The 57,671-nt window shown below is 46.7% G+C and carries 51 protein-coding genes (1 of these 51 only partly in view); 7 read left to right on the top strand and 44 right to left on the bottom strand.

Annotated elements, in window-relative coordinates:
* The 3 genes from rlmD to pcrA all read right to left on the bottom strand — a co-directional run.
* Positions 1-439, bottom strand: the 5' portion of a protein-coding gene (gene rlmD / locus EAI83_RS05645; RefSeq protein ID WP_129974746.1) for a 23S rRNA (uracil(1939)-C(5))-methyltransferase RlmD. Its footprint begins 977 nt before the window's first position; the window shows 439 of its 1,416 coding nt (coding positions 1-439); its start codon is at positions 437-439; the stop codon falls past the left edge of the window.
* A 210-nt stretch (positions 440-649) separates the two neighbouring features.
* Positions 650-880 carry a hypothetical protein gene (locus tag EAI83_RS05640; protein WP_015526073.1) on the bottom strand — a complete coding sequence of 77 codons (231 nt, stop codon included), beginning with the start codon at positions 878-880 and terminating at the stop codon, positions 650-652.
* 233 nt (positions 881-1,113) lie between these two features.
* Positions 1,114-3,357: a DNA helicase PcrA gene (gene pcrA / locus EAI83_RS05635; RefSeq protein WP_129974753.1), complete on the bottom strand. Its 2,244-nt coding sequence runs from the start codon at positions 3,355-3,357 to the stop codon at positions 1,114-1,116.
* A gap of 145 nt (positions 3,358-3,502) precedes the next feature.
* Between pcrA and EAI83_RS05630 the strand changes: the two genes are divergently transcribed.
* The gene (locus tag EAI83_RS05630; protein ID WP_118752760.1) at positions 3,503-4,123 is read left to right on the top strand and encodes a DUF1836 domain-containing protein; all 621 of its coding nucleotides are present in this window, start codon (positions 3,503-3,505) and stop codon (positions 4,121-4,123) included.
* A gap of 129 nt (positions 4,124-4,252) precedes the next feature.
* On the opposite strand, the gene EAI83_RS05625 is transcribed toward EAI83_RS05630, so the two are convergent.
* Positions 4,253-4,570: a YerC/YecD family TrpR-related protein gene (locus tag EAI83_RS05625; protein WP_015526079.1), complete on the bottom strand. Its 318-nt coding sequence runs from the start codon at positions 4,568-4,570 to the stop codon at positions 4,253-4,255.
* A 239-nt stretch (positions 4,571-4,809) separates the two neighbouring features.
* Here EAI83_RS05625 and EAI83_RS05620 point away from each other — a divergent pair, with 239 nt between their 5' ends.
* The 3 genes from EAI83_RS05620 to EAI83_RS05610 are packed head-to-tail and all read left to right on the top strand — an operon-like array spanning position 4,810 to position 6,967.
* On the top strand, positions 4,810-5,499 hold the full coding sequence (locus tag EAI83_RS05620; protein WP_021651657.1) for a YesL family protein: 690 nt from the start codon (positions 4,810-4,812) through the stop codon (positions 5,497-5,499).
* Complete coding sequence (locus EAI83_RS05615) at positions 5,499-6,440, top strand: TIGR01212 family radical SAM protein (RefSeq protein WP_059086751.1); 942 nt, start codon at positions 5,499-5,501, stop codon at positions 6,438-6,440. Before EAI83_RS05620 ends, EAI83_RS05615 begins: the two co-directional genes overlap by 1 nt.
* Before the next feature lie 14 nt (positions 6,441-6,454).
* Complete coding sequence (locus EAI83_RS05610) at positions 6,455-6,967, top strand: DUF4364 family protein (RefSeq protein ID WP_021651655.1); 513 nt, start codon at positions 6,455-6,457, stop codon at positions 6,965-6,967.
* 28 nt (positions 6,968-6,995) lie between these two features.
* Here EAI83_RS05610 and EAI83_RS05605 read toward each other — a convergent pair whose 3' ends face one another.
* The 11 genes from EAI83_RS05605 to infC all read right to left on the bottom strand — a co-directional run bounded on the left by EAI83_RS05605 (position 6,996) and on the right by infC (position 16,109).
* Positions 6,996-8,318, bottom strand: a complete 1,323-nt coding sequence (locus EAI83_RS05605) for a replication-associated recombination protein A (protein WP_118752759.1) — start codon at positions 8,316-8,318, stop codon at positions 6,996-6,998.
* 182 nt (positions 8,319-8,500) lie between these two features.
* The gene (locus EAI83_RS05600; RefSeq protein WP_118752769.1) at positions 8,501-9,265 is read right to left on the bottom strand and encodes a polysaccharide deacetylase family protein; all 765 of its coding nucleotides are present in this window, start codon (positions 9,263-9,265) and stop codon (positions 8,501-8,503) included.
* Between the two features lie 102 nt (positions 9,266-9,367).
* Positions 9,368-9,988 carry a cytidylate kinase-like family protein gene (locus EAI83_RS05595; protein ID WP_129974745.1) on the bottom strand — a complete coding sequence of 207 codons (621 nt, stop codon included), beginning with the start codon at positions 9,986-9,988 and terminating at the stop codon, positions 9,368-9,370.
* A 10-nt stretch (positions 9,989-9,998) separates the two neighbouring features.
* Positions 9,999-10,709 carry an ABC transporter ATP-binding protein gene (locus tag EAI83_RS05590; protein ID WP_015526086.1) on the bottom strand — a complete coding sequence of 237 codons (711 nt, stop codon included), beginning with the start codon at positions 10,707-10,709 and terminating at the stop codon, positions 9,999-10,001.
* A 14-nt stretch (positions 10,710-10,723) separates the two neighbouring features.
* Positions 10,724-11,482, bottom strand: coding sequence for an ABC transporter ATP-binding protein (locus EAI83_RS05585; protein ID WP_021651650.1), 759 nt, complete (start codon positions 11,480-11,482; stop codon positions 10,724-10,726).
* Between the two features lie 2 nt (positions 11,483-11,484).
* Positions 11,485-12,558, bottom strand: a complete 1,074-nt coding sequence (locus tag EAI83_RS05580; RefSeq protein WP_021651649.1) for a branched-chain amino acid ABC transporter permease — start codon at positions 12,556-12,558, stop codon at positions 11,485-11,487.
* Positions 12,559-12,568: 10 nt separating this feature from the next.
* On the bottom strand, positions 12,569-13,453 hold the full coding sequence (locus EAI83_RS05575) for a branched-chain amino acid ABC transporter permease (RefSeq protein WP_015526088.1): 885 nt from the start codon (positions 13,451-13,453) through the stop codon (positions 12,569-12,571).
* A gap of 96 nt (positions 13,454-13,549) precedes the next feature.
* Complete coding sequence (locus EAI83_RS05570) at positions 13,550-14,707, bottom strand: ABC transporter substrate-binding protein (protein ID WP_015526089.1); 1,158 nt, start codon at positions 14,705-14,707, stop codon at positions 13,550-13,552.
* Between the two features lie 236 nt (positions 14,708-14,943).
* On the bottom strand, positions 14,944-15,300 hold the full coding sequence (gene rplT, locus EAI83_RS05565; RefSeq protein WP_015526090.1) for a 50S ribosomal protein L20: 357 nt from the start codon (positions 15,298-15,300) through the stop codon (positions 14,944-14,946).
* 33 nt (positions 15,301-15,333) lie between these two features.
* Entirely contained in the window at positions 15,334-15,531 is a 198-nt protein-coding gene (gene rpmI / locus EAI83_RS05560; protein WP_021651646.1) for a 50S ribosomal protein L35, read from the bottom strand.
* Positions 15,532-15,614: 83 nt separating this feature from the next.
* The gene (gene infC, locus EAI83_RS05555) at positions 15,615-16,109 is read right to left on the bottom strand and encodes a translation initiation factor IF-3 (RefSeq protein ID WP_129974744.1); all 495 of its coding nucleotides are present in this window, start codon (positions 16,107-16,109) and stop codon (positions 15,615-15,617) included.
* A gap of 440 nt (positions 16,110-16,549) precedes the next feature.
* On the opposite strand from infC, the gene EAI83_RS05550 reads away from it, so the two are divergent.
* Positions 16,550-16,873 carry a DUF1540 domain-containing protein gene (locus tag EAI83_RS05550; protein ID WP_021651645.1) on the top strand — a complete coding sequence of 108 codons (324 nt, stop codon included), beginning with the start codon at positions 16,550-16,552 and terminating at the stop codon, positions 16,871-16,873.
* 123 nt (positions 16,874-16,996) lie between these two features.
* Here EAI83_RS05550 and ftsZ read toward each other — a convergent pair whose 3' ends face one another.
* The 12 genes from ftsZ to EAI83_RS05490 all read right to left on the bottom strand — a co-directional run bounded on the left by ftsZ (position 16,997) and on the right by EAI83_RS05490 (position 33,809).
* Positions 16,997-18,148 (bottom strand): cell division protein FtsZ, encoded by a 1,152-nt coding sequence (gene ftsZ, locus EAI83_RS05545; RefSeq protein ID WP_129974752.1) that lies wholly within the window; start codon positions 18,146-18,148, stop codon positions 16,997-16,999.
* Positions 18,149-18,399: 251 nt separating this feature from the next.
* Positions 18,400-19,683, bottom strand: coding sequence for a cell division protein FtsQ/DivIB (locus EAI83_RS05540; protein WP_059086746.1), 1,284 nt, complete (start codon positions 19,681-19,683; stop codon positions 18,400-18,402).
* Positions 19,680-20,960, bottom strand: coding sequence for a UDP-N-acetylglucosamine 1-carboxyvinyltransferase (gene murA, locus EAI83_RS05535; RefSeq protein ID WP_243113446.1), 1,281 nt, complete (start codon positions 20,958-20,960; stop codon positions 19,680-19,682). Before murA ends, EAI83_RS05540 begins: the two co-directional genes overlap by 4 nt.
* Positions 20,961-20,987: 27 nt before the next feature.
* Positions 20,988-22,088, bottom strand: a complete 1,101-nt coding sequence (locus EAI83_RS05530; protein WP_015526098.1) for an FtsW/RodA/SpoVE family cell cycle protein — start codon at positions 22,086-22,088, stop codon at positions 20,988-20,990.
* A 54-nt stretch (positions 22,089-22,142) separates the two neighbouring features.
* Positions 22,143-23,498 (bottom strand): UDP-N-acetylmuramoyl-L-alanine--D-glutamate ligase, encoded by a 1,356-nt coding sequence (murD, locus tag EAI83_RS05525; RefSeq protein WP_129974743.1) that lies wholly within the window; start codon positions 23,496-23,498, stop codon positions 22,143-22,145.
* 14 nt (positions 23,499-23,512) lie between these two features.
* Positions 23,513-24,469, bottom strand: a complete 957-nt coding sequence (gene mraY / locus EAI83_RS05520) for a phospho-N-acetylmuramoyl-pentapeptide-transferase (protein ID WP_015526100.1) — start codon at positions 24,467-24,469, stop codon at positions 23,513-23,515.
* 63 nt (positions 24,470-24,532) lie between these two features.
* A complete protein-coding gene (locus tag EAI83_RS05515) occupies positions 24,533-26,299 on the bottom strand; it encodes a peptidoglycan D,D-transpeptidase FtsI family protein (protein ID WP_129974742.1) in 1,767 nt (588 codons plus the stop codon).
* Between the two features lie 67 nt (positions 26,300-26,366).
* Positions 26,367-28,436, bottom strand: a complete 2,070-nt coding sequence (locus EAI83_RS05510) for a peptidoglycan D,D-transpeptidase FtsI family protein (protein ID WP_044961565.1) — start codon at positions 28,434-28,436, stop codon at positions 26,367-26,369.
* A 30-nt stretch (positions 28,437-28,466) separates the two neighbouring features.
* Positions 28,467-29,036, bottom strand: a complete 570-nt coding sequence (locus tag EAI83_RS05505) for a hypothetical protein (protein WP_015526105.1) — start codon at positions 29,034-29,036, stop codon at positions 28,467-28,469.
* 22 nt (positions 29,037-29,058) lie between these two features.
* Positions 29,059-29,994, bottom strand: coding sequence for a 16S rRNA (cytosine(1402)-N(4))-methyltransferase RsmH (gene rsmH, locus EAI83_RS05500; RefSeq protein ID WP_015526106.1), 936 nt, complete (start codon positions 29,992-29,994; stop codon positions 29,059-29,061).
* A gap of 35 nt (positions 29,995-30,029) precedes the next feature.
* Positions 30,030-30,461: a division/cell wall cluster transcriptional repressor MraZ gene (gene mraZ / locus EAI83_RS05495; protein ID WP_021651636.1), complete on the bottom strand. Its 432-nt coding sequence runs from the start codon at positions 30,459-30,461 to the stop codon at positions 30,030-30,032.
* 303 nt (positions 30,462-30,764) lie between these two features.
* Positions 30,765-33,809, bottom strand: a complete 3,045-nt coding sequence (locus EAI83_RS05490) for a glycoside hydrolase family 2 TIM barrel-domain containing protein (protein ID WP_129974741.1) — start codon at positions 33,807-33,809, stop codon at positions 30,765-30,767.
* A gap of 140 nt (positions 33,810-33,949) precedes the next feature.
* Here EAI83_RS05490 and EAI83_RS05485 point away from each other — a divergent pair, with 140 nt between their 5' ends.
* Complete coding sequence (locus EAI83_RS05485) at positions 33,950-34,756, top strand: helix-turn-helix domain-containing protein (protein ID WP_015526109.1); 807 nt, start codon at positions 33,950-33,952, stop codon at positions 34,754-34,756.
* A gap of 188 nt (positions 34,757-34,944) precedes the next feature.
* On the opposite strand, the gene lgt is transcribed toward EAI83_RS05485, so the two are convergent.
* From lgt to EAI83_RS05410, 15 genes are all read right to left on the bottom strand, one after another.
* Positions 34,945-36,063, bottom strand: coding sequence for a prolipoprotein diacylglyceryl transferase (gene lgt, locus EAI83_RS05480; protein WP_092071165.1), 1,119 nt, complete (start codon positions 36,061-36,063; stop codon positions 34,945-34,947).
* Between the two features lie 56 nt (positions 36,064-36,119).
* Positions 36,120-37,217, bottom strand: coding sequence for a redox-regulated ATPase YchF (gene ychF, locus EAI83_RS05475; RefSeq protein ID WP_044961563.1), 1,098 nt, complete (start codon positions 37,215-37,217; stop codon positions 36,120-36,122).
* A gap of 145 nt (positions 37,218-37,362) precedes the next feature.
* Positions 37,363-38,037, bottom strand: coding sequence for a thiamine diphosphokinase (locus tag EAI83_RS05470; RefSeq protein ID WP_129974740.1), 675 nt, complete (start codon positions 38,035-38,037; stop codon positions 37,363-37,365).
* A 2-nt stretch (positions 38,038-38,039) separates the two neighbouring features.
* Positions 38,040-38,714, bottom strand: a complete 675-nt coding sequence (gene rpe, locus EAI83_RS05465) for a ribulose-phosphate 3-epimerase (RefSeq protein WP_015526113.1) — start codon at positions 38,712-38,714, stop codon at positions 38,040-38,042.
* A 3-nt stretch (positions 38,715-38,717) separates the two neighbouring features.
* The gene (rsgA, locus tag EAI83_RS05460) at positions 38,718-39,596 is read right to left on the bottom strand and encodes a ribosome small subunit-dependent GTPase A (RefSeq protein ID WP_021651619.1); all 879 of its coding nucleotides are present in this window, start codon (positions 39,594-39,596) and stop codon (positions 38,718-38,720) included.
* A gap of 2 nt (positions 39,597-39,598) precedes the next feature.
* On the bottom strand, positions 39,599-41,824 hold the full coding sequence (pknB, locus tag EAI83_RS05455; RefSeq protein WP_129974739.1) for a Stk1 family PASTA domain-containing Ser/Thr kinase: 2,226 nt from the start codon (positions 41,822-41,824) through the stop codon (positions 39,599-39,601).
* The gene (locus EAI83_RS05450; RefSeq protein ID WP_021651617.1) at positions 41,818-42,564 is read right to left on the bottom strand and encodes a Stp1/IreP family PP2C-type Ser/Thr phosphatase; all 747 of its coding nucleotides are present in this window, start codon (positions 42,562-42,564) and stop codon (positions 41,818-41,820) included. The genes pknB and EAI83_RS05450 overlap by 7 nt, the downstream gene beginning before the upstream one ends.
* 1 nt (position 42,565) lies before the next feature.
* Entirely contained in the window at positions 42,566-43,606 is a 1,041-nt protein-coding gene (gene rlmN, locus EAI83_RS05445; RefSeq protein ID WP_129974738.1) for a 23S rRNA (adenine(2503)-C(2))-methyltransferase RlmN, read from the bottom strand.
* Positions 43,607-43,612: 6 nt separating this feature from the next.
* Positions 43,613-44,965: a 16S rRNA (cytosine(967)-C(5))-methyltransferase RsmB gene (rsmB, locus tag EAI83_RS05440; protein ID WP_044961572.1), complete on the bottom strand. Its 1,353-nt coding sequence runs from the start codon at positions 44,963-44,965 to the stop codon at positions 43,613-43,615.
* Positions 44,961-45,668 carry a zinc metallopeptidase gene (locus EAI83_RS05435; protein WP_015526118.1) on the bottom strand — a complete coding sequence of 236 codons (708 nt, stop codon included), beginning with the start codon at positions 45,666-45,668 and terminating at the stop codon, positions 44,961-44,963. Before EAI83_RS05435 ends, rsmB begins: the two co-directional genes overlap by 5 nt.
* Before the next feature lie 6 nt (positions 45,669-45,674).
* Complete coding sequence (fmt, locus tag EAI83_RS05430) at positions 45,675-46,619, bottom strand: methionyl-tRNA formyltransferase (RefSeq protein WP_022426882.1); 945 nt, start codon at positions 46,617-46,619, stop codon at positions 45,675-45,677.
* A 12-nt stretch (positions 46,620-46,631) separates the two neighbouring features.
* Positions 46,632-47,105: a peptide deformylase gene (gene def / locus EAI83_RS05425; protein WP_022426881.1), complete on the bottom strand. Its 474-nt coding sequence runs from the start codon at positions 47,103-47,105 to the stop codon at positions 46,632-46,634.
* A 12-nt stretch (positions 47,106-47,117) separates the two neighbouring features.
* Positions 47,118-49,337 (bottom strand): replication restart helicase PriA, encoded by a 2,220-nt coding sequence (priA, locus tag EAI83_RS05420; RefSeq protein WP_114002105.1) that lies wholly within the window; start codon positions 49,335-49,337, stop codon positions 47,118-47,120.
* A 4-nt stretch (positions 49,338-49,341) separates the two neighbouring features.
* Entirely contained in the window at positions 49,342-50,808 is a 1,467-nt protein-coding gene (locus EAI83_RS05415; protein WP_022426879.1) for a UDP-N-acetylmuramoyl-L-alanyl-D-glutamate--2,6-diaminopimelate ligase, read from the bottom strand.
* Positions 50,809-50,995: 187 nt separating this feature from the next.
* Positions 50,996-52,933, bottom strand: coding sequence for a DUF11 domain-containing protein (locus tag EAI83_RS05410; protein ID WP_129974737.1), 1,938 nt, complete (start codon positions 52,931-52,933; stop codon positions 50,996-50,998).
* Positions 52,934-53,499: 566 nt separating this feature from the next.
* Here EAI83_RS05410 and arcC point away from each other — a divergent pair.
* Complete coding sequence (gene arcC, locus EAI83_RS05405) at positions 53,500-54,432, top strand: carbamate kinase (RefSeq protein ID WP_015526125.1); 933 nt, start codon at positions 53,500-53,502, stop codon at positions 54,430-54,432.
* 163 nt (positions 54,433-54,595) lie between these two features.
* On the opposite strand, the gene nrdD is transcribed toward arcC, so the two are convergent.
* A complete protein-coding gene (gene nrdD, locus EAI83_RS05400) occupies positions 54,596-56,731 on the bottom strand; it encodes an anaerobic ribonucleoside-triphosphate reductase (RefSeq protein WP_129974736.1) in 2,136 nt (711 codons plus the stop codon).
* 200 nt (positions 56,732-56,931) lie between these two features.
* Entirely contained in the window at positions 56,932-57,465 is a 534-nt protein-coding gene (locus tag EAI83_RS05395; protein WP_129974735.1) for a hypothetical protein, read from the bottom strand.
* Between the last annotated feature and the right edge of the window lie 206 nt (positions 57,466-57,671).

Genomic DNA, 57,671 nt, shown 5'->3' with positions numbered 1-57,671 from the left:
TGCGGTACCCAAACTCAATAGGACTGCCATAAATCCCATCCCAGTGATATAAATGATCTGCAGCCTCAGCTTCTTCCGTCCCATCACCGTTCTTCCCGATCTTAGCCAGACTTTCTTTTACTGCCCCATCCAGAAGTTCTCTCACCTGGCGCTCCTTCATCTCCTTCTGCGCCTCATAGCTCATGGTCTGGTACATGCAGCCGCCGCATGCCGGAAACTCCTGACAGGCAGGTTCTCTTGTTTCCAGGGGAGATTTCTCCAGGACCTCCAGAAGACGTCCTTCCGCCCGGCCGGAACGTTTCTTATTGATCATAAACCGGACTTTCTGTCCCGGGATTCCGTTTTTTACAATTACTTTCTGGTCATCAACCCAAACAAAACCTTTGTTTGGAAATTCCACTTTTTCTATAATACCTTCGTAAATTTCACCTTTTTTCATAAATCCTCTTTCTGTTTTATAACCAGCAGACAATAATTCGAACATTCAGGATCCTCTTTACTGTCTGCTCATGAACGCCAGCGTTTCACGGTCCGTCTTCAAAAATCAAGCCCCGGTATCGCGCCGGGGCTTCAATTATCCGCTTCTCATATTCATACATAACAGACAGCCATTCTGATCTGCTCAAAACAGCCTCTGCAGTGAAAGTTCTTACTCTTCCTCATCCTCGAAATAATCATCGAAGTCATCATCAAAATCTTCTTCAAAATCTTCCAGGTAATCCGGAGCGAAGAAACGATATACTGCAAATGCGATTCCTGCAACAGCTGCAACTGCGCCGATGATCGCCAGTACCCAAAGGACTGTGTTCTTATCTTTCTCTTCTTCTTTTTTCTTCAGTGTTGCAAGCAGTTCTTCAAGCTTTGTTGTATTTAAATTCATAACACTGCACCATCCTTTCTTTCTGTTCGGCTGTACTGTCTGACAGTAAACCGGCAGCACAGCAAAAATATTCTATCACTGTACCGACCTTTCCTAAGTGTTCTTATTATACCACCATATGTCTGATTTTACCATAACTTACGCAAATTTTAACAGGAACATTCCGGAACAATGTTATTTGCAGCTGCTTCGAAATATTTTCACAAAATATATGCAAAACGGCCATTTCATTTTCAGATCTTCTTCAGTTTGGCAAAACCTGCGAACATTTTTTTTACACCGACTTTGTCAAAATCTACCGTTACCTCGTAATCCCGGCCGCCTTCTGCAATATTCTTCACGATACCAACTCCGAATTTCACATGGCGCACAGTATCACCGACTCCGTAATCCAGCTTCGCTGCCTTGGTAACGGTGAAATCCTTCTTCTGAAGGCTGGTTTTTGCCTGGAAATTCATTTTCATCTGGGCATAGGCGCTTTTCGGAGATACGATATCATCTACCCTGGGCTTTTTCTCCTGAATGGTATGTCCAAGATCTACCAGCTCCCGTGGAACCTCCCTTACAAAACGTGACACACGGTTATACTGAGTCTCCCCACGGATCATCCGCTGTTTTGCACAGGTTAAAGTCAGTTCCTTCATGGCACGGGTGATCCCCACATAACAGAGCCTTCGCTCCTCCTCGATATCCGACGGATCACCGGACCAGATGGAAGCATACCCCGGAAAAACACCGTCCTCCATTCCCACGATAAATACATTGGGGAATTCCAGTCCCTTGGCACTGTGAAGGGTCATCAGCAGCACATAATCCTGATCCGGATCAACAGAATCGATATCTGCCACCAGTGCGATCTCCTCCAGAAATGCAGAAAGTGTTGCCGGCTGTCCGGCCTCCTCCATGGCTTCCTGGAAGGATTCTGTCTTGGAGATCAGCTCATCGATATTTTCGATCCTCGCCTGGGCCTCCTCCGTTTTCTCTGCCTCCAGTTCCTTCACATAACCGGTAAGCTCAATGACCTCCTCCAGGGTTTCACGGACTGTATAGGCCTCTGCCTTACTTTTCAGTCCCTGGATAAAGGATACAAAATCATTGATCTTTCCTGCTGCCCTGCCAATGGACGGTACTTCCTCCACCACGCGGAGCGCATCGTAAAAGCTCAGGTTCATCATATCCGCATAGTCCTGGACGCGGCCGATGCTGGTGAGTCCGATCCCTCTTTTTGGCACATTTAAGATCCTGCGTACAGCCAGATCATCACTGGCATTGTCAATGGTCTTCAGATAGCTTAACAGATCCTTGATCTCTTTGCGGGCATAAAAATTCACGCCGCCGACAATCTTATAAGGAACATTTGCCAGGAGAAATTTCTCCTCAAAGAGACGGGACTGGGCATTGGTCCGATAAAGTACTGCACAGTCCTTGTACTGGAATTTCCCGTTGCGGCGCCCCTGGATGATCTCTCCTGCAACATACTCCGCTTCCTCAAATCCGTTGTTGAACTGACGGAAATGTACTTTATCGCCCTCTTCGTTCTCTGTCCAGAGGCGTTTTTCCTTACGCTCTGTGTTGTTGACGATCACCTCATTGGCTGCGTTGAGGATGTTCTGGGTAGAACGGTAATTCTGTTCCAGGCGCACCACCTTAGCCTCTGGAAAAACCTTCTCAAAGCCTAAGATGTTCCCGATATTTGCTCCACGAAAACGATAGATGGACTGATCATCATCACCAACCACACAGAGATTCTTGTATTTCTCAGCAAGAAGACTTACGAATTTAAACTGGGCAGTATTGGTATCCTGATACTCATCCACCATAATATATTTGAAACGTTCCTGATAATAGTCCAGGATATCCGGATTATGCTGAAAAAGCTCCACAGTCTTCACGATCAGGTCATCAAAATCCAGCGCATTGTTTCCCCTGAGGATAGACTGATATTCCTTATACATACCGGCAATCTTCCGTGCATCCGGATCGCCGCCTGCATTCAGCTCCATCTCTTCCGGTGTGATCAGTTCATCCTTGGCATGGGAAATCTCAGCAAGAACGCCTCGTTCCTTGTAAATCTTGGTATTGATATCAAACTTCCGGAAGATTTCCTTCATGACTGTTTTTTGGTCGTCGGCATCATAGATGGTAAAATTACTGCCAAAGCCCAGCACCTCAATATGTCTGCGCAGGATCCTCACGCAGGCGGAATGGAAGGTGGAGACCCATACGCTCTCCGCACCCATTCCCGCAATTTTATTCACACGTTCCCGCATCTCACTGGCGGCCTTGTTGGTAAAGGTGATCGCCAGGATATTCCATGGGTTTACACCCTTTTCTTCCATTAAATAGGCGATCCTGTGGGTCAGCACTCTTGTTTTTCCGGAACCGGCTCCTGCGAGGATCAGAAGTGGTCCCTCTGTATGTACAGCAGCTTCCCGCTGCATAGGATTCAATGTGTCCAAAGCATCATGTATACTCATTTTGATCTCCATTTCTTTTTCCATATGAACAGTATCTTTATATACTATCATGACTTTACTTTCCGGTAAACCCACCTCTCTGAAAAAAAGTTTCTTTACAAGTAGTATTTAAAACTATATAATAGGGAGCAGAGGTGATAATGCGATGACAGAAAACGAAAAAGAAATGATGAACAGCATTTTTGCAAAAATTGCTGAGCTTGATTATATAAAACCCGATGAAATTCCCAATATTGCTCTTTACATGGATCAGGTCACAACCTTTATGGAAGATAATCTCGCTTCCACCAAGCGTCATGATGATGACAAGATCCTGACCAAGACCATGATCAACAATTACGCAAAGAACAAGCTCCTTCCCCCGCCGGAAAAGAAGCGCTATTCCCGGGAGCATCTGCTAATGCTGATCTTTATCTACTATTTTAAGAATATCCTCTCCATCAGTGATATCCAGACCCTTCTGGGACCGATCACCGAGAAATACTTCAAGTCCGTTACAGAAAAGGACATGACTTACATCTACCAGGAGGTTTTCAGTATGGAGCAGTCACAGATCCGTTACCTGGAAAAGGATCTTATGCACCGTTTCAAAAGTGCCGGAGAAATTTTTGAGGACGCCGACCCGGAGGATAAGGAATTCCTTCACCAGTTTTCCTTTATCTGTCTTCTTAGCTTCGACGTATACATGAAAAAAATGATCATCGAAAACATGATCGACCACATGAATTCCTCAAAAGATACGGATTCCTCAAAAAAAGACAAATAATATCCAGAGCTCACATCCGGTCATAAACGTGCGTCGCCGGGCGCACCGAAAAAAAGAGACAGACGCACGATCGTCTGTCTCTTTTTCGTTACAGCATTATCCGTTATCATCACGGTATGGACGTAAGCCTTATTCTGCTTCGCCGCCCTGCTCCCCGTTATCCTTCTTCATACGTGCAAATACCATCTCATAACCATCATTTCCATAGTTCAGGGAACGGTTCACACGGCTGATCGTAGCTGTGGAAGCTCCTGTTTTCTCGGAAATATCAAGGTATGTACGCTTATCAGTAAGCATCTTGGCTACCTCGAAGCGCTGAGATAAAGAAAGCAGCTCATTGATGGTGCACACATCCTCAAAAAATGTATAACACTCTTCCTTATCCTTCAGGCACAGGATCGCTTCAAAAAGATGATCCACAGCCTCCGTCCTGATTTTTTTGCTCATTGTTACGCTCCTTTAAAATACATAAATTTCGTCTAATACAATACTGATATTTTAACACTCTAAATCGTGATAAGCAAGCCTTTTAAGGAAATTTAATAAACTATTTCGCTATTTTGTCTTTCTATAGCGGACACATGATTTTCCCATTTCCACTGCCCCGGAAAACATTTGGGATTTGCTTTTTCTGCTGTGATTGGGTATACTTAAAATAATATCCAAAAGAAAAGGAGACTTATCAAATGAATCGTTTTTTCAACATGGACAACAAATTCTTCGTGTTCATGGGACGCGTAGCAGACCTGCTTCTTCTGAATTTTCTGTGCATCCTCTGCTGTATTCCGGTTGTCACCGCAGGCGCCTCCATAACAGCTCTCTACTATGTCACACTGAAGATGGCAAGAGACGAAGAATCTTATATTGCCCGCAGCTTTTTTCGCTCATTCAAACAGAACTTCAAACAGGCGACCATCATCAATATCATCATGCTCCTCACCGCTGCTGTTCTGTTTATCGATCTTCGGATCGCCAGAGCCGGAAGCGGAGCTATGTACAAAGGACTTTTCAGTCTGTTCATTGCATTTGCACTGATCTATGCGATGATCCTTCTGTACATTTATCCGATCCTTTCCAAATTTTTTAATTCCGTCAAGAATACCTTTGTAAATGCATTCCTGATGTCCGTCCGCCATCTTCCGCTGACACTTTTGATGCTTGTGATCTCTGCGTCTCCACTCCTACTGATGTGGCTTTTTGCTTATGTGAGCTACGCACAGTTTACATCCATCCTGATCATGCTTTTTATTCTAATGGGATTTTCCACGCTGGCCTACTGGAAATCAAAGATCTTTGTAAAGATCTTCGATAACTATATACCGAAAGATGAAAACGAAGAAAACGGCGAAGAGAAAAACGAACCGAAAGAGGCATAATGAAGCGCTGGAACGACAAGCCTTATCATTCTCTGGACTATATGCTCCGGGAGCGATACGGCGAAAAGGTCTACCGGGTTGCATTAAACGGCGGCATGTCCTGTCCCAACCGTGACGGCACCCTGGGCAAAAAAGGCTGCATTTTCTGCAGCCAGGGCGGAAGCGGAGATTTTGCAGCAAACGCCGCTCTTTCCATTACAGAGCAGATCAACACACAGATCAAAAGTCTCTCTTCCAAACGCCCGATTCATAAATATATCGCCTATTTTCAGGCATATACAAACACATACGCTCCTGTGGAACACCTGCGTAAGATCTTCACAGAAGCCATCTCCCATCCGGATATCGTGGCACTGTCCATTGGTACCAGACCGGACTGTCTGGGAGATGATGTACTGGAGCTTCTTTATTCCCTGAACCAGATCAAACCGGTGTGGGTGGAGCTGGGACTCCAGACTATCCATGAAGATACCGCCAGATATATACGGCGCGGCTATCCACTGTCCTGTTTTGATACCGCAGTGAAAAATCTCCGCGCAGGCGGCATCGAAGTGATCGTCCACACCATCCTGGGGCTTCCCGGCGAAAGCCGGAAGGATATCCTGGAAACAATGGCTTATCTGAACGCCATGGATATCCAGGGGATCAAGCTGCAGCTTCTTCATGTACTGCGTGGTACAGATCTTGCCGCTGATCATGAAGCAGGTCTTTTCCGCACTTATGAACGGGACGAGTATCTGAACCTTGTCATTGACTGTCTGGAACATCTCAGACCGGATATTGTGATCCACCGGGTCACCGGCGACGGACCGAAGGATCTGCTGATCGCACCTTTATGGGCCAGCCGCAAACGAGAAGTTTTAAACCTTCTTCATCACCGGATGAAAGAAAGAGCAAGTTTTCAGGGAAAAGCTCTCGAAGCCCTTTCCCGCAGCCAGTAAAAAGGAGGATTCTTATGGCATCACCTTTTACAACCTATAAGCTTATTATTTTATATATGCTGCAGAATTCCGATGGGGATCTCACAAATTCCCAGATCACCGATTTTATCCTGGACCGGAAATACACCAATTATTTTCAGCTCCAGCAGGCAGTTTCCGAACTTGTGGAGGCAGATCTGGTGGAAATGTCTTCACAGTCCAACCGCAGTTACTATCGACTGACCTCCGAGGGAAAAAACACTCTGAAATATTTTTCCAAAGAACTTTCCTCTGACATCAAGAAAGAAGTGGAAGAATATCTCAATTCCCTCCACCGCAAGATCGAAGAACATCTCCTGACTCCTGCAGATTACTATCCCACCAAAGAGGGCAGCTACTCGGTACGTCTGCGGATCATCGAAAGCGGCGTCAGCATCGTTGATCTCAGCATCAATGTGCCAAATCTTGCTGCTGCACAGTCTGTATGTGAAAGCTGGCCTTATAAATACCAGAATGTTTATGACAAAATAATGGAGGAGCTTCTCTGAGAGGCTCCTCCGTTTTACTTATATTCATTTATTTCGCTTCTTCGTGGATCTTCTTCATATGCTCTTTCAGTTTCTTTTCATATCCCATATCACTGAGCTCGTAAAAATGTTCCCCCTGGATCTCTGATGGCAGATACTGCTGGTTTACATAATGGTTCGGATAATCATGGGCATATTTATATCCGATACCATGACCCAGACTTTCGTGGCCACCATAATGGGCATCCTGCAGATGCACCGGAACGGTTGTCTTCTTCGCCTTCACGCAGCGCATGGCTTCCTGTATGGCATTTACTGCAGAATTGCTCTTGGGTGCACAGGCCATGTATGTAACTGCCTGGGAAAGAATGATCTGGGACTCCGGCATTCCCACACGTTCCACTGCCTGTGCTGCTGCCGTTGCCACGCAGAGGGCCTGGGGATCTGCGTTTCCGATATCTTCGGAAGCAAGGATCATGATCCTTCTTGCGATAAATTTCACATCTTCTCCTGCATAGAGCATTTTTGCCAGATAATAGACTGCCGCATCCGGGTCGGAGCCTCGCATGCTCTTGATAAAGGCAGAAATGATATCATAATGATTGTCCCCGTTCTTATCGTAGCGCACCACCCGCTTCTGGATACACTCAGAAGCCACCTCAAGGGTCAGATGGATCTTACCGTCTGTATCACGAGGTGTGGTGAGGATTCCCAGTTCTATGGCGTTTAAGGCGCTTCTGGCGTCTCCTCCTGCCATATCTGCCAGAAACTCCAGAGCATCCTCCTCGATCACCGCCCCATAGCTTCCCATTCCACGTTCCGGATCGTTAACCGCACGCAAGATCAGTTCCTTTATCTCCGGTATCTCCAGGGACTTCAATTCAAAGATGATCGATCTTGAAAGAAGCGCTCCGTTTACCTCAAAATATGGATTCTCTGTTGTGGCCCCGATAAGAATGATGGTTCCGTCCTCCACAAAGGGAAGAAGGTAATCCTGCTGGCCTTTGTTGAAACGATGGATCTCATCGATGAACAGAATGGTCTTTTTCCCATACATGCCGAGATCGTCCTGTGCCTGCTTTACAACTGCTTCCATATCTTTCTTCCCTGCTACGGTTGCATTGATCTGGGTAAAGCTGGCGCTTGTGGTATTGGCGATGACTTTTGCCAGGGTGGTCTTTCCGGTTCCCGGAGGGCCGTAAAAGATAACAGATGTCAGCTTATCCGCCTTTATGGCACGATACAGCAATTTATCTTTTCCTACGATGTGCTGCTGTCCCACCACCTCATCCAGCGTTCGCGGACGCAGCCTGGATGCAAGAGGTGACTCCTGATCCAGCGTTTTTGACTTTGCGTATTCAAATAAATCCATGGCTTTCACTCCTGTATTTTCTGTAAAAAGCGGATATTCACGATCCGTATTCTTTTCATAGATCTGTATCCGGCAACGATCGTTTCATTTGTTTCCGGCATACGGACAGATTCCTTATTTTTATAATTTTACCTGTTTGCACATAAAAAAGCAATCGTTTCTGCCTTTTCGGCAAATCACAGTTACATCACCAGCAGCTGATCTGCAGTTACCAGGTCATATCCTTCTTCCGTAAGCATATCCGCGATCTCCAGGGCCGCTTCCACGGATGTAGAAAAGCTGTCATGCATCAGGATAATGGAGCCATCCTTCACTTGTCTTTTTACGATATTTTCCACAGAACGGACATTTTTTGATTTCCAGTCCAGAGTATCCACATCCCAAAATACCGGCAGCATGGTCACACAGAGCTCCAGATCCTTCGGCCATGCACCGTAGGGCGGGCGAAGATACATGGGATATTCTCCGGTGATCTCGTAGATCTCATTATTCGTCTTTATGATCTGCTGACAGGCCTGGTCACCGGGAAGCTTATCAAGCTGCACGTGATCATACGTGTGATTACCGATGAGATGACCGTCTCTCTGCATCTGCGTTACGATCTCCTCATTTCCCCGGATATTTTTTCCCATAAGAAAAAATGTGGCATGGATCCCACGCTTCCGCAGGCCATCCAGAAGCAAAGGTGTATATGTTGCATGCGGTCCATCATCAAAGGTAAGAGCCACACGTGGACGATCCTCTTTTTCGCTTCTGTCAGAGGCTGTCTCAGCCACCGGTTCTGCTACTTTTTGTCTGTACTGCGCCGCCACCAGCCGGAACATCCCCTCACCGGCGATCATTCTGGTCACCCGCATCCGAAATGCACTGTCTGAGATTTTTCCATATCCGCTGAGCAGGATCAATACCATTGCCACTACACAGAAATATTTTTTTCGCTTATCCATATTTCCCGCCGGATCAAATATACTTTTCCACAATATATGAAAAAATCCCCGGGAAAAGACTTTTGGCTTTTCTTTCCCGGGGAATATTCTCTGATATATGTCTTATTTTTTCAGGATCTCAAGTGCACTCTCGATCTCCTCCACGCATTTCTCATAACCAAGGGTACCGTTATCCAGGCACAGATTATATTTCGTCATGTCTGCCCAGTCAACACCCATGAAACGTTTGCAGAAATCTTCTTTGCGTTTGTCATCTTTATGCATGAATTTCTCAATGTCCTTTGTGGTTCCGCTGAGCTTCTTGCTTGCCTCGCGGATACGGAAATCCCAGTCTCCGTAAACAAACACACGGAGAACATTGGAATAGTCTTTCAGGATCATGTTTGCACAACGTCCGATAATCACACATGACTCTGTCTCTGCCAGCTGGCGGATGATTTTTGCCTGATAATTGAACAGGTTCTCATCGGATGTAAAATCCTTGCTCTGAGGCGGGATCAGCTCACCCTTGTAGATTCCGGACTTTGCAAAAAATCTCTGCTTTGTGCTGACATTTTCATCTGCCCTTCCAAAAAGCTGCTCATGAATGCCACTCTCCTCGGATGCCATACGGATGATATCCTTATCATAGTAAGAAATCCCTAATTTCTTTGCAAGCTCCTCTCCGATGGTACGTCCACCGCTTCCATACTGTCTTGCAATGGTAATTACGAAATTATCCATGTCTTTCCCCCTACTCTCCAAGATATGCCTTCTGAACGGCCTCGTCATTCAGAAGATCCTCTGCCTTTCCATCCATAGTAATGCTTCCTGTTTCCAGAACGTACGCTCTGTCCGCAATGGAAAGAGCCTTCTTCGCATTCTGCTCAACCAGAAGCACTGTAGTTCCGCTCTCACTTACCTCGCGGATAATGTCAAAAATCTCATTTACAAAAATCGGCGACAGACCCATGGACGGCTCATCCATCAAAATGATCCTTGGTCTGCTCATCAGTGCACGTCCCATGGCAAGCATCTGCTGCTCACCACCGGAAAGTGTTCCGGCACGCTGTCCTTTACGTTCTTCCAGACGCGGAAATCTCTTGTATACACCAGCAAGGCTCTCTGCGATCTCTGCCTTGTCTTTTCTTGTGTAAGCTCCAAGAAGAAGATTCTCATAAACGGACATATCCGCAAATACTCGTCTTCCTTCCGGAACGTGTGCCATTCCCATTTCTACGATCTTATGGGCTGGTGTTCTTGTGAGGTCTTTTCCCTCAAACACAATGCTTCCGGACTTCGGAGAAAGAATTCCGGTAAGTGTCTGAAGTGTGGTTGTCTTTCCGGCACCGTTGGCACCGATCAGCGCAATAACCTCTCCCTGATTTACATGAAAAGAAATTCCCTTCAGGGCCTGGATCACACCATAGTAGACCTGGAGGTCCTTTACTTCCAACATTGCCATTGTCTCGTTCCTCCTTATTCTCCCAGATATGCAGTGATAACCGTCGGGTCTTTCAGCACTGCAGATGTCTCACCCTGGATCAGTACCTGACCGAAGTTCAGAACTGTAAGTTCCTCACAGATACCGCCCACCAGTTTCATGTCGTGCTCGATCAGAAGAACAGTCATATCAAAATGCTCCCGCACAAAACGGATAGTATCCATCAGCTCCTGTGTCTCATTCGGGTTCATACCAGCCGCCGGCTCATCCAAGAGAAGAAGCTTCGGCTCTGTGGCAAGAGCTCTGGCAATCTCCAGCTTACGCTGTTTACCATAAGGCAGGTTACCTGCCAGAGTGTCTGCTTCCTTATCCAGATCAAACACCCTCAGTATCTCCATGGCACGTTCGTTCATCTCTTTTTCTACCTTGTAATACTTCGGCAGCCTTAAGATTCCGGTCAGTGTGGAATATGGATGATGATTGTGAAGTCCTACTTTTACATTGTCAAGAACCGGCATATCCTTGAAAAGACGGATATTCTGGAAGGTTCTTGCGATTCCGGCCTTGTTGATCTCAATGGTGCTTTTTCCTGTGATATCCTGGCCGTCCAGTTTAATGATTCCCTCTGTAGGCTTGTACACGCCTGTGAGAAGATTGAATACTGTTGTCTTACCGGCACCGTTAGGTCCGATCAGTCCATAGAGCTGTCCCTTCTCAATGGTCATATTAAAGCCGTCAACAGCACGAAGACCGCCGAACTGGATAGACAGATTATTTACTTCCAGCATTGCCATGATCAGGCCACCTCCTTTTTCTCTTTTTTGCCTTTGAATTTCTCTACCATACGTGCTCTCCAGTCTCTTGCTGCCGGTGCCCAGTTAAAGAGCATCATGATGATCAGTACGATAGCATAGATCAGCATACGGTAGTTTGCGAATCCACGGAGAAGCTCAGGCAGTGCATAGAGGATAATTGTTGCAATGATAGATCCTCTGATATTTCCGATTCCTCCAAGTACTACATACACAAGTACCAGAATGGACATATTGTAATCGAATACAGATACCTTCAGAAGAGAAAGGTTATGTGCATACAGCACACCTGCAACTCCTGCAAGGGCTGCAGAAATGGTAAATGCCAGCAGCTTATATCTGGTGATATTGATTCCTACAGACTCCGCTGCAATACGGTTGTCCCTGGTTGACATAATAGCACGTCCGCTTCTGGAGTTTACAAGGTTCTGTACAATAAACAATGTGAGAAGAAGCAGGATCACGCCGATCAGGAAAAAGTAATTCTTGATATCTTTATAAAGAGTTGCTGTTCCGGAAATACCAAGGGCACCCTTGAGGATCTGCTTTCCGCCGGCTTCCAGATGAAGACCGGCTGCACTTGTTGCAACGTGAAGTCCTTTGTCATCCACGCCAATGTAAAGTACATTGATCAGGTTCTTGATGATCTCACCAAAAGCCAGTGTAACAATAGCCAGGTAGTCACCGCGGAGACGAAGTACCGGAATACCGATGATCACACCGAACAGTGCTGCAACTGCCGCACCTACAAGGATTGCAAGGATAAAGCGAGGAACCTGCGGAATGGAGTCTGCAACAACCTGTGAAAACAGGGCACTGGAAAAAGCTCCCACGCACATGAAGCCCGCATGTCCAAGGCTCAGCTCACCGGAAAAACCGACTACCAGGTTCAGGGAAACTGATGCAATGGTATAAACACAAAGGGGAACAAGAAGTCCCATAAGAAGTCTGGAAAGATTTCCAGTTGAGGAAAGTGCCTGTACAATCACAAAAAGCACAATGACAATTCCATAGTTGATCATGTTATTTTTTGTTGTTTTGTTTTTCATATTCTTCATATCGGCCACCTTACACTTTCTCCTGGATGTTCTTGCCGAACAGTCCGGTAGGTTTTACAAGAAGCACGACGATCAGGACTGCAAATACGATCGCATCTGCAACCTGGGAAGAAATATAAGCTTTTCCGAAGATCTCGATGATTCCCAGAAGGATGCCGCCGACCATAGCTCCCGGAATCGAACCGATTCCACCGAATACAGCAGCTACGAAAGCTTTGATACCAGGCATGGCTCCTGTGTACGGAGTCAGTGTCGGATAAGTCTGACAGAGCAGAAGGCCTGCGATCGCTGCAAGTCCGGAACCAATGGCAAATGTGAGGGAAATTGTCGCATTGACGTTAACTCCCATCAGCTGTGCCGCATCTCTGTCCTCGGAAACCGCCTGCATGGCACGGCCAGGTTTTGTCTTTTTTACAAAGAGGGAAAGTCCCACCATGATAATGATACATGCAAGGATGGTTACGATGGTGATTCCCTTGATGGTAAGCTCACCGTCAAACAGTGTGATGGACGGAACTTTGATAACAGCTACGAAACTCTTGGCATCTGCGCCGAAGATCAGAAGTGCCAGGTTCTGAAGCAGATAACTGACACCGATAGCCGTGATAAGAACGGCCAGGTTTGAGGAAGCTTTTCTAAGTGGACTGTAAGCTACCTTCTCAATGACAACACCAAGCAGTGTACAGATCACAACGGAAAGGATCACAGCAAGGATCGGTGACATGCCGCCTCTTGTGATACAGGTAAGGATGATATAAGCTCCCACCATAATAACATCTCCGTGTGCGAAGTTCAGCATCTTGGCAATACCATAAACCATGGTATATCCAAGTGCGATGATCGCATAGATACTGCCAAGACTGATGCCGTCTTTTAAATAAGATATAAAACTCATAACGCACCTCTTTTAATTGTTTATTGATAAGGGAAAAAGGGGACGGTTCCCACTAAAGGTGACCGTCCCCTGACCCCTAACGTTAACAGAAATTACTTATTTCATCTCTACATAAGCACCGTCTTTGATCTCGAATGCTTTCGGCTCTTTATCACACTCGCCATCCTCGGTCCATTTTGCTTTTCCGGTAAGTCCGTCAAGCTCGATGTTTGCCATGGATGCGCTCATTGCTGCACTGATGTCTGCATTTTCCATATCTGGTGTGATCTTTGCATCGTCAGCTGCAAGCTGCATTGCGTAAAGTACATCATATGTATCTGCCGCAAACTGGTTCGGGATCTCACCGTTGTGAGCATCGCCGTATGCTTTTACGAAGTTCTGGCTCTTCTCATCTGTAGCTGTTGCGGAGAATGGTGTCAGAAGCATAACACCCTCTGCAAGGGATTTATCGAAGTTCTCTACATTGAGGATACCATCCATGCCATCTACACCAAAGAATTTAATGTCAAGTCCTGCCTCAGATGCCTGCTGAAGGATCAGCGCATTGTCGGAATAGTAGTTCGGAAGGAAAAGAAGCTCAGCGCCGCTCTTCTTGATCTTTGCAAGCTGTACAGAATAGTCTGTGTTGCTGTCTGTTGTGTAAGCCTCATCTGCAACTACTTCAAGTCCGTCATCAGCAGCTGCTGCAACGAATGCGTCATGTACACCGGAGTTGTAGTCAGCAGCGGAATCATAAAGTACTGCTACTTTCGTTGCAAGTTTGTGCTCGGAAATGTACTGAGCAGATTTGGTTCCCTGTGCCGGGTCTGTGAAACACATACGGAACTCGTTTGTTCCTGCTGTGATACAGTCAAGTGCTGTTGCGGATGGTGTGAAGAGGAATGTATCCTCGGCTGCCTCAGCTCCTACTGCGATACAAGAACCGGATGTTACAGTTCCACAGAGCATCTGCATTCCTTTATCGATCAGGTCATTGTATGCGTTAACAGCCTTCTCTGGATCTCCCTGGTCATCACCTGCGTCAAGAATCTCTACTTTATATCCGTTGAATCCACCGTTCTCGTTGATCTCATCAGCTGCGATCTTGGCTGCGTTGTATACGTTGGTACCGTACTGTGCGTAATCACCTGTCATCGGTCCGATCACACCGATCTTAAATGTCTCATCTGCTGCAAAAACGGATGTAGGCATCATCATAGCTGCTGTCATCGCTGCTGCTGATGCAACGCCGATTACTTTCTTCCAATTCTTCATAATAATCTCTCCTCCTGCGCTTTGTCGCGTTACTAATGTTTAATGGTAAAATTATAGCATCGCATATTTTTTATTTCAAGGGCAAATTTAGTTATCTGTTGTTTTTCGTCTGATTGCACAACGCGGACACTTGTCCGCTGTACAGCTTGTGTCGTTTTTCGGCAAATTGTCTGAATTTTTTTACAAAAAAATCCAGGGAAAAATTCCCTGGACTCCTTCGTCTCTTAATACTTTACTTATGCGATTGCTTTCTTAGCGATCTCAGCAAGAGCTGTGAAGCCTGCTGCATCGTTAACAGCCATCTCTGCAAGCATCTTTCTATTGATGTCGATGTTTGCAACCTTAAGGCCGTGCATCATTTTGCTGTAAGAAAGTCCGTTCATTCTTGCTGCTGCGTTGATACGAGCGATCCAAAGCTGTCTGAACTGACGTTTCTTCTGTTTTCTTCCTGCATAGGAGCTTGTAAGAGCTCTCATTACAGACTGTTTTGCTACTCTATACTGTTTGGAACGGGCTCCTCTGTAGCCTTTTGCCAGTTTTAATGTACGGTTATGTCTTTTCTTTGCGTTTAATCCGCCTTTAATTCTTGCCATTTCTTAATTCTCCTCCTGTTCGTCTTCTCTATCTTATAAATATGGTAATACTTTCTTCATGCTCTTTACATTAGTAGAATCAACAACAGTAGATTTTCTCAGATTTCTCTTTCTCTTCTGAGATTTCTTTGTAAGGATATGGCTCTTGTAGGCTTTATTTCTTACTAATTTTCCTGTACCTGTTTTTTTAAAGCGCTTTGCTGCTGCTCTGCAAGTTTTAATTTTTGGCATTATGAATTCCTCCTTGATTTGGTACTTCTAAATTTTATATAGCATCCCGTTCTGCCCGGCTGTTGCCGTGAAGACTGAGATATCTACCGTTTCTCAGTCAGAAACATAGTCATGCTTCTGCCTTCTACCTTCGGAGCCTTCTCTACAGTCGCTATATCGGACAGAAGATCTGCGAAGTCATCAAGCACATGCCTACTGCTGGACATATGTGCCATCTCTCTTCCGCGGAAACGAAGTGTAACCTTAACTCTGTCGCCCTTGCTAAGGAACTTTCTTGCTGCATTTACCTTCGTCTTCAAATCATTCGTATCAATGTTCGGGGAAAGACGCACTTCTTTGACATCGATGGTTTTCTGCTTTTTTCTGGACTCTTTTTCTTTTCTTGCAAGCTCGTAACGGTATTTACCGTAATCGATGATCTTGCATACCGGCGGTTTCGCCTGTGGGGCAATCTTTACAAGGTCAAGTCCTGCCTCCTGCGCTTTCGCCATCGCTTCTCTGGCGGACACGATTCCAAGCTGAGCTCCGTCCGGACCAATCAAGCGTACCTCTCTGTCTCTGATCTGTTCGTTAATCATTAAACCGCTAATTGTTGTACACCTCCATGAACATGATAGAATTATTTTTTTCTTTCTCATTAATGTAGCTTAAGCCGCACAAAAAAAGCGCAGACAGATGTCCACACTTCAAATAATTACACCTGCGCACTGATGGTTGGTCCGTTCGCAGTACTGTGTAATATTGACCTGAGTCGCTTATCTTCAGCGCTGAGGTGAGAGTGAACTCTGCTTTCTTTTCGCTACGTACTTTAAGAGGATACCATGGTGTCTGCTATTTGTCAACTGTTTTTTATATTATTATGTATTTATTTTTTGAGTATAAATTTTTCTTCTTCCGGACATACTATGCAACATCGGAATCTGTCAAGCCTTACCGCAGTGCTGACGATCAGACAGGATGCGCATTCCGGCAGGCTGACGGTTTCCGGTAAAATCATAATTATCAGGAGGACACTTTTATGACAAGTCTTAAATGCTCCGCACACAACTGCTGCTATAACAAAAATTCTCTCTGCTCCAGGGGATCCATCAGTGTCGAAGGTGCAGATGCTCGTTATGCGGACGACACCGCCTGTGAAAGCTTCCGTGACCAGGAAGAGTGCGCTGTAAAAAATTCCGCAGATCCCTGCTGTGGGTGTGAGACCATTAACATCGACTGCAAAGCACACAACTGCACCTACAATGAGCACTGCAAATGCACCGCAGCTTCCATCAATGTATCCGGTGCCAATGCGCATCGCTGCTGTGATACAAAATGTGATACTTTCAGCTGCGAATGCTGATATCCTGAACAGAAATCCTGTTTCCATACAGAGCAGACATTCCTGTTTCTTTTGATCAGAAAGTCAAAAAGATCCGGCAGCATTCCAGATGGAGTCTCTGCCGGATCTTATCCTGTTCATTTATTATCTGTTCTTAAGAAAATCCGGGATCTGGATATCCTTTTTCTGAACAGTGCTTGTAGGAGCCTTTGTTCCAAACTGTGTGGAACTCATAGTCGGCAGGCTGAAGCTTGGCATGTTAAGGTTCATACCGCCTGGCTGTGACTGGCTTGTTTTTTTGGTGTTTCCGAATACAGAATTGGAAGCTCTGTTTCCAAATGGTGTGTTCTGAAGGTTATTGTCTGTAAGACCTGTAGCAATAACTGTAATTCTCGCATAATCTGCAACAGAATCATCATACATAGCACCAAAGATGATGTTTGCATCCTCACCTGTAAGCTCCTGTACATAGCTTGCAGCATCGTTGGCATCCATAAGAGAAATATCTCCGGAAATGTTGATGATCACATGAGTAGCGCCCTTGATGGTTGTCTCAAGAAGCGGAGAAGATACCGCCTGCTGTACAGCCTCCATAGCCTTGTCATCACCTCTTGCCTCACCGATACCGATATGAGCGATTCCCTTGTCTGTCATGACTGTCTGCACATCTGCAAAGTCAAGGTTGATCAGAGCCGGCAGATTGATCAGGTCTGTAATACCCTGTACTGCCTGCTGAAGAACCTCATCAGCCTTACGCAGTGCTTCCGGCATGGTTGTTCTTCTGTCAACGATTTCAAGTAATTTGTCATTTGGGATGACAATCAATGTGTCAACTGCTTTCTTCAGATTTTCGATTCCCGCAAGTGCATTGTTCATACGGGTCTTTGCTTCAAAACGGAAAGGCTTGGTAACAACACCGACAGTCAGGATACCCATCTCTTTTGCCGCACCGGCGATCACAGGAGCAGCTCCGGTTCCGGTTCCGCCTCCCATACCACAGGTAACGAAAACCATGTCCGCTCCCTCGATGATCTTCTTAACTTCCTCAATGCTCTCCTCAGCTGCCTTCTGTCCAACCTCCGGCTGTGCACCGGCGCCGAGACCTTTCGTAATTTTCTCACCAATCTGAAGTACAGTCGGAGCTTTACACAGTGTCAGAGCCTGTTTATCGGTATTAACACCTACAAACTCAACTCCGCCAATGGCCTCTTCCACCATTCTGTTTACCGCATTATTACCTGCGCCGCCTACTCCAATTACAATAATTTTCGCAGAAGACTCAGCCTCATTCGTCATTATCTCTAACAATGTACTTCCTCCTTTATTTCTACCTGATATCCGATTCAGTGTAATAATCTATTCCAAGCTACATATACACATAGTTATATCATATATTTTTTTCGGTAATTAATCAACCATTAATTTTGTTTTTTTATACTTTTTTCACTAAATTTCGGCACTGTTTCTATTAACCGAAACATTTACAAAACAATCTCTGGCAAAATGTCCAAATACTGGCACTATATATTAAGAAAGCTTTTTTATCTTTACTCATAATCGGACTCATCACTGTAATCGCTGTACGAATTTTCATCATAATCCTCAGCTCCTTCTTCCTGATCACTGCTGTAATCAGCCTCTTCCTCGGTGCTGTCCGTACTGCTGTCTGAAGAGTCTTCTTCATTTTCTGTATCTTCGGTATCCGTACTCTGAGCATCTGGATCTTCGGAGTCTGTTCCGTCTCCGGAGCTTTCTGCCGAAGCCTGATAATCCTCCAGAGCGCCTACGTAATTGCCATCACGGTCATATTCACTGACTCCGTCATAGCCTCCGTCTTCCCGGTAACCGCCCTTCCAGTTTCCTTTTTCTGCCATGGTTTCTTCTGTGGGGGCTTCGCCTACATAGGTCATGTTGGCATCGTACTCACCACTGCCTGTGTAATCTCCCTCTTCATCATAGCCACCTACCCAGTTTTCCTGCGCATACTCCAGATCCGTCTGCGGTTTCGGTCCTACATAGTTGCCATTTTCGTCGTATTCGCCTTCTCCGGTGTAATTTCCTTCCTCATCATAGCCTCCGGTCCAGTTTTCTGCGGAAGTCTGGCTCTCATCCTGTTCCTGCTCCAGGGTAATGTTCTTGGAATTATCATTTACATTTTCTGCATGGAGAATTCCTTTTTTTTCGGAAATCATCGGAAGGATAGCCAGAACTCTGGTCATTTTGTCTTCCAGATATTCATCCTTTCCAAGTTTAACTGTGATATCCCCGTAAACAAGACTGATCTGTCCGTCGTCTTCAAATTCAATGTGATCCGGAACCTTATCATTTTTTGCAAAAATAGTAGAAAGAGCAACTGCCGTGTTCATCACCGTTTCATCCTTGATGGGGAGTTTCTCGTTCTGGATCACTTTTTTGACTTTGATCCCGTCAAAAAACGGAATTTTTTCGTTACGTTCCGTGGATCCTTCCACAAAAATACCGTTTCTGTCAAAATAAATATAACTGTCCAGATAAGGGATACAGCCAACGATATCCTTCTCCTTCACACTGACACAGATGGTGTGCCGGTTCAGCCTTGTTACGGTATAGCCTTCTATAAAGGGAACATCCTTTGTGTTCTGCTTAGTATAAAGAAGCGGTGCAAGAACAGAATTGGATGCCAGCGGCCCCCTAAGCACCATCTTCCTGATCTGTTTTTCAGAATAATGGTTGCTGCCCATCACCTGCACTTCATCTACCTGATAATACGTAAAAAAGAAAATAATTCCTGCCAGCAGCAGGACAAGAAGTCCGCCAACTGCTTTCAGTGGCTTTTTTTTTGATGTTTTCATAAAGTTCCTCTGTCCTTTATCAGCAGACCGCCCAGTGCGGTCAGATCCTCACAGATATGTTCATAGCCTCTTTCTATGAAACAACAGCCCCGGATCCTGGTAATCCCCTGCGCGGCAAGTGCTGCGATCACAAGTGCCGCACCTCCGCGAAGTTCCTCTGCTTCCACAGTACAACCGTTCAGGGGCTGCCCTCCGTATATCACGGCAACTCCATCCCGGATCTGGATCTGTGCTCCCATTTTACAGAGCCATGAAGCTGTTTTATATCTGTCTTCAAAAATCTTCTCGCGGATCCTGCTCACTCCCGGGATCGTGGCCAGTACCGCCATCGCAGGAGACTGCAGGTCTGTAGGAAATCCCGGATAAACTTCTGTTTCCAGAAGCTCCAGGGGAAAACCTGTATTTTTTCCGTTGACTATTAGTTTACCACCTACCCTGCGGCATTGTCCACCCATTTTCCGATATACGTCCAGGATTCCATCCATTTCCTCCAGAGGCGGATTTTCCAGGATGATCTCTCCTCTGGTTGCCGCCGCTGCCATGAGATAGGTTCCGGCGACAATACGGTCTGGTGGAATGCAGCCATCGCCAGCTTCAAGCTTCTCCACCCCTTCAATACAGATACAGCCATTTTCACGAATCCGGATCTTTGCACCCATTCCGGTAAGATAATGGCAAAGCCAATAAATTTCCGGTTCACAGGCGCAGCCGTTAAGGACTGTTTTCCCCTCTGCAAGGACCGCTGCCAGAATGCCCTGTTCTGTAGCGCCTACACTTCTTTTTTGAAAAAACATCTCTGCGCCTCGGAGTTTTCCACAGGATGCCCGGATCATTCCGCCGTTTTCCACCACAGCTGCACCAAGGCGGCGCAAAACCTGGATATGAAGATCCACCGGCCGCTTCCCGATCACACAGCCTCCGGGATATCCTGTCTGTGCCTTTTTGCTCCGCCCCAGCATTGCTCCCATTAAGATCACGGAAGAACGCATTTTTCCGGAATAACACTCCGGTATCATGGTGCCGTCCGCATGGCTGCAGTCCAGATAAAGATCTTGACCTTCCCACCAGGTTTCTGCCCCCAGATATTTCAAGATCTTTTCCATCAAATATACATCACTGATTCTCGGGCATCCCCGCAGTACACTGGTCCCGGTGCTTAAGAGTGCTGCTGCCATAACCGGAAGTGCCGCATTTTTTGACCCCTGGATCCGGACGCTTCCATGTAGCGGCCTGCCTCCGGTCACGATGATCTCATCGATCTCATTCAAGTATTCCACTCCTAAAAGGGCCTCTTACTTGTTATTCTATGTGATCCTTCCATGTCTGTGACTGCTGACACTTAAGGCCAGCCCCATTTCCCCCAGAAGAAAAACAACAGAAGTTCCGCCATAGCTTACAAAGGGCAGAGTGATCCCGGTGTTGGGAATCGTATTCGTTACTACTGCAACATTCAGGACTACCTGGATCGCCATATGTGCCATGATCCCGGCGCACAGCAGCGTTCCCTGCAGATCCCGGCAGTTTAATGCCAGAATACAAAGCCTCCAGATCAAAATACCAAACAGAAAAAGTGTCAGAAAGGCTCCCAGTATCCCCGTTTCCTCACACACAATAGAAAATATCATATCATTCTGGGCTTCCGGGACAAATCCCAGCTTCTGCAGACTGTTCCCGAACCCCTTGCCGAAGATCCCTCCGCTTCCGATCGCATACAGGCCCTGTATAGTCTGAAATCCTTTTTCATATTTTTCCGGATCCCGCCAGATTGCCAGGCGTTCCAGACGATAACTCTCCGCGGCAAGAAAAACCGCAATAAATCCTATCCCCGCACCTCCAAGTGCGAGAAACTGCAGATACCTGGGATTGGCCACAAAGATCAGCAGCACACCGATCCCCAGAATGATCACCGCTGTGCTTAAGTTATTGGAGCCCACCAGACCTGCTACCGGAAGCAAAGTCATCATAGTCCTGCAGATAAACCAGAATCCAGTTGTTTTGCTTTTTGTATTGCTGATCTGCCACACCAGAAACAATATCACTGCCACCTTGGAAAACTCCGACGGCTGAAAGGAAAGCGGCCCCAGGTTCAGCCACCTCTTCGATCCATTGATCTCCTGTCCGAAAAGCAGGACTGCAGCAGACAGAAAAAGCGAAAAAATATAGGCAGCCGGCGCCAGCTTTACAGACAGTCGGTAATCTACCCGTGATGCCAGATACATAACAAGCAGCCCCAGTGCCGTGGCAAAGAGCTGCTTCTTAAAATAATAGGCAGAGTCGTGGAAACGTACTCTGCCATTATATTCACTTGCCGAAAAAAGCGCCCCGAGTCCCAATACCACCAGAATCAGAACCAGTACCCAGAGAACGGTATCTGTCTTTCCGGTCTGTTTCTGTCCTGCCTTCATGCATGGCCTCCACAGTGGTCTTTATTTCAGCTTATGTATGTATTTTTCGGATTATTACAGTGCTTTCACGTATTCCTTGAACATGTCACCGCGCTGCTCATAATTATCAAACTGTCCCCAGCTCGCACATGCCGGTGAAAGCAGAACTGCATCTCCGGAATTGGCTTTTTCCGCACAGACCCGGACAGCTTCCTTCAGATCCTCGCAGAGGATGATATCTGTAAATCCAAGACGTTCTGCTGCTGCTTTGATCTTCTCTTTCGTCTGACCGATGAGAACAAGATAACGGACTTTTCCGTCGAAGGATTCTATCCACTCATCATAGCTGGATTCCTTGTCATAGCCACCGCCGATCAGAAGAGTCGGACGGTTCATTGCCTGAATCCCCTTGATGGCCGCATCCGGATTGGTTCCCTTGGAATCGTTGTAATATGCAACACCGTTTTTCTCTGTCACATACTCGATCCTGTGTGGAACTGCCACAAACTCACAGACACTCTTGCGGATACTCTCCACAGAAACGCCCGCATAATATGCCATGGCGGCAGCTGCCATTACATTCTCGTGATTATGACGTCCCAGGATCTTAAGCTCTTCGGTTTTTACGATCGGTATCTCTTCTTTTTCTGTTTTGAGAATGATCTGATCTCCGTCCAGATAGATTCCCCGATCCAGTTTGCGAATACTTGAGAAATATACCACCTTCGGAACGATATTTTCACCGAATTTACGAAGGACTTCATCCTCGTAATTCAGAACACATACATCTTCCGGTCCCTGATTTTTGGTGATCAGCTCTTTTACACGGATGTATTCCTCCATGGTATGATGACGGTTCAGATGGTCCTCTGTGATGTTGAGGATCGCACTTACCTTCGGGCGAAACTGGTCAATAGTCTCCAGCTGAAAGCTGCTGATCTCCGCAACAGTTACGGAATCCTCCCTCATCTCCAATGATTTGGATGTATATGCAGTTCCGATATTTCCTACAACAAATACAGATTCACGGGCATCTCCCATGATCTTTCCGAGAAGTGCTGTTGTTGTTGTCTTGCCGTTGGTTCCTGTGATTGCAAGAACCTCTCCCTTGCCTGTACGATAGGCAAGCTCCACCTCGCTCCATACCGGAAGGCCCTTTTCATAGAAGCTCTTTACCAGCGGCAGGTCTGTGGGAACTCCCGGACTTAGCACTACAAGATCAAGACTGTCCAGCGCTCTCTCCGGAAAATCTCCGGCCCAGATCTCCGGGGTGTATTTTCCGTTTGTTTTATGTAAAACTGCCTCTTTATCAAGATCTGCGTTTCCGTCATAGATCACCGGCTGTGCTCCTGCACTTCCAAGCAGATCAGCTGCTCCAATGCCGCTTTTTCCGGCTCCGAAAACGAGAACTTTTTTTCCTTTTAAATCCATTTTTCTGTTCCTCCTTATAATGCCAGGAGAGCGATCAGGCACATAATAGCAGTTACAACAGAGAACACTGCAACAACTCGTGTCTCAGACCACCCACAAAGCTCAAAATGATGGTGGATAGGCGCCATCTTGAAAATTCTTTTTCCGTGTGTTGCCTTGAAATAGGATACCTGGAGCATAACAGACAATACCTCCACAAGGTAGATCAGTCCGACCAGGATGATAAACAGCGGCATCTGCATGGCATAAGCCACACCAGCCACAAAGCCACCCAATGCCAGAGAACCGGTGTCTCCCATAAATACCTTGGCAGGATATACATTAAACAGAAGGAATCCCATCAGACTGCCCACAACTGCACAGGTAATCGGTTCCACACCACTGTTCATTCCAAGGGAAACCACCGTAAAGAATACTGCCACGATCAAGGTAACACTGGAAGCCAGTCCGTCAAGTCCATCCGTAAAATTGACTCCGTTTACTGTACCGATCACCGCAAAGAACAGTACCGGAACCGCAAACCATCCCAGGTTCAGATAATGTCCGCTCCAGAACGGGATCTTCATAGTCAGGGATACGTTGGAATAATTTACAAGATAAAAAGCAAATACAGCTGTCACAACGATCTGCAGTGCCATTTTCTGCCATGGCAGAAGTCCGTCAGAACGCTTCAGAACTACCTTCAGATAATCATCCAGAAATCCGATCAGTCCAAATCCCAGTGTCAGGAAAAGTACCGGGATGATCATCGGATAATCTCTGATATAAAACAGTGATGTTACAGTTGTTGCAATGAGAAAGATCACCCCACCCATAGTAGGGGTACCGTTCTTTTTCAGGTGGGACTGCACACCCAGCTCTCTCTCTGTCTGTCCCATTTTAAGTCTTCTTAAAAAAGGGATAACAATCGGTCCTAATACAAGGCTGATCGCAAATGAGATCAGCACAGGGATCACAACATGAAACTCCATCCTCACACCTCTAATTCTTTCGTTTTTTTATACTTCTTCAACAGTATAAGGCTTTTATCCTCATTAATCAACCCCATCTGCCCGGTTTTCCCCGAATGGAGTTTCCGTAACTGTCCTCTCGATTCCAAGATAGGGAAGTACATTTTCAAAAATACTGCGTACCACCGGTGCGGCAATGATCCCACCATAATACATACCCTGGGGTGCATAGATGATACAAAGAGCCAGGACCTTCGGATCCTCTGCCGGGGCAAACCCCAGGAATGAAGAAATATATCTGCCGGAGCCTCTGGGCAGTGTCTGAGAGGTAGCTGTTTTTCCCCCAATGGAAAATCCCTGGATCCCGGCATTTTTTCCGGAGCCTTCTGAAACTACAGTTTCCAGGATCGTACGTACTGTCCGGGAAGTCTCACCGGACACGATCCCGCTTTCCACCGGATATTCCAGTGTCCGCACCTTTGTTCCGTCCGCACTTTCCACGCTAATCCCAAAATGAGGTGTGATCCGGTTTCCGCCATTGATGATCCCACTGACGGTTGTTGCAAGCTGGATCGGTGTGATCTGAAACGACTGGCCAAAGGATACCGTGGCAAGCTCCACCTCTCCCATATTTTTGGGGTTATGCATGATCGTTCCTGCCTCTCCCGGAAGATCTATCCCTGTTTTTTTCAAAAGTCCGAACTGTTTAAAATATTTGTAATAACGGTCTGCTCCAAGCCGCAGGCCCACCTCAATAAATACCGGGTTGCAGGAGTTCTGAGCACCTTCTACAAAACTCTGCGCACCATGTCCTGTTCTCTTTGCACAGTGGATCCGCCGGTCCTCCACCACCTTATAGCCCGGACAGAAAAAGCGATCCTCTGTTGACACCACTCCTTCCTCCAGCCCTGCTGCCATAGTGATGATCTTAAAAGTCGAGCCAGGTTCATAGGTATCATTCAGGCAGGGGTTTCTCCACATCCGGTTCAGAAGATCCTGCTTCTTTTCTCCCTCTGCTGCTGTTTCTTCTGTATTCAGAGTAAACGGATCGTTCAGATCAAATTCAGGCACATTGACACAGGCATAGATTTCTCCGTTCTGAGGGTTCATAAGCAGTATGGAAACTCTCTCCGCCTGTTTTTCTTCCATGACTTTACCTGCTGCCTGCTGCACATATTCCTGGATATTAACATCCAGACTGGTACGCAGAGTATTTCCTGACACCGGTTCCTTCCTCCGTTCTCCGGTTCCGTCGATCTCCACACCACGTGCATCCGTAACTGTGAGGATCTTTCCAGGCTCTCCTTTCAGGATCTCATCGTATTTCACTTCAAGACCAATGATCCCCTGATTATCACCTCCGGTAAATCCCAGTACTTTTGAAGCGAGAGATCCATAAGGATAATATCTCCGATAATCCTCATCTATCTTCACTCCCTCAAGGTCATATTCCCGGATCCTGTCTCCAATGCTTTTTTCCACGTTTGTCTGTATTCTTTCAATAGAAGAAATTTTTTCAACTTTTTTTCGGATTTCCTCTTCTTTTACAGACAATGCTCCGGACAGTACACGGATCACTTTTTCAGGATCTTTGATCTGGCTGTGTATCACCGATACTGTGCAGACTGTCCGGTTATCTGCCAGAATATTTCCCCTGATGTCCAGGATCTTTCCCCTGGCTGCTTTTATGTCACGTTCCCTCTCATGAAGATCCTCCGCCTTTTTTGAATAATATTCTGCCCGAATGTTCATAAGATACCAGAGTCTTCCCACAAGTCCCAGAAGAAGCATTATGCAGATCAGAAAAACCATCCATATTTTTTTCCTGTGATAAACCATGGTCCGGATCATAAAAAAATCCCTCTCAGAGGTCGTCACTGTAATATATGACGTTCCTCTGAGAGGGTATTCTTTTTATCTATTCCAGACCGGCCTCCTCGTTGGTAAGACCTTCGCTCTGCATATCGTTATTATCTTCGGTATCACTGTCCTCCGACTCATCTTCCGGCGGACTTGGTACATTCTCATCGGAAATTGCCTCCTTCTGCCCGTCCGCGCCGGTTCCTGTTGCAGAATCGCTGATTCCCTTAAAAAGTTCCCACAGCTCTGTAGTCGGAACTTCTCCATCCTCTGCCTCATCCGGCTGTACATTCAGATACGGAAGTGCTTCGGAAAGGATTCCCTGTGCAATGTACTGTGCGTACGTACTGCTTGCCTGATCATCTACCTTCGGCTCATCCACAACTACATAAATCACAAGCGCCGGATCATCTACCGGTGCAAATCCGATAAAGGATACCAGATACTTGCCATTGCCTCGCGGAAGCTTCTCGGCAGTACCGGTTTTACCACCGGAGCTGTAGCCCTGCACCTTGGAGGTACGGCTGGTACCATGGTCTACGCTGGCAGCCATGTAGGAGCGGATATCTGCAGATATCTTCTCGGAAATCGTCTGCTTCATCAGTGTCGGAGAGATCGTTTTTACGATTCCGCCGCTGCTGTCCTTGATCTTCGTCACCAGATGAGGCTGATAGTAGTATCCTCCATTGATCACAGAACACATTGCATTGATCTCCTGTATCATGGTCAGTGTATAGCCCTGTCCGAAAGCAGAGCATGCAAGCTCCGTTTCTCCCATGGTATCGCTGGTATGGATCACACCGCTTCCCTCATTGGGAAGATCGATACCGGTTCTTGTTCCGAAATTGAAAACGCTCTGTGTCTTAAGAAAATTATCTTTTCCCATCTTTGCTGCGATCTGCATCATACCATCGTTGCAGGAATTGGCAATGACATCGGAAAGAGCTTCTGTCCCGTGAGCATCCGGCCATACCGCACATTTGATAAAAGTAGTCGCACCTTCCGCTCCAAAAGACTGTCCGCCGTCACAGACAAAATTATCGTTCTCGGAAATCGCTCCCATTTCAAGTGCGGAGCCCATAACAATGGGCTTTACAACCGATCCCGGCTCGTAGGCATCTGTCACGCAGAAATTACTCCACATTCCGTTCAGCGCTTCCACGGTTTCCTCATCGTTCATGGCAGCGATCTCACTCTGGGAATACACATTTGAAAGATCTCTCGGGTTATTCAGGTCATAACGGTCACCGCCGTCCATTGCCAGGATCTCTCCTGTTTTCGGATCCTCGATGATCACGCCTACATTTTTGGCTCCCATCTTTTCTTCAAAGGTATTTACATATTTTTCCACGATCTGCTGAAGTCCCAGATCCAGCGAGGTCTCAATGCTTTTGCCATCCGTCGGTTCGATGATCGTCTGTTCTACGTCGGAATTGTTGTTGATGTATCCGTACTGTCTTCCATCCACGCCGGTAAGTGTCGCATTGTAATATCCTTCCAGTCCGGCATCCGCCACATCTCTGGAAAGTGTAAATCCAACGGTATCACAGGCAGTCTCATTAAACGGATAAGATCTGAGATAATCTTCCTCAAACCATACACCTGTGATCCTGGAACGTTCTTTCAGCTGCGTGGCAGTCAGTTCACTGTCGTCTCCCGGATCTTCGTATTTTTCGAAAGCTTTTTTGTCGTCCATGGAAATCTGTTTCTTTACGATCTGATACTGACTTTTTTTTGTACTGCTGTCGGTGAGAAGCTTCCGCATCTCATCTTCATCCAATCCCAGGACTTCCACAAGAGCCTTTATGGTAGGCTCCACGGAATCCTGATCCTTATTGACCTCCAGACAGTCAAGAACCACATTATAGACCTTGTTGCTGGTTGCCAGGATATTCCCGTTCCGGTCATAGATATCGCCTCTTTTTGCCGGGAGTGTCTGATTTTCATATTTCTGCTGAGCCTGACTCAGCACCTGCTTTCGATATTTGCTTCCGCTGGTGGCATTGATATAGGTAATTCTTGCCACCAAACCGACTAAAGCCAGCAACACTAAGGAAAATAGTACTGCCAGCTTTTTCTTCATACTGTAATTTATTTTTTTTACCGGCCTGCGCCTTCTTGTACTCAATCGATCACCTGCTTAAAAACTGTACTTCTGTTACTTGTGTGTGTCCACATCCTGATATTGTCTCACATAACTGTTTCCTTCCGTGGTATAGGTCTGTATCTGATCCTCCGAAGGATATTTCATTCCAAGCTCGCCGATAGCTTTTTTCTTGATCTCGCTGATATCCACTGCAGAAGTGACCTGACTGTAATATGCATCGTTATCTTCTTTCAGCTGTGCAAGCTCAGATTCCAGATTTGCAACATTTTTCATACTCGCCGTGATTTCGGATTTTACCTGAAGATAATTGATACAGGTAAAAAGTACCGCGATGGAAACTGCCGTAAGAAACAGAACGAACCCCTTGTTCATGGCCATTGCCTTTTCCCGGTTCCGCTGTGCCTGTCTGCTTACCACCTGTTTTGCCGGTGTCACAGGTACTGCGGATTTCTGTTTTCTTTTCTGAGCCAGCCGTCGCCTTTCCTGTATCTCGGGCAGATCAGTCCTCTGAGGAACTTCCTGCAGCCGTTTTACCGCATTTCCCTGAACATACATTTCTCTGCTGTTCCTGACGGTATTTCGATTTCTTCTGGCTGTAGTCCCTCTTCCTGTCTTCGCCATTTGCCTACCTTCCATCTCTCAACTACATTTTCCGTTCAAAAATACGAAGCTTCGCACTTTTGGACCTCGGATTCTCTTCCATTTCCTCTTTTCCCGGTAAGATCGGTTTCCTTGTGATCACCTTACCCTTGGATTTCTTTCCGCATACGCAGACCGGAAAATCCGGCGGGCAGGTACAGGGATTTTCATTTTTTCGGAAAATGGTCTTAACGATCCTGTCTTCCAGAGAATGGAATGTAATGATACAGATCCTTCCTCCGTCATCCAGGAGATCGATCATGCCGTCCAGGGAATCCCGAAGCACGTCAAGCTCCCGGTTGAGCTCAATACGTATTGCCTGAAAAGTCCTCTTGGCCGGATGTCCTCCTGTAGCTTGTATTTTCATGGGGATCGCACCCCGTATGATCTCTGTCAGTTCTCCGGTTGTCCGGATCGGTGCCTGCTCTCTGGCAGCCACAATATGTTTCGCTATATTTTTGGCAAATTTATCTTCGCCGTAATCGCGGATAATCCGATACAGCTCCCGTTCCTCATAACCGTTGACTATATCACCGGCTGTACGGCTCTGTCTTCTGTCCATTCGCATGTCCAGAGGAGAATCGTACCGATAGGAAAAACCTCTCTCTTCATTATCCAGCTGATAAGATGACACTCCCAAATCCAGCAGGATCCCGTCCACCTTCTCAATGCCACGGGATCTCAGCTCATCTGCCATGTAACAATAATTGCTGCGAATGATTGTCACCTGATTAAAGGCTGACAGCCGTTCACTCGCAGCAATTATCGCATCCTGGTCTTGATCTATGCCAATAAATCTCCCCTTGGCAGAAAGTTTCTTACACACCTCTGTGGCGTGTCCCGCTCCTCCTAAAGTGCCATCCACATAGATTCCATCCGGCTTTACCCTTAAGCCGTCAATGGTCTCATTGAGTAATACAGATTTATGCTTAAATTCCATATCCGTCTCCTGTGGGATTTCTACCTGCGTTATGCTCAAATGACGATTCCTATGTTCTGCATGCTTTCCGCAATGCTGTCCATATCATCATAATTGCAGTTCTCGCTCCACTTCTCTTTGCTCCAAACCTCGATCCGGTTCAGATTACCCGTAAGCACCACATCCTTATCTAGACCAGCGAACTGGCGCAGCGTCTGCGGCACCAGGATTCTTCCCTGCTTATCCAGCTGACATGTTGTAGCTCCGGCTACAAAGAAACGTGAAAAGGTTCTTGCGTCTTTATTTGTAAGTGGTAATGCTCGGAGTTTCTCTTCAAAAGCAACCCATTCATCCATCGGATAAATAGAAAGGCAACCATCCAACCCTCTTGTCAGTACGAACTCTTCCCCTAAGAGTTCCCTGAACCTGGAAGGGATGATCAGACGCCCCTTCGCGTCGATCGTATGATTATACTCGCCCATGAACATGAAACCCACCTACTCTCGTGAAACACGATTCTCCCCTTCGTGCTTCCAGGGTGCAAATGGTGTGTTCTGCCACTCATCCCCATTCGCTACCACTATTCACCACTTTCTACCACTTATGTAATCATTCTAAACTATTTACCATGAAAAAACAAGTGCATATCCAAGTTTTTTTTCATTTCATGAAATATCCACAGGTTTTTTTTCAACCTGTTTATTTTCTGTGCATTATTATGAAATGAAAAAGCTTCCGGACAATCGCCGGAAGCTTTTTTCTGACTTTATGTTCTGTTATTTTATGACATTTTAAAGGCCTTTGAACGCAAAGGAAAATTTCATCTTTCCATTGGTATCCAGAAGGTATTCCGGATGGGTGCGGGCACCCCAGCTGTCATCTCCTCCAACACCCATCTGCGCCTTCGCGGCACGGACAACGGTATAATGGATTGCCGGAAGCTCATAGGGATGCATGGCATTTTCCATTTCATGAGGAGTATATGGAAGTGCCGAGAACATCATCGGGCCGTTTTCTTTATCCATCTCAAAGAGCATTCCTCTACCCTTTCTGTCTGTGATCTTTGCCCAGCGTACTTCCTCTTTGTTTCCGCATTCCTGCGGCACAAGATAGCGTGCCATATTGTCTGTCACGAGATTCTCATAAATGCCGAGCTTTGCGCCATGCTTCCGGTCTGCATAAGTCTCTGCCGGTCCCAGGCCGTACCACTGAACATGATCATAATCCGCATTGAATTTAAAGAGTACTCCGAACTCCGGCATATCGCCCAGCTCTTTTACAGGATCATAGGTCAGCGTTGTCTTTACTCTTCCATCTCCGGTTACCTCATAGGCAAGGCGGCATTCACTGGCAGGCGTAGTTGGCAGTATGTAGGTAAAAGCAACCTCCACGCTGTTTTCGTGAACCGTTGTTTCCGGAGCATTGGCCGGACCATACATGCCTTTTCGGTAATCCTTATGACTTGCGTACATGCTGGCGATCTTCCACTGTGCATAGCGCATCTGCATCAGACTTCCGCAATCATTATCTGTAGGTGCTCTCCAGAAGTTGGGCTTCGGAATCGCTTCGATCATTTCTCTTCCTGCATATTTATACGAAACCAGACCACCATTGAGAACGGAAAACAGCACTTCGAAATTTTCCCCGCGGACACCGATGTTATGAAGGCTTCTCACAAGCTCCACGCCACACGCAGGAGCTTCCGGTGTTCCTTCCACCTGATAAACATACTGGCCGAAAGCAACCTCATGTCCTGCCTCTGCCCAAAGTGTTTTTTCTCTGAGAAGGAAGGCTACGGTTACCGTATATTCGCCCGGGCGCTGCTGTTTTCCAAATGGAAGTCTGTAGGTCTGTTGGCTTAAAGGCTCCACCGCTGTATCCAGTGTCTCTGTGCGGAGAACATGACCGTTCTTTGCAAGAGTCACTTCACATCGGAATGTGTCCGTATTTACAAAAAGATTTTTGTTGATGATCTTAACAGAATCCTCACTTACCTGCGCAGTGATATTCTGGTAGTTGAATTTTACCTCCTGCATCTTTGGTGAAGCATCTCTGTCTCCACCGTATGCGATACCGTTTCCACTGAAATTATAATCTGTAGGACGTTCACCGAAGTCTCCGCCGTATGCCTGGAATTCTTTACCGTAACGGTCTTTTTTGTAAATAGACTGATCAATGTAATCCCAGATAAAGCCACCCTGATATTTCGGTTCTGTATCTGTAAGATCTGTATATTTATGCATTGCGCCGCAGGAATTTCCCATTGCATGGGTATACTCACAGCAAATAAACGGCTTGCTGTCATCCTTTGCAAGGAACTCCCGGATCGCTTCTACGGAAGGATACATCTGGCTTTCCATGTCACTGGTGGCATTGTAGCTGCGGTCATGGAAAACCCCCTCATAATGTACCAGTCTTGTAGGATCATTCTTGTGGTAGAACTCAGACATCTCAAAGATATCTTTTCCACCAAAGGATTCATTTCCACAGGACCAGATCAGGATCGCCGGGTGGTTCTTGTCACGCTGATACATGGAATTTACACGGTCTAGCATCATGCCCAGCCATTCTGGTTTGTTGTGCGGAACGATATCCGTGTGATCTCCGGTAAATTCTGCTATATCCCAGGTTCCGTGAGACTCCAGATTGTTTTCTGCGATCATGTAAATACCATATTCATCACAGAGACGGTAGATCGGAGATGCATCCGGATAATGACAGGTACGGATCGCATTGATGTTGTTCTGTTTCATGGTCACGATGTCTTTGAGCAGTTCCTCCCGGGACACATGTCTTCCTGTGACAGAGCTGAACTCATGGCGGTTCACACCCTTGAATACGATACGTTTTCCGTTAAGGGTCATGATACCATCCTTCATTTCAAAACGGCGGAAACCGACTTTCTCCGGGATGATCTCCTGGAGCTTTCCGCTTTCATCACTGATCTCCAGCTCCAGATCATAGAGATTCGGCTCTTCTGCACTCCAGAGAAGGGGATCCTGAATCTCCCAGGTACAGGTATCCTCTCCGTTCAGAGATCTTTCCTCCTGCAAAAGGATCTCTCCCTTTCCGGAAAGTGTAAGCTTCATTTTTCCTTTTCCCCAGGTACTGGTCACGATCTCAAGCTCGGCTTTTTTGAGAGTTTCATCCGGAATGGCACGGATCCTGAGATCATATACATGGACATCCGGTACCGTAAACAGATAAACATCTCTGTAAATTCCGGAAAAACGGTAAAAATCCTGATCCTCGCACCAGCTGCTGGCTGTCCATTTAAACACCTGTGCCGCCAGCTTGTTCTCGCCGTCCTTCAGATATTCCGTAAGCTCGAATTCTGACGGAGTAAAAGAATCTTCACTGTATCCCACAAATTTTCCATTGAGCCACAGAGCCAGGCCGCTCTCTGCTCCCTGGAATGAAACAAATACTCTTTTTCCTTTCATGCTCTCCGGCACATGGAAATATCTCACATAGCTTGCCACCGGGTTAAAACGTTCCGGAATCTGTCCCGGATGAAGTTCTTCATGGCCTTCCCACGGATACTGGACATTGGCATACTGCGGTGCATCATATCCTTCCATCTGGATATGTGCCGGCACATAAATGTCCTCCCAGTCCTTACAGGAATATGCTTCTTCCTCAAAACCTGGGATAGCAGATGCATAATTCCGTGCATAATGGAACTTCCAGAGACCATTCAGACTGTGACGGAAAGAAGTTTTCCCATCTTCTCTCTCTTCCTCACAGCGATAATATGTATGATCTGAGTGGGCATCCATTCTTCCGTCGCTGAAATACCGGGGATCTTTTAACAGAGAATGATCAAATTTTTTCATTTTTTCCTCCTGCCCGGCAGATTCTGTTTTTTCTGCCGGATCCTTCGTTTTTTATGCTATGATCATTATAGTATAATCCACCGGATTATGGTATAATATGTTTCGCCAAAATATATAACATTTAGAAACAGGTGAATATCATGTCGATCTATTTCAGAAACACTCCGGTCAGTGCTCCCTTCATGTTTGAATCTCTTGGGAACCACTGGAATCAGGTTAATATCTTCCGTCCGGACGGATATCCGTATTATCATTACCTCCAGACTGAAAAGGGTACCGGACGCATTGAAGTCCGTGGAAAATTTTATACTCTCGGAGCCAACGAGGGCATCCTCATCGCCCCCGGTGTCCCTCATTCCTATCACAGGGAGTCTACTTCCTGGACCACGATGTTTGCCACCTTCACAGGAACACTGGCAGGCAGCATTCCTTCCATGACAGACAACCAGGAAGTGATCCTTATCGAAAAGGAACAAGGAGCCAGTATCCGGAAAATGATTTCTTCTACCTTGCGTAAATATCATCAGCCCACACCGGATATGAAATCTCTTTCTTCCGACTGCTATAATTTTCTTATGAATTTTACAGACTGTGCAGCTTCTCCGAAGATACAGGATAATCCTCTCTACCAGAGATATGTGATCCCGGTAATAAAAGAAATCGAAACCGGTTATCAGCAGGATATCACTGCAGCGCAGCTGAGCCGGAGCGTTTTTGTCTCTCCACAGTATCTTTCCCGTCTGTTCCGCCGTTTTATGGGCTGCTCAGTTTACGAGTACGTTACCATGTACCGCATCAGCCGCGCACGTGAGCTTCTGCTTTCCAGACCGGATATGAAGATCCAGGATGTTGCCGGCGCTTCCGGATTTTCCGATGCCAGCCACTTTATCGCCATGTTCCGTAAAGTCACAGGCACAACTCCTCTGGATTTTCGAAAGATGTACTGATATATTCTACTGCACAGCACAAAAACTGCCCTGCCGGAAACGTCGTAGAAGACGTTTTCCTGCAGGGCAGTTTTCTGCTGCTCTTATCAACCAAATGCCGGTATCCTATATTCTGATCCATCAGACAAAAGCACCTGTATCCTATATCTGTTTGATCTCAGTTTCCGTAATATAATTCCAGAATACGATCAACTCTTTGGCTGGCCTCCAGATTCTTCAGAAGATCGCTCCTGCTCCTGATCTGGCTGTCCAGCTTCTTCCGTTCCTCCTGCAGCTGCTGCAAAAGTGACGCTTTCCGAAGAGCTTCCTCTTTCTTCTGTATCTCGTTCTGATCCATTTTTTTCTCCCTGTACAGTCTCTGTTTCCAGATTCTCTGCTACATTTTCCCGTTGCTGTTCCGCTTCTTTCTCTGCCTGCTGATCTTTCTCGATCCTTCTCATCCGTACTTTTGCCCGCTTTCTGGACATCACGCGTTTCACTGCAACTACCACGGTGCAAAGAACAAAAAGTATTACCGAGATCACCAGTGAAACATCCACGCCGGTTCCCGGAAACAGTATTTTATCTGTGCGGAACCACTGGAGCACTGCTCTTCCAAGACCATAGCCTGCCAGATATCTCAGAAAGATCTCTCCCTGAAATACTTTTTTGCGAAGCAGCATCATAAGCATCAAAAGCACAAGCAGACACCAGAGACTTTCATAGAAAAACAAGGGCTGTACCAAAATCCAGGTACCACCGTCCACGGTTTGAAGCTTTTCACGCATAGCCGTGGTGACCTCTCCTGCCCGTACCGCAGTCAGCGGCAGCTGCATGGAAAAAATGTTGTCTGCATATTCCCCGAAAGATTCTCTGTTAAAAAAGCTTCCCCACTTTCCTATTATCTGCCCGATCAGAAGTCCCATGCAGGCAAGATCTGCCATCTGCCAGAAGGATTTCTTTCGGATCCTGCAGTAGACCGCACCACCCAGCACACCGCCCAGAAGTCCGCCATAAAACATAAGTCCTCCGGACCGTATATTCAGAAGCTGTCCCGGATCATTTTTATAAAGACTCCAGGAAAAAGCCGCATAAAGCAGCCTTGCCCCTGCCACACCGGAAAGCAGCGTTATGATGGCCAGATCCAGATATGCATCCGGATCTTCATGATTTCTTCTGGCTTCCAGTACCACAAAAAAGATTCCCAGAAGCATTCCTATCGCGATCAGGACGCCATAGATCGTGATCTCAAAGCCAAAGATCTCAAAGGATCTCGGCACATGATCCAAAACCAGATTTAATCCGGGAAACCGAATTGACATATCCATAAAATCACCTGTTATAATTTTTCAGCTTACAGCCGGTATTTCACAGACGTTGGTGATCACACGTTAAATCTGAATAAGATCACATCTCCGTCCTGTACAACGTACTCTTTTCCTTCCATACGTACAAGGCCCTTCTCTCTGGCACCTGCATAGGAACCGCAATCCAGAAGATCCTGATAATTCACAACCTCTGCTTTGATAAATCCACGTTCAAAGTCTGTGTGGATCTTACCTGCTGCCTGCGGTGCCTTGGTTCCGATCTTGATAGTCCATGCTCTTGTCTCATCCTCTCCTGCTGTCAGGAAGCTCATAAGGCCAAGAAGGTGATAGCTTGCGCGCACCAACTTCTCCAGGCCGGATTCTGTCAGTCCCAGATCCTCAAGGAACATCTTTCTCTCATCCTCATCCAGCTCGGAGATCTCCTCCTCGATCTGCGCACAGATCACAAATACCTCGCTGTTCTGTTTGGCAGCATATTCACGTACTGCCTGTACATACTGATTGTTCGCCCCATCATCTGCGATATCATCCTCTGCAACGTTAGCCGCATAGATCACCGGTTTTGCAGTAAGAAGATTATAGGTTGCAAGCCATGCATCCTCATCTTCGTTCTCTGTTTCCAGAGTAATGGCAAGCTGTCCCTCTTCCAGATGCGCCTTTACTTTTTCAAGGAATGCAAGCTCTTTGGCAGCTTCCTTATCCATACGTGCAGTCTTGGTAACCTTGGCAATTCTTCTCTCGAGGATCTCAAGATCAGAGAAAACAAGCTCCAGATTAATAGTCTCGATATCGCGGAGCGGATCAATGCTTCCATCTACATGAACAACATTGGAATCCTCAAAGCAGCGTACCACGTGAACGATAGCATCTACCTCACGGATATTTGCAAGGAACTGGTTTCCAAGTCCCTCTCCCTTAGATGCGCCTTTTACAAGACCTGCAATATCGACGAATTCGATCACTGCCGGTGTTACTTTTTTTGATTTATAAAAATCTCCGAGAAGATTCAGTCTCTCATCCGGAACGGTTACAACACCCACATTGGGGTCGATAGTACAGAACGGATAGTTTGCGGATTCTGCTCCGGCTTTTGTCAGTGAATTGAATAATGTACTTTTTCCTACGTTAGGAAGACCTACGATTCCTAATTTCATCTCTCTATATACGTCCTTTCGATATATTTATTTACAGTATTTTTCAGATACTCTTTAAACAGGCCTTTCCGTTTTTCAGGCCATTCCTGTCCCATATTACCATACACAGCCTGAAATCGCAACTGTGAGGCATTTATTGTTACTGTCAGTCCCTGGACATGATCATCAGAAGCTGCCCGCTTTCATACAGGATCTCTGCGGTTTCTTCCGAAATCTCATTGCTGACGGTCAGTCCACTGTCTTCTACTGTCAGATGATATCCGTTCAGCGGATACTTAAATCCCCTCAGAGTGAGGCCTGTCACATCACCTCCCACAGTAAAGAATGAAACATATTTTCCAAACTGCTCCTCTCTGTGCAGTATGGTTCCGCTTTCTGCAAGTGTGATATAATTCCACTGATCTGCGATCGCAATACGAACGCCCTGTTCCTTACCCATGGAAAGCAGTCCCAGATTCGCCAGCACATGATCCAGCCTTGTGCCGGTAGCTCCCAGGATCAGGATATCCTTTGCGCCCTTGAGAATCATCTGATTTACCGCAGACTGTGTATCCGAATCATCCTTCTCTGGCTTCAGCCTGATGATCTCCGGTCCCTTCAGGCTTTCCATATATTTTTGACCTTCTTCGGAAAGACTGTCAAAATCCCCAATTGCAAGATCCGGAATAAATTCCCGGTTTTTCATAAACCATTCCATCCCCTTATCTGCAGCAACAAGAGTGATTTTCTCTCCTCGGCTTTCTTCTATTCTTTTTTTTAAAAAATCGAGGGCAAAACCATTCTGGATATTGCCCCCGCTGATTATTATTGTATCGATCATTTTCAGTCCAGCTCTTTTTTGATATTGTGGATTTTTTCTGTAATGTGTCTTACATTGGCTGCCACATCGCCCTTAAATACCCAGGAACCTGCGACCATGAGGTTTGCACCGGCACGCATAACAGTCTCCAGTGTATCATCATTGATACCACCATCTACCTGGATATCAACATCCAGCTCTTCTTCATCAATAAGCTCACGAAGCTCCTGGATCTTCTCCGTGCATTCGTCCATGTATTTCTGTCCGCCAAATCCTGGCTGAACAGTCATTATCAGCACCATATCCACATCTTCAAGAAGATGGCTGATGTCATTTACCGGTGTGGATGGCTTGATCGAAACTGCCGCCTTTACCCCTGCTGCCCTGATCTGCTCCAGTGTACGCTCCAGATCCTCACATGCCTCCGCATGTACAGTAATGGAATCTGCTCCGCATTCTACAAAATCGCGGATATATCTTTCCGGTTCTGTTACCATCAAATGTACGTCGAAAAACATGTTGGATTCTTTCCGGATCGATTTGATCACCGGCATTCCAAAAGAAATGCTGGGAACAAAATCTCCATCCATAACATCAATATGCAGATATTCAACGCCTTCCTTTTCCAGAATTTTGATCTGTTCTCCCAGTCTGTTAAAATCTGCTGATAAGATCGACGGGCACAATCGGTATTCCATGACTCAGTATCTCCTTTTCTCTTTTAATTCCTGGTGCAGCTCCAGATAATCTTCATATCGGAGTCTGCTGATCTCATTGTTCTCAAGGGCTTCCTTAACAGCGCAGCCCGGTTCATGTATGTGACGGCACCCCTGAAAGCGGCACTGTCCTTCATATCTTCGGAACTCTGGAAAGTAATCCTTCAGTTCCTGCTCCTCCATATTTTCAATATATAAGGAGGAAAATCCCGGCGTATCCACAAGGAATGTATCCTGTGCCACCGGTATGATCTGTGCATGGCGCGTGGTATGTTTTCCCCGTTTCAGCTTACGGCTGATCTCACCGGTTTCCATCTCCACTTCTTCCTGAAGGGAATTTGTAAGAGAAGATTTTCCCACGCCGGATGGGCCGGCAACCACAGTTGTCCTGCCCTGAAGCACTTCTTCGATCTCGTCGAGTCCTTCTCCCTTCAGGGCACTTGACAGGATCACCTGATAGCCGCAACTCTGATATGTTTCATAGAGAAATTCCAGCTCTTCCGTTGTTGCCAGATCTTTTTTGTTAAAACAGATGACTGCCGGAACACCTTCCCTCTCCATCATAATGAGGAAACGATCCAGAAGCATGAAGTTCGGCTTCGGATTATCCATGGCAAAGATCACCAGTGCCTGATCTACATTGGCCACAGCCGGACGGATCAGAGAATTCTTCCGCTTGTGGATCTCCGTCACACTTCCCTCCAGTTCCTTTTCATCCAGAACTGTAATGTCCACATTGTCACCTACCAGAGGCTTGAATTTATCCTTACGGAAAATTCCCTTGGCTCTGCATTCATATGTATTACCGTCTTCTGCATATACGTAGTAGAATCCGGCAATACCTTTGATTATCTTTCCCTGCATGATCACTCAGCTTTCTTGAATGCAACCGTGTAGGTTCCAAGCTGCTGATAATCCCCGTCTACCTCTTCATAGAGATAGATGGTTCCTGAGGTAACGCCCTCAGCACCTGAGATATCAAGCTGATACGGGAAGCTGATATTCTGTCCATCAATGATGGTGGATGCCTTAGGCTCACCGTTTACGTCCTGGATCAGTTCCAGACGGATCGCGCCTCCATTGTAGCCGGACGGGGTATCCAGTGTCTGTGTACATTTCCAGCCTGTGTTTGCATTGACATCTGCTGTAGATGTAGTTGTGGATACTGTGCTGTCCGCAGATGCTGTGCTATCTGTAGATGCTGTACTGTCTGTAGATGCTGTACTATCTGCAGATGCTGCGCTGTCTGTGGATGGAGCCTTGTCACCGGAGCTGATGGTAATGCTGATCGGCTGATCCGGGTCTGCTGCCGCATAGGCTTCCGGATCCTGTGCGATAACTGTACCTGCAGCTTCTGTACTCTGCTGTTCTGTTATCTGGATATCAATAAATTTACCTAAAGTAGTAAGCGCATCATCCTTGGTCATTCCCACAACACTCGGGACCTCAGCATTATCGCCATAATCAACCCCTCGACTGACTGTCAGTGTTACAGAAGAGCCTGCCTGCACAGAAGTACCTGCTGCCGGCTCGACATTGTAAACATATCCCGGATCTACCAGTGCATATCCGTTGTCATCTGTGTCGCTGTATTCTTTCTGGACATTTACCTGAAGTCCAAGATCTTCCAGAGTCTGCTGTGCATCGATTCCTGTACGTCCATCCAGATCTGGGATCGTAACCTGTGCTGTTCCGGTGCTTACCCAGTATTTCACAGTTGTATTGGCTTCAACCTGTGTTCCCGCAGCTGTCTCCTGACGGGAGATCCTGCCTTTTTCCTGATCGGATGCCTCCTCACCAGCCATCTGGACACCCAGATGTGCATCGTTTGCAAGTGTTTTAGCCTCTTCCTCTGTCTTGCCTACAAGATCAGGAACGGTTGCCAGACCGTCAGCTGATGATTCCTGCTTCGCTTCTGCCTTGCTGCTGTCTGCCGCTCCGCTGCTGCCGGTTCCAAACAGTCCTGCGGCACGTCCAAGCACTACCACAAGAACGATCAGAAGGACTGCACCTCCGATCAGTGCCGCAATCGTCAGACCTCTTCCGGAACCATGATGCTTCTTTTTCTTTCCGGATCTATGCTCGGATCTCGGTCTGTATTCTTCCTCTGCATCATCGTAATCGTTATCGTCGTATTTTTCTTCCTCAAGTGCGGTGATCTCCGGTTTTGTGATCTGCTTCGGTGTATGTTTGATCTCACCAAGCTCTTCTTCTGAGATCACAACCGTCTTGGCATCGTTGTCAACTGTAGTAAGCTTTACAAAATCACCCTGGGGATCGATCAGAGAATGCTTCAGGTCTGCGATCACATCCTCCATACGGCTGTAGCGACGATCTACACTTTTCTGTGTACATTTCAGAATGATCTGCTCCAGACTGTACGGAAGGTCCGGTGTATACACACTTGGCGGGACCATCTCTTCCTGCAGATGCTTGATAGCGATTGCCACAGTGGTATCTCCGTCAAAAGGAACTCTTCCTGTGACCATCTCATACAGTGTGATTCCAAGAGAATAGATATCGCTCTTCTCATCGCTGTATCCGCCTCTCACCTGCTCAGGTGAGCTGTAATGTACAGATCCCATTACATTGGAGCTGATCGTATTGGAAGATGCAGCTCTGGCAATTCCAAAGTCTGTCACCTTTACTTTACCATCTGTGGAAATAATGATATTCTGAGGTTTCACATCTCTGTGAACGATACCATGGCTGTGTGCCGCCTCCAGACCCATAGAAACCTGGATTGCGATACTTGTAGCCTCTTTAATGGAAAGCTTTCCCTTCTTGGAGATGTATTCCTTCAGAGTGATACCCTCGATCAGTTCCATAACAATGTAATAAACACCGCCGTCATCTCCTACGTCAAATACATTGACGATATTCGGATGTGTAAGACCAGCTGCCGCCTGGGCCTCACTTCTGAATTTCTTTATAAACGTGGTGTCTTCCCGAAACTCCGGTTTCAGGACCTTCACGGCAACAAAACGGTTCAGCTTATGGTCCATAGCCTTATAGACATCTGCCATTCCGCCAGTTCCGATTTTTCCTACGATCTCATAGCGCTCGGCTATGATCATTCCCGTCTTCAACATGCTTCCACCTCATTCGTGAATGGCTCTACCAGTACGACTGCAATATTATCCTTACCACCATTCTGATTTGCTTCCCGAAGGAGCGCACTGCCCTTCTGATCAATATCTGCTTCCGGATCGGATATGATCTCTTGGATCTTCTCATCTTCAACCATATTGCTGAGACCGTCTGAACACATCAGGATCGTACATCCTTTTTCAAGTTTCAGATCAAAGAAATCCACATCCACCGTTTTCTCCGCGCCAAGTGCCCTTGTAATGATGTTCTTATCCGGATGATTCCGTGCTTCCGCTTCGCTGATCTCGCCCATTCTCACCATTTCCTGTACCAGGGAATGATCTCTGGTGACCTGGCGGATCCCGTCCTGGATCACATATAAACGGCTGTCACCCACATTGGCTACATAGGCATACTGATCTACAATAGTCGCCACCACCATAGTGGTTCCCATGCCCCGGAGGTTTTCGTCTTCCTGCGCACGGTTTCTGATCTCCGTGTTCGCAGCTTCGATCGCATGACGAATAACCTTCACAGGATTGTAATCCGCATCTTCACGGATTTCATCCACAAGGATCCGTACTGCATGTGAGGATGCATAGTCACCGGCGTTATGTCCGCCCATTCCGTCCGCGACTGTGAAAAGATTAGGCAGATTTCCAACCGGACCTTCAGATGCAAACACGTAATCCTGATTCATCTTCCGCTTCTGCCCTACATCAGTAGCTGAGTATATCCTCATGTCACTTCTCGCTTTCTGTTTTTTCCATGTAACTTTTTCTTAGCTGTCCACAGGCACCGTCGATATCGCTGCCCATTTCCCTTCTAATAGTAACATTAATTCCGTATTTTTCAAGTTTTATTTTGAAATTCTCCACAGCCTGTCGAGTAGACCTCACATAGGAGCGTTCCTTGATGGGATTGACCGGAATCAGATTTACATGGCAATTAATGCCTTTTATACGGCCTGCCAGCTGTCTCGCATCTTCTTCACTGTCGTTGACGCCGGCTACAAGACTGTACTCAAAGGTGATCCTTCGGCCTGTTTTGTCAAAATAATTTCTGCAGGCATCCAGAACCTCATCCATAGAATACTTATTCGCGATCGGCATCATTTCCTGTCGTTTTTCATCATTTGGAGCATGAAGGGAAAGTGCCAGAGTGATCTGAAGCTTTTCTTCAGCCAGATCATACATCTTCGGCACGATCCCACAGGTAGAAACCGTCACATTTCTCTGACTGATCCCAAGACCGTTTTCGTCGGTAAGGATCCGGACAAAACGGACAAGATTGTCATAATTATCCATCGGCTCACCGGTTCCCATCACAACTACATTGGCCACACGTTCACCGGTATCTGCCTGGATACGGTAAATCTGATCCAGCATCTCGGACGGTTTCAGGCATCTGGTCAGTCCTCCGATGGTAGATGCACAGAATCTGCATCCCATACGGCAACCCACCTGAGAAGAAATGCACACAGAATTTCCGTGGTGATACCGCATGAGAACACTCTCGATCACATTTCCATCTTCCAGCTGGAACAGATATTTTCTGGTTCCGTCAATTTTTGAGATCCTTACATCTGCCTGGGTCAGTGCTGTGATCGGATAAGCCGAAAGCTTTTCCCTGAGGCTTTTGGAAAGATTTGTCATTTCATCCCAGGAGGTAACCAGCTGCTGGTGAAGCCATGCATAGATCTGTTTCGCCCGGAAAGGCTTTTCACCGATCTTTGTCATGAATTCCTTCAATTCCTCCATGGTCATGGATTTTACATCTGTCATTTTCTGTTATTTCCTTCTGAATCTGGCAATAAAGAATCCATCTGTCTTATGTATTCCCGGCAGAAGCTGCAGATAGCCAAGCTTCGTGGACTTACAGTGCAGTTCCTCCGGAATATACGGATCCAGGCTTTCCAGCCGGTACGGATAATTCTTTAAAAACCATAATACATTTTCTTCGTTTTCTTCCCGGGCAATGGTACATGTGCTGAAGATCAGCGTTCCATCCGGTTTCACATACTTTGCAGCCTTATCCAGGATCATTCTCTGGAGCATTACGATCTCTTCCTGTTTCTGCGGAGTTGCTCGGTATTTGATTTCCGGTTTCTTGCCGATAACTCCATAACCGGAGCACGGTACATCCGCGATCACAATATCCGCAGCCTGTTCGGAATCCGGATCATATACCGTTGCATCCTGAACTCTGGCTTCCACATTAATCACTCCGGTCCTGTGGATGTTTTCTTTGATAAGATCTGCCTTATACTGACTTACATCTCTGGCATCCACATTTCCGTAATCCCCCATTTTGTCTGCCGCATGGATGCTTTTTCCACCTGGTGCAGCGCACATGTCGATGATATGGTCACCTTTTTTCGGACTTGCAGCTTCCGCTACAAGCATAGAGCTTACATCCTGCACCAGGATCTTTCCCTGAAGGAAGGTCTCAAGTGTCAAAATATGATTGTAATCGGAAATCTTCAGTGCATAGGGAAGATAAGGAGCCTGTTCTACTGTCACTCCCTGAGACTTCAAACTGGTGACGATCTCTCTCAGAGACGCCTTATGAGTACGGCACCGTACTGTGATCGGTCTTTCTGTCAGAAAATCCTCCAGGATCTTCTCCGTAGTCTTCACTCCGTAGGCTGCTTTCCATTTTTCTACCAGATATTCCGGCATGGAATATTTCACAGAAAGATAACGGACTTCGTTTTCTTCCCTGGAAGGAAGCTCCAGATCACCGATCTCTCTTGCGATCGTACGGAGCACCCCGTTGACAAATGGCTTTAGATTATAAAAGCCTTTTCGCTGTGCCAGCTTTACCGCTTCATTGCATACTGCACTGTCCGGAACACTGTCCATAAATTTCAGCTGATATACCGCACTTCTCAGGATCTCACGGATCTGCGGTTTCATCTTGTTTACAGAAACCTTGGAAAAAGAATCGATGACATAATCAATATAGATCCTGTATTCCAGGGTTCCCTCACATACTCTTGTAATAAAGCTACGTTCCTGTTTCGGAAGAAACTGATATTTGGAAAGCGCATTCCGGATCGCAATATGGCTGTGCTCACCCTCCTCCTCGATCTGTAACAGGATCTCAAGGATCAGTTCTCTGGTATTTACTCCGCTGCTAATCACGATCTCTACCTCCTGCAAGGATAATCAGTCTCAGAAGCTGCAGAATAGATGCCGCCAGAGCTGCTACATAGGTAAGCGCTGCCGCTGTAAGTACTTTTCTTGCACCCTTTTTTTCATCTGCACCTAAGATACCTGTACTTTCCAGCATTTTAAGCGCTCTGGAAGACGCATTGATCTCAACCGGAAGTGTCACCAGCTGAAACAGTACTGCCAGTGAAAACAAAACAATTCCCAGAGTTACCAGCGGATCAATGGAAAAGATCAGTCCTGCAATAAACAGCGGCCATGAAAGCTGGGAACCAATATTTGCGGCAGGTACAATGGCTGAACGGATATTCAGTGGTGCATAATTGATCGCATCCTGGATCGCATGGCCACATTCATGTGCTGCCACCCCCACAGCCGCCAGAGAATTTCTTCCATAAATATCTTCTGAAAGGGAAACCGTTTTCGTTCTCGGATCATAGTGATCCGTAAGACTTCCGCGGATCGGAACCACCTGTACGTCTGTGATCCCAGCCGCTCTCAGGATCCTCTGTGCAGCTTCCGCACCGGTGATACCTGAATGACTCCGGACCTTTTTATAGACTGCAAAGGTACTGCGCAGCTTCGCGGATGCCGCAAGAGAAAGAAGCATTCCGATCACGAGCAAAAGAATCGTGGGGTCCATTCCCCATCCGTAATAACCATATCCGTACATAACTCATCACTCCCTGGAATCTCTGAACATGTCTCCTGGTTTCAACTGATATCCTCGAAGGAACGCATCCGCTTCCATGCGTTTTTTGCCTTCCAGCTGCACTTCATGGAGCACGAGTACCTTCTGGCCGCATGCTACCTGGATTCCTCCTTTGTCAGCGGCTATCACAGTTCCCGGTGCTTCCTGTGCCTGTTTTTCCAGAACAGAGCTCTTCCAGACCTTCAATGTTTTTCCATTGATAAAGGTAAAAGCGCTTGGCCATGGATCAAGGCCTCTTACCAGACGCTCCAGTTCTTCCGCATTTTTGCTGAAATCCAGAAGTCCCATTTTTTTGGAGATCATGGCAGCATATGGTGTTGGACTCTCCTCCGGCTGTTTCTCGCGGGTTGCAGTTCCGTCAAAAATGGACGGTAAAGTCTGTACCAGAAGCTCTGCACCTGCCTGTGCGAGCTTATCAAACAAGCTTCCACCTGTCTCATCTTTGGCAAGCGGAACCACGATCCTGGAAATCATATCACCGGTATCCAGACCGGTTCCCATCTGCATAATGGTAACGCCGGATTCTTTTTCACCGTCGATCACCGCCTGCTGGATCGGTGCAGCTCCACGATATTTAGGAAGCAGAGACGCATGGATATTGATACATCCGAATCTCGGCATATCCAGGATGCTCTTTGGAATGATCTGCCCGAATGCCGCAACAATGATGATGTCCGGTGCAAGATTTTTCAGTTCTTCCACAAATTCAGGATCTCTTACCTTCACCGGCTGCAGTACCGGGATCCCGTGTTTCAGTGCTTCTTCTTTTACAGGAGTAGGCATCATAGTTTTGCCTCTGCCCTTCGGTTTGTCCGGCTGTGTGATCACAGCCTCCACTTCATATCCGTTCTCTACCAGTGCTGCAAGAGGCGCCACCGCAAAGTCCGGAGTTCCCATATAAATAATCTTCATAGTATCCCGCCTTTAGTCTTCTTCATCATAAGTTACCTTGTGAAGTTCTCCCTCCACAAGTTCTGTATACATTTTTCCATCCAGATGGTCAATCTCATGACAGAACGCTCTTGCCAGAAGGCCCTCTCCCTCGTAGATCTGTTCGTCCATATTTACATCAAGTGCTTTTACCTTCACATAGTTCGGACGTGTTACCTGTCCTGCCATTCCCGGAACGCTCAGACATCCCTCGTCACCGGTCTGCTCGCCGCTTGTCTCAAGGATCTCCGGATTGATCAGCACGATCGGGCCCTCACCTACGTCGATGACAACGATACGTTTCAGGATTCCTACCTGTGGTGCAGCGAGGCCAACACCCATTGCATCATACATGGTATCCAGCATATCTGTGATCAGTTCCCCGATCCTCGGTGTCATTTTGTCTACTGTCCGGGATTTTTTTGTCAGTACAGAATCCCCCTGTACACGGATTGTTCTAAGTGCCATTTTTCTTCTCCTTTAATTCATATCAAATTGAATGTATATTTTCCGGAATCCGGAATTTATCTCTATATATTTCTCCAGCTTCTCTCTGACTGCTGTGAGAAAGCAGATATCCCTGTGCTTCAGATGGATCACCTGACGATAAACATCCTTTACCTTACCTACCGATGCAGCTGCAGGTCCGATCATGTGAAGCTCTTCCTTCGGACTTACCCTGCGGATAAAAACTTCTATATAATACATGGCATTTTTCAGAAGTTCTTCATCCTGGCAGGCACCAAAAACAGTCATCATATGGGCTGCCGGCGGATAGTCCAAAAGCATCCGATACCCCATTTCTTCTTTATAAAATTTCTTATAATCCTGAATAGCCGCAGCCTGGATACTGTAATGCTCCGGCTGATATGTCTGGATCACCGCCTGCCCCGGCCGATTCCCTCTGCCGGAACGTCCAACTGCCTGAGTCAGAAGCTGGAATGTACGCTCCCCACAGTGATAGTCATCCATATTCAGCGAAAGATCTGCTGCAATCACTCCTACCAGAGTCACATTCGGAAAATCATGTCCCTTGACGATCATCTGGGTCCCCACCAGAATATCTGCCTCATGCTTTGCAAAAGAAGCCAGGATCTTCTCATAGCTGTCCTTGGTCCTTGTGGTATCAAAATCCATTCGAAGTACCCTGGCTTTCGGGAATTCTTTTTCAATGACCTTCTCGATCTGCTGGGTTCCTGCCTTAAATCCACCAATGTGCGGTGAACCACAGGACGGACAGATTTCCGGTTTCACAGTCTCATAGCCGCAATAATGACAGATCAGACGATTGCCATTGTGTTCACTTAGAGATACATCACAGTGGGGACATTTCATAACGTGACCGCAGGCTCTGCAGGAAACAAAGCCCGCATATCCTCTCCGGTTCAGAAACAGCATGGCCTGTTCTCTTCTTTCAAGGACCTGCTCCAGATCCCTCTTCAGCTCCAGACTCAGTACCGAGCGGTTTCCTTTCTTTAATTCTTCCCGAAGATCCACGATTGATACCTGTGGAAGAGGCCTTTCCTCATAACGTGCGTTTAACTTTACCAGAAGATATTCTCCGTCACAGGCATGACTGTAGGCTTCCAATGACGGAGTGGCTGATCCCATGACCACACGGGCATGTTCCATTCGTGCCCTCTCAATGGCAGTCTCACGTGCATGGTACCTTGGCGTATTCTCACTTTTGTAGGTGGGTTCATGCTCTTCGTCGATAACGATCAGTCCCAGATCTGAAAACGGTGTGAACAGTGCGGATCTGGGTCCTACCATCACCTGGATCTCACCACGTTTTGCTCTTTTGAACTGATCATAACGTTCTCCCTGGGAAAGTCTGGAGTTCAGAACCGAAACCTTATCTCCGAACATGGCATAAAAGCGCCTAACTGTCTGATAAGTAAGCGCGATCTCAGGGATCAGCACGATCGCCTGTTTTCCCTCCTCCAGTACCTTCTGGATCAGGCGCATATAAACCTGGGTCTTTCCACTTCCGGTCACTCCGAAAAGAAGTGCAGGCCTTGGGTCCGGCTCCTGCCATTCCCGAAAGATCTGCTCTGCCGCCAAAAGCTGTTCCTGGTTCAGACTCAGCTCCATGTTCTCCTTCACCAGGCCGAGCCCCTCGGGAATGCGATACATTTCCTGACTTTCAATAGTTATCAGACCTTTTTTTTCAAAAAAATCAAGAACGGAAATGCCTGCCCCAAGCTCTTTGGAGGCATAGGTATAATCCAGGCTCCCGGCCTCCAGGATTGCCCGAAGGAACCGCTCACGTGCTTTAAAGCGGCTGCCTTCCAGCTTGCCAAGAAGTGCCTGCCCCTCTTCCTTTTTCCCTGTAAAAAGGATCAGTCTTTTCTCTTTTGCACGGACCTTGTCTTTTACAGGCAGAACTGTTTTCAGTGCCTGGATCATGGTGGAGCCATAGGTCTCCTTCATCCAGGCCGCAAGTGCGATCAGCCGGGATTCTGTTGTCTCACTGTCTGTGGACACTCCCCGGATCTCCTTGAGCTTTGACGCATCATATTTTGCCGTTCCGGAGATCCCGGTCACATAGCCTTTCCGAAGGGTATTTCCCTTTCCGAAGGGCACTGTGACCACAACTCCGGGTTTTATTGCCTGCACCAGCTCCTCAGGTACACGATACTGAAAATCCCGGTCCAGCTTTTCATGAGAAATGTCAATGATCACATCTGCATAGATCATCCATTTACGCTTTCTGATCTTCTTCCAGGATCTCCCGGATCAGTACACGCTCATCCATGGGATATTTCTTACCCTTGATCTCCTGATAATCCTCATGGCCCTTTCCGGCAAGGACGATGATATCTCCCGGCTCACCATGATGGATCGCGTAGGCGATCGCCTCTTTACGATCCGGGATCTCTACATATTTTCCATCTGTTTTTGCCATTCCGATCTTAATATCATCGATGATGGCCTGTGGATCCTCATCTCGCGGATTATCTGAAGTAATGATGGTCAGATCTGCCATCTTTCCTGAAACCTCACCCATCTCATAACGGCGCAGCTTGGAACGGTTTCCGCCACAGCCAAACAGGCATACCAGTCTGTGCGGATCATATTCCTTCAGTGTTCCGAGAAGGCTCTCCAGCGCCATGGCATTATGTGCGTAATCGATCATCAGTGTGAATTCGTCAGATACCTTGATCATCTCAATACGGCCTTTAACCCTGGCCACCTTCAGAGCTTTGATGATATTCTCCTCGGATACCTTAAAATGGCGGCAAATGGCAATGGCAGTCAGAGAATTGTAAATGCTGAACTTACCTGGAATATCGATCTCCACAGGAAAATCCATAAGTCCCTTAACATGATAGGAAATTCCCAGATAGCCCTTTCTTCCAACGAGTCTGGCGCCCTCTGCACGGAGATCTGCTTTTTCGGAAAATCCATAGGTTTCAAGTTTACAGGTGTGGCCTTCGATAATGCGGTCAAAGTGTTCATCGTCACGATTTACGATACCAACCTTACACTGTCTGAGAAGCATGGATTTGCAGTGCAGATAATCATCAAAGTCCTTGTGCTCATTCGGTCCGATATGATCTGGTTCAATATTTGTGAAAATTCCAAAATCAAACACAAATCCCTGGGTTCTGTGAAGCATCAGTCCCTGTGAGGAAACCTCCATAACGACCGCATCGCAGCCTGCTTCTACCATATCATGAAAATATTTCTGTACCATATAGGATTCCGGTGTCGTGTTGGCTGCCGGGATATGCTTCTCCCCGATAACAGCCTCGATGGTTCCGATCAGACCAACCTTATATCCGGCATTCTCAAGGATCGATTTCACCATATAGGTTGTAGTTGTTTTTCCTTTGGTTCCGGTGATACCGATGGTTTTGAGCTTTTCTGCCGGATGTCCGAACCATGCTGCTGAAATAAAGGCCATGGCGTAACGGGTATCCTCTACCTGGATCACTGTCACATCCTCCGGTGCCTCCACCGCTTCTTCCACGATGAGTGTCTTCGCACCCTTTGCCACAACATCAGGTATAAATTTATGTCCATCCACGACCGCACCTCTGATGCAGATAAAAAGGCTCCCTTCTTCTACTTTGCGGGAATCATATACAACAGAAGAAACCTCCTGCTCTGTACTTCCCTGAAGGCATTTGTATTCAAGATGTTCCAATAAGGATAAAAGATTCATTTTTCTCCTCCATCTTCCCTTTTTCCGGTCTGACGGGCAGCACACCGGAGGCGGGAAATATACTGTTCTTATTTTCTGTACATACCATATAGAATAGCACACCTCCCCCCTGTTTTCAACGTTTCTTTGAGGTACGGCCGCCTTGTAAAATATCAGCTTGTTACTGTTCACTCCGTTCTCAGTAACATCAGCTTTTTCCATAAATATCCGCATATTTTTTCCGGAGCCAGATGCCGCCCAGCACAGTCACCAAAGCTGTCACTGCCAGAAGCGTCCACAAATCCCTCCTGGTATCATCTCCGGTCTTCGGATGTGTGGACGCAGTTCTTGCCATCTGTATCTGACCGGAAGCCGGACCCTGGTCATCTCCCTGCAAAGGCAGCCCTTCTTCCGGCGTAATAGCCACCTCTCCTTTTACCATGACAGAAGCGGAGGCCTCCATCAATCGCTCTCCGGTTTCCTGGCTTGTGACCGTCACCTGGTTAAAAAGCTTCTGATCCGCTGTTTTTCCCGGAATCTTCACCACAGCCTGAAGAGAAACTGCCTCTCCCGGCGGGATCTGTTGGATCATTGCCTTTGTACGGCTGCTGTTGAGCGTTACACCTTCCTGCTCCAGAAACTGTGCATGGATCCCTGCTGCCTGAAAGCGCTCCGTTCCCACAACCGAATGAAGCGTTTTTTCACCGGTATTCACGATACAGATCTGATAGGTCACAGTCTCACCCGGTGCAGCGGTTTCTTTGTCTGCAGTTTTCTTTACAGAAAGATCCGCCTTCAGTGCCTCCAGACCATTTATAGTGGAGGCGTTCTTCCGGATCACTTCATCCGCTCTGTCCTTCACCCTGGCCTCTGCTTCCACCTGGTGCTCCAGATCTTTTTCCTGTTCATCCAGAAGCGGCGCCTGTACATAAAAGCTCCTGCTCTCTCCGGCTTTTAATTCTGCAAATTCCGCCACAGCCCCTTCTGTTAGAAGGCCTTCTGCATCTTCCCACAGCTGCCGGATCTTAGGGCAGGAAAGGCTGCTGGTCAGACGGATATCTGCAAGATCCAGCTTTCCGGTATTGGCTATCTCTACCTGATAACGGATGGTCTGCCCTGCTTTCATTTTTTCATTCTGTGCAATTACCGACAATTCCATATCAGCCTCAGCAGCCTCCACGTCCAGCATAGGCGAGATTCCCTCTGCGATCACCAGCTCTTCCCCGTTTTCTTCTGTCATGAGAAAGGTTCCCGCACCGGTACAGTCCTTCTGAAGCGGTTCCTCCTGAGTCACAGGATAACTGCTTTTCTCTGCCGGAAAACGGTATTCCTGCCGCAGAATCAGCGGGATACGGAAAAAGATCTCATCCTGCCCGTTCTGCTCCACGTTCAGCACGCTTTCCAGCTTTGTGATCTCTGTAGCTTCACCGCTCTGGCTCCTTACAGAAATCTGCTGTGCAGCCATATTTTTCGGGACAGAATCCGTTTCCGGAACAAAATACTCCGAAATATACGTGACCAGCGTCAGTTTTTGAATCTCCTCAGACTCATATTCCTCTTCGTCACCTAAATTTTCTTCTCCGGACGCCGTTCCTTCCGGTGTGAGCGGACCCGTTTTCTCCTGCTCTTCATCCTCCGGCTGTACTGTTTCCCCGGATGCCAGCTGCTCCACGTGCTCATATCCTTCCTCCATTTCTATTCCGATTCCTTCCACAACCTTATCCACCGGCAATTCCTGTTCTGCCTTCTCTTCCTGCTGCAAGTCATCCTCCGGCAGCTCCTGCTCTGGCTCTTCTTCCTGCTGCAAGTCATCCTCTGGCAGCTCCTGTTCTGGCTCCTTTTCCTGTTCCACCGATGGATCTTCAATCTTCTGAAGTTCATCGTCCCACTTCTCATTTTTCTCCTTATCCTCCGAAAACCTTCTCCCGGACAGCCATTCATTCAGGCCGCGAATCCGGATCCCAAGCTCCGCCTGTCCGGATTCTATGTCTTTCCAGAACACACTCTGATCGATAAACGGTGCCTGTCCCGGCAAAAAATCTGCTCCCAGAGTCAGCTCCGGTTCTATTGTTCCTCCCAGCATGGCTCCTGCCAGCACTGTCACAATTCCGGCTTTCTTCATCTGTTTCCATATTCTGTTTTTCATGGCTCTTCCTCATTTCTGCCTGATCTGGCATTTCTTATACACATGTTTTTTTTTACAGAAGCTTACTTTTCCACAGACAAAGGCATCCCTCCCCGACAAATGGTGCATGATCAATATTTTTTTCGATAAAATAAAATGGATTTCTGCATCGAAACGATGCGTGAACAGATCCCGCAGAATGCAGGATCAAGACTTTTTCAATGTATCACATTTTCAGACCATGCGCAACCGGATATAAAAATTATAAAGTTTGTTTAAACTTTCTTTATAAATTTTCCATTTCTTTTAGATTAACGACATATTTTAAACATATTTTCTCTATATAATAGGTGTTGGATAGATGAAAAACCACTCTCTATCTCCCCCCTCAAAAAATAGTAGGAATCAAACCGTCTGACTGGATCAGGCGGTTTTTCCTGTCTCGGAAAACACTCGATTTTCTATTGCATTTCCCACATAGGTCTTTTATAATAAAATATAATACTCGTGCATCGTTTTCGATGTACTCGTTACTGAATACAGTAACTGATTTCATTCCAATTTTTAAGAGAAACGAGGTATTTCCTATGAGCGAAAAAACCGTAGTAGTTGCATTAGGCCACCGGGCACTTGGCACCACACTTCCAGAGCAAAAAACAGCTACAAAACTCGCAGCGAAGGTAATCGCAGATCTGGTAGAGGAGGGAACCCGCGTAGTGATCTCCCACAGCAACGGTCCGCAGGTAGGGATGATCCACACCGCAATGAATGAATTCGGTAAGGCACATCCTGATTATACATTTGCACCAATGTCCGTATGTTCCGCCATGAGCCAGGGTTATATCGGCTATGACCTTCAGAACGCCATCCGTGCTGAGCTTATCTCCAGAGGGATCTACAAACCGGTCAGCACAGTTCTGACACAGGTTGTCATCGATCCATACGATGAAGCATTTGCAGAGCCGGAGAAGATCATTGGACGTGTTCTTAACGCAGAAGAGGCCGAGGCTGAAGAAGAAAAAGGAAACTTTGTCACAAAGGTGGGCGAGGGCCAGTACAGACGTATCCTTGCAGCACCGAAGCCACAGAAGATCGTAGAGATTGAAACCGTAAAGGTCCTCTCTGCAGCAGAGCAGATCGTCATTGCCGCAGGCGGCGGCGGAATCCCGGTTCTTGAGCAGGGAACTCAGCTGAATGGTGCCAGCGCCATCATCGAGAAAGACCTGGCAGCAGGACTTCTTGCAGAAGAACTGAACGCTGATACTCTGATGATCCTTACAAGCGTCGAGAAAGTAAGCCTTGACCATAATACGGATCACGAATCTTATCTGGATACTATTTCCACAGAAGATGCCAAGAAATATATTGCCGGCAAACAGTTTGCGGCAGGCTCCATGCTTCCTAAGATCGAAGCAGGTGTTTCCTTCGTGGAGAAGGGAACCGGACGCCGTACCATCATCACAGACATGGCCCATGCAAAAGACGGCTACCGTGAGAAGACCGGAACTATCATTAAATGATCATTTTACGGACTCAGAATACAAAGTGAACTATAAAACTTCACTTTACATAAAAATATCCCGCAGACGGCTGCTGGTCTTACCGGCAGCTCTGCGGGATATTTTTTTTACTGTCTGGCTCCACATCCGATCACTGTTCCACAGTTGATCGGGCAGCCAGTATTTACATAGATTTTCGCTCAGCGATCTCAGCCATCTTCGCCGCATTCAGGCGGGTATCTCCATGGACACGGCTGTAGGAAAGATATCCGTTCATACGGTCGATCTTGGTCAGGTTTCTGGAACCGCAGACAGGGCATACATCCATCTCCAGTTCCTCATGACCACAATCGTCACAGTATGCAAGAGAAAGGTTCACTCCCTCATAATATCCCAGATCCATGGCTCTGCGGATCAGTGTACGGATAGCTTCCTTATTGTAGCCGATCGGATAACGTACATACTGAATCTTACCTCCATTGCAGAGTTCCCAGAAACGTCCCTCCAGATCCTGTTTCTCGATCGGAGTTACATCCTCTGTTACATGGCAGTGGAAGCTGTTGCTCACATATGGTCTGTCAGAAACGCCCTCAATGATTCCATACATCTTACGGAACTGCTCTACCTGCAGTCCACAAAGACTCTCTGCCGGTGTTCCGTAGATCGCATAAAGATAACCATCTTCCTTCTTGTACTGATTTACCTTGTCATTGATATATTTCAGAACCTCCAGAGCAAACGCCCCATCCTCGGCAATGGATTTGCCATTGTAAAGCTCCTGAAGCTCATTTAACGCTGTGATACCGAAGGAAGCTGTCATAGGCTTCAGGATCTTGCCAATCTTTTCATTCGGTTTCAGATGTCCGCCGTAGAAACCGCCTTCACAGTATGCAAGCGGGTTGGTGGATGCACGCATCTGTCCCAGATATTCGTAAGTGCGGATATGCAGGTTACGGATCATTTCCAGATAGAAATCCAGAACCTCATAGAAATCTCTGCTCTCCGCTCTAGCCTTTGCAAGGATCATCGGAAGATGAAGGCTTACCGCACCAATGTTAAAACGTCCCACAAAAACAGGCGTATCATTCTCATCCGCCGGCTCCATACCGCCACGCTCATACCACGGACTTAAGAAAGCACGGCATCCCATCGGGCTGATGACCTTCTTGTATTTCCTGTACATACTGGAAATATAGCCTGCGCCGGACATAGACAGCCAGTCCGGATACATGGTTTTGGAGGAACACTCCACACCAGCCTCAAAAATATCCTCACAGCACTTTCCGGGACCATGGATCTCTTTGTCATAAAGGAATACGATTTTCGGGAAAAGTACCGGTTTCTTGTGTCCGGCCTTACCCTGTCCTCCCTGATGGACCTCAAGAAGGGAAATCGTACACATCTTCTCAAACTGCTCGGTTCCGAGACCAAGTGTCACCGTAACAAACGGATAATCACCTCTGGAAGAACCGACGGTATTCAGCTTGTACTCAATTCCCTGCCAGCCCTGGTCATAATCCCTGCGGACCTTATCAAGAGCATACTCAATAGCTCTCTCCTCACGGCCACTCCAGCTCTCATCCGAGTATTTCATAAATTCGGAAATATATTTATCATAGCTCTTCTTTGCATACGGTGCCAGGATCTTATCAACCTCCGGCACTGTAAAGCCACCATACTGCTGTGCTGCTGTACTGAGAATGATATCCCCCATAACATCAAAGGCTGTATCCAGAGTCTTCGGCTCGTTATACCAGACATTGCCCATCTCAAAACCGCCACTTAAAACAGCTGCCACATCGAACAGACAGCAATTCATGGTATCCAGACGTGCAGACTGGTCATGAATATAAATGTAGCCGTCCTTACATGCCTGAAGCTCATTACGGTTCATAAAAAACTTCCGATAGAGTTCCTTGTTCAGCTCATTAAAGATCAGGCTTCGTTTCGTGGCAACAAGGGCGCTGTCTGTATTGGCATTACTTTTATCACCGATATAACGGATCGCCTGACTCTTGGTATAGACATCATCCATCATATGGATAAAATCCAGCTTGTAATTCCGATAATCACGGTAGCTCTTGGCAACTGCCGGATTCACACGCTCCAGAGCCCCCTCCACGATGTTGTGCATCTCCTGGATCTCGATCTCATTCTTTCCAAGGGAATCCGCATGCTCCTGGGCAAAACGGCAGATAAAATCCTTCTCCTCGTCTGAAAAAGTATAAAGAATACGCTCTGCGGATTTGTTCACGGCAGCCACGATCTTCTGCGGATTAAACTCCTCTCTTGTCCCGTCTTTCTTGATCACATATAACATTGCTCATCCCTCCCTGTGCTATATATAAGTCGCTATGCAAAATACTATATATAGTACCTATATCTTCTATATATTGTTTTTCATCTATATGTTGTGCTAGGCATGAGTATAACACAGCTGAGGAGAAAAGAAAAGGGATATTTCTGTATACACGAAAATACAGACACTTAGCACTGCCTGATCTCACTGCAGAAATATTCTCACAAATTTGTTCCGATCCAGTCTGCAAGAAAATCCCATAATTTCGGAAGCAGAATGGCCAGTGTCACTATAAACCATATGATCCAGCCTGCCCCGCTGCTTTTCTGATCTTTTTTTTGCTGTTTTTTTCCCTGATCTAAAACTTCTGCACGATTTCTGCCCACCGTTGTTTTATTCCTGGTATTAACTGCCGCTGCAGTCTTACGTCCGGCTGCTGCACCTGTATTCCGGCTTCTGGTTAGATTCCGATTCAAATCGGTATTGCGGCTTGCATTCGTATTCCGATTTATATTTGTATTCCGGTTTGCGTTCGTATTCCGGTTTACGTTTCCGTTATGTTGTGTTGTTTGATCAGCATCCTGTCCATACTGCCGCATCATATCCCGCACTTTGGCGGAAGCATGTTTATAATGTATCTCCCGGGGCTCATTCAAATGATATAACACCTCATCATTTCTGTAAGGCATCCCACATAATGAACACCTGCCATTTACAACCTTACCCCCACAAACCTGACACCTTTGACCTGCCATAAGCTCCCTCCATTCTATCCGTCAAAACGGATATTTATATTTCCGTCGTAAACATAAGCATTCTTTTTTCAGTATATCACACCAGGCATTTAATACCCAGCATTTTTCTACGATACCCCAAAAGACTTCCCCTCTCATTATATTGCCACTCCACCCATTTTCTGCTATAATACCCCACAGAGCAATAAGCCTAAAAATCATCAGGA

Source organism: Blautia sp. aa_0143 (genome assembly GCF_004167315.1).
GTDB classification, from domain to species: Bacteria; Bacillota; Clostridia; order Lachnospirales; family Lachnospiraceae; genus Blautia_A; species Blautia_A fusiformis.
The sequence above is the reverse complement of the archived record's forward strand: the minus strand, read 5'-3'. Positions and strand labels throughout refer to the sequence as shown.

Coding starts and splice junctions, on each gene's coding strand:
- pknB (WP_129974739.1), bottom strand. CDS start 41,824: ATGTTGAAGACGGGAATGATCATAGCCGAGCGCTATGAGATCGTAGGA.
- rpmI (WP_021651646.1), bottom strand. CDS start 15,531: ATGCCAAAAATTAAAACTTGCAGAGCAGCAGCAAAGCGCTTTAAAAAA.
- EAI83_RS05610 (WP_021651655.1), top strand. CDS start 6,455: ATGGCATCACCTTTTACAACCTATAAGCTTATTATTTTATATATGCTG.
- ychF (WP_044961563.1), bottom strand. CDS start 37,217: ATGAAATTAGGAATCGTAGGTCTTCCTAACGTAGGAAAAAGTACATTA.
- EAI83_RS05600 (WP_118752769.1), bottom strand. CDS start 9,265: ATGGATAAGCGAAAAAAATATTTCTGTGTAGTGGCAATGGTATTGATC.
- EAI83_RS05605 (WP_118752759.1), bottom strand. CDS start 8,318: ATGGATTTATTTGAATACGCAAAGTCAAAAACGCTGGATCAGGAGTCA.
- EAI83_RS05620 (WP_021651657.1), top strand. CDS start 4,810: ATGAATCGTTTTTTCAACATGGACAACAAATTCTTCGTGTTCATGGGA.
- rpe (WP_015526113.1), bottom strand. CDS start 38,714: ATGGAATACCGATTGTGCCCGTCGATCTTATCAGCAGATTTTAACAGA.
- EAI83_RS05595 (WP_129974745.1), bottom strand. CDS start 9,988: ATGGATAATTTCGTAATTACCATTGCAAGACAGTATGGAAGCGGTGGA.
- priA (WP_114002105.1), bottom strand. CDS start 49,337: ATGATCTATGCAGATGTGATCATTGACATTTCTCATGAAAAGCTGGAC.
- EAI83_RS05630 (WP_118752760.1), top strand. CDS start 3,503: ATGACAGAAAACGAAAAAGAAATGATGAACAGCATTTTTGCAAAAATT.
- EAI83_RS05615 (WP_059086751.1), top strand. CDS start 5,499: ATGAAGCGCTGGAACGACAAGCCTTATCATTCTCTGGACTATATGCTC.
- EAI83_RS05410 (WP_129974737.1), bottom strand. CDS start 52,933: ATGAAAAACAGAATATGGAAACAGATGAAGAAAGCCGGAATTGTGACA.
- mraZ (WP_021651636.1), bottom strand. CDS start 30,461: ATGTTCATGGGCGAGTATAATCATACGATCGACGCGAAGGGGCGTCTG.
- lgt (WP_092071165.1), bottom strand. CDS start 36,063: ATGGATATGTCAATTCGGTTTCCCGGATTAAATCTGGTTTTGGATCAT.
- EAI83_RS05515 (WP_129974742.1), bottom strand. CDS start 26,299: ATGATCCGGACCATGGTTTATCACAGGAAAAAAATATGGATGGTTTTT.
- EAI83_RS05550 (WP_021651645.1), top strand. CDS start 16,550: ATGACAAGTCTTAAATGCTCCGCACACAACTGCTGCTATAACAAAAAT.
- pcrA (WP_129974753.1), bottom strand. CDS start 3,357: ATGAGTATACATGATGCTTTGGACACATTGAATCCTATGCAGCGGGAA.
- EAI83_RS05395 (WP_129974735.1), bottom strand. CDS start 57,465: ATGGCAGGTCAAAGGTGTCAGGTTTGTGGGGGTAAGGTTGTAAATGGC.
- EAI83_RS05505 (WP_015526105.1), bottom strand. CDS start 29,036: ATGGCGAAGACAGGAAGAGGGACTACAGCCAGAAGAAATCGAAATACC.
- rplT (WP_015526090.1), bottom strand. CDS start 15,300: ATGGCAAGAATTAAAGGCGGATTAAACGCAAAGAAAAGACATAACCGT.
- EAI83_RS05580 (WP_021651649.1), bottom strand. CDS start 12,558: ATGAAGAATATGAAAAACAAAACAACAAAAAATAACATGATCAACTAT.
- EAI83_RS05585 (WP_021651650.1), bottom strand. CDS start 11,482: ATGGCAATGCTGGAAGTAAATAATCTGTCTATCCAGTTCGGCGGTCTT.
- EAI83_RS05490 (WP_129974741.1), bottom strand. CDS start 33,809: ATGAAAAAATTTGATCATTCTCTGTTAAAAGATCCCCGGTATTTCAGC.
- rsmH (WP_015526106.1), bottom strand. CDS start 29,994: ATGGAATTTAAGCATAAATCTGTATTACTCAATGAGACCATTGACGGC.
- nrdD (WP_129974736.1), bottom strand. CDS start 56,731: ATGTTATATGTGATCAAGAAAGACGGGACAAGAGAGGAGTTTAATCCG.
- arcC (WP_015526125.1), top strand. CDS start 53,500: ATGAGCGAAAAAACCGTAGTAGTTGCATTAGGCCACCGGGCACTTGGC.
- EAI83_RS05575 (WP_015526088.1), bottom strand. CDS start 13,453: ATGAGTTTTATATCTTATTTAAAAGACGGCATCAGTCTTGGCAGTATC.
- rlmN (WP_129974738.1), bottom strand. CDS start 43,606: ATGACAGATGTAAAATCCATGACCATGGAGGAATTGAAGGAATTCATG.
- infC (WP_129974744.1), bottom strand. CDS start 16,109: ATGATTAACGAACAGATCAGAGACAGAGAGGTACGCTTGATTGGTCCG.
- EAI83_RS05640 (WP_015526073.1), bottom strand. CDS start 880: ATGAATTTAAATACAACAAAGCTTGAAGAACTGCTTGCAACACTGAAG.
- ftsZ (WP_129974752.1), bottom strand. CDS start 18,148: ATGACGAATGAGGCTGAGTCTTCTGCGAAAATTATTGTAATTGGAGTA.
- EAI83_RS05625 (WP_015526079.1), bottom strand. CDS start 4,570: ATGAGCAAAAAAATCAGGACGGAGGCTGTGGATCATCTTTTTGAAGCG.
- EAI83_RS05590 (WP_015526086.1), bottom strand. CDS start 10,709: ATGGCAATGTTGGAAGTAAAGGACCTCCAGGTCTACTATGGTGTGATC.
- EAI83_RS05570 (WP_015526089.1), bottom strand. CDS start 14,707: ATGAAGAATTGGAAGAAAGTAATCGGCGTTGCATCAGCAGCAGCGATG.
- murD (WP_129974743.1), bottom strand. CDS start 23,498: ATGGATTTAAAAGGAAAAAAAGTTCTCGTTTTCGGAGCCGGAAAAAGC.
- fmt (WP_022426882.1), bottom strand. CDS start 46,619: ATGAAGATTATTTATATGGGAACTCCGGACTTTGCGGTGGCGCCTCTT.
- rsgA (WP_021651619.1), bottom strand. CDS start 39,596: ATGCAGGGAAAGATAATCAAAGGTATTGCCGGATTCTACTACGTATAT.
- EAI83_RS05540 (WP_059086746.1), bottom strand. CDS start 19,683: ATGAAAACATCAAAAAAAAAGCCACTGAAAGCAGTTGGCGGACTTCTT.
- EAI83_RS05530 (WP_015526098.1), bottom strand. CDS start 22,088: ATGAAGGCAGGACAGAAACAGACCGGAAAGACAGATACCGTTCTCTGG.
- EAI83_RS05470 (WP_129974740.1), bottom strand. CDS start 38,037: ATGATCGATACAATAATAATCAGCGGGGGCAATATCCAGAATGGTTTT.
- mraY (WP_015526100.1), bottom strand. CDS start 24,469: ATGGAGTTTCATGTTGTGATCCCTGTGCTGATCTCATTTGCGATCAGC.
- EAI83_RS05450 (WP_021651617.1), bottom strand. CDS start 42,564: ATGAGGATATACTCAGCTACTGATGTAGGGCAGAAGCGGAAGATGAAT.
- EAI83_RS05435 (WP_015526118.1), bottom strand. CDS start 45,668: ATGTACGGATATGGTTATTACGGATGGGGAATGGACCCCACGATTCTT.
- def (WP_022426881.1), bottom strand. CDS start 47,105: ATGGCACTTAGAACAATCCGTGTACAGGGGGATTCTGTACTGACAAAA.
- EAI83_RS05485 (WP_015526109.1), top strand. CDS start 33,950: ATGTCGATCTATTTCAGAAACACTCCGGTCAGTGCTCCCTTCATGTTT.
- EAI83_RS05415 (WP_022426879.1), bottom strand. CDS start 50,808: ATGAATCTTTTATCCTTATTGGAACATCTTGAATACAAATGCCTTCAG.